Here is a 57,671-nt window from a genome sequence, read left to right on the forward strand (position 1 = left end):
GAAGCTATGAAATTAGCGAGGCTCTTGAGGGAATTATCTTAAGAAATGGTTTCAGAGTTAACTCTGATAAATTTAGAGTTCAAACAAAAAACACTAGGCAGAGTGTTACGGGCTTGGTTGTTAATGACAAAGTCAACGTTGACAGAAAATACATCAGAATTACGCGCTCAATGATTCACAGATGGAAATATGATAAGGTAAAGTATTCACTTCTCTTTACTACAGAAAAAGGATACAAAACCAAGGATAATAAACAAGCTATGGATATTTTTCGAAATCATATCTATGGGCGGCTTAGTTTCATAAAAATGGTACGAGGAAAAGATTATCCGGGATATTTAAAGCTTATGTCATATATGAGTCACAACGATCCATTGAAAACAAAAGAAGGTCTGAGAGCCATGAAAGAAACAGAAAACTTTGATGTATTTATCTGTCATGCAAGTGAAGACAAGGAAGACATAGCGACCCCCGTGTACGATGAATTAACTAAAATTAACATCTCAGCTTTTATCGATCATGTAGAGATTAAATGGGGAGACTCATTAATAGAAAAAATAAACTCGGCTCTAGTTAAATCTAAGTATGTTATTGCCATTTTATCAGCTAGTTCAGTTAATAAAGAATGGCCTCAAAAAGAATTAAGGGCAGTCTTGGCAAGTGAGATATCCGATGGGGACGTCAAGCTTTTAACATTAGTAAAAAAAGATGATGAAGAAATAGTAAAAACAGCATTACCTTTACTGCGGGATAAACTTTACATGGTATACGAAGAAAATCCAGAGGTGGTGGCTGATAGGGTTAGAACACTTTTACACCGATGAACATCCTAAAATGATGAATGTGTATATTAATGCGTATAAGGCATCACTATACACAAATTAAAATATATATTTATCAGTAAAATATGCATCAATACGCACTCATATACCAGTCGTTTATGGAGCCTAGGGGGCACCAGCACCCCATGAGCCTGACGGCGTTCGGGGAGGCCATCCCGCAGACGCTGAAGGAGTACGAAATAGAGCTGCTGAAGCGCAAGACGCGGAACGGCATCCAGACCAGCCTGGAGCCGAGTGAAGACTGTGAATCTGACTGGCTGCCGCGTTGCGATAACTAAGTCATCCGACAACACCAAACCGGCTCAGGCCGTTTTTTTTTCGCCTGAACGTAATGGTGTTCACCTAAGGGTGAACAGTAGTGAAGAGTTTCACTCCAAGTAATCACCCATTAACTTTATGATATTAATGATAAAAGATTCAAAGATGAACAGGGTGAACACTTTTTCATAAAATCATTTTTTTCTGGTGAAATGAAAATTTTCTGACGTACCGCGCCGGTAAGGATCTGAGTAACGGAACCGAACCGACAGAAAAACTTTTTGCAAACGACAGCTGTATTTTATTTAACCAATACTGTAATTGTCTGTTTTGTATAGAGAACTGGTAAAAATAATTGGGGGCATAAAAGGGGGCGTATTTACATTTATTTAAATAAAAAGACATATAAAACAGTTGGTTGAAGTGGTGTTTGAGTCCGGCCTTCGCACCATAAAGCGTATGAACATTGAAGCCACCGAAAGGTGGTTTTTTTGTGGGTGGAATTTGGCCTTCGCAATGCTCCCTCATTTTTTCCGTAACTTGATTCAATCTGCATTAACTTTCTGATGCGGGTAGAGTGGTTAGTTGTTGGTATATCGCGGTTCGATAATGTTTGTACCCACACAGAACCTTTGAAAGGATACTCAACACAGCCCTGAGTGATGTGAAGGTTCGTTCGGCTAAGCCTGAAGCATAAACCTATAAACTGATTGACGGTGAAGGCATGGTGTTGCTGGTTCACCCTAACGGCTCCAAATACTGGCGGCTCTGTTATCGCTTCGGTGGTAAAGAGAAGATGCTGGCGCTGGGGAAATCCCCTGAAGTGTCATTGGCGGATGCCCGGGCACGCCGAGACGAAGCACGTAAGCAGTTAGCTAATGGCGTCGATCCCAGTGAAAACAAGAAAGCCGTTAAGGTAGAGCAGGAGTAAGAGGCGATAACGTTTGAAGTGGTCGCCAGAGACTGGCATGCCAGTAATCATAAATGGTCGGTATCGCATAGCGCTCGTGTATTGAAAAGTCTTGAAGATAATCTCTTTGCTGCCATCGGTAAGCGGAACATTGCAGAGCTTAAGACTCGGGATCTTCTTGTACCCATTAAAGCGGTGGAGTCATCCGGACGTCTTGAAGTCGCCGCCCGTTTACAGCAGCGAACTACCGCGATTATGCGCTTTGCCGTTCAGAGCGGCTTAATCGACTACAACCCCGCGCAAGAGATTGCCGGTGCGGTTGCTACTGCTAAAAGACAGCATCGTGCGGCTCTGGAGCTTAACCGCATACCTGAATTACTTCACCGCATTGATCATTACTCCGGCAGGCCGTTAACTCGACTGGCTGTCGAACTCACTTTGTTAGTTTTCATCCGTTCAAGCGAACTGCGCTTTGCCCGTTGGTCAGAAGTGGATTTTGAAACGGCCATGTGGACGATCCCCGGTGAGCGTGAACCGTTGGACGGTGTTAAACATTCTCAGCGTGGTTCGAAGATGCGAACTCCCCATCTTGTACCCTTATCGCGGCAGGCCTTAGCTATTTTGGAAAAGATCAAAAGCATGAATGGAAATCGAGAGCTGATTTTTGTGGGCGATCACGATCCGCATAAGCCGATGAGTGAGAATACGGTGAACAAGGCTTTGCGAGTTATGGGCTATGACACCAAAACGGAAGTCTGTGGGCATGGTTTCAGGACGATGGCCTGTAGTTCACTTATTGAATCAGGATTGTGGTCGAGGGATGCAGTGGAGCGGCAGATGAGCCATCAGGAGCGTAGCTCTGTGCGGGCGGCATACATCCATAAGGCGGAACATCTTGGGGAGCGTAGGTTGATGCTGCAGTGGTGGGCAAATTATCTGGATGCGAATCGGGAGAAGGGGGTGAGTCCGTTTGATTTTGCCCTAATAATGTAAAAAGTCTAAGAAAGCGGGGCAGCTAATGCTGTCTCGATCATATTTTCATTATTTTATTTTGACGTTTATTCTGTCTGGGGCGAGGATAAGTTACGCCGTAAGCTATGCAATAATGTTATCGTGTTTTCCGCCACGTTCTACGCTTAGGTAAGATGGCTCACGGTAGTAAATATAAACACTATATTGAGAAATAAAAATGAGTTTTTTAACGGATGAAGAAATCAATGCATTATCAATAAAAAGGATGATTTTTCATGTGGTTGGCGGTGAGTTGGAAGTCCCTGTTTTACTCAGCGAAATTTCCCCTCCGGAGCATGTTGATTTCTTTCTGGAACGTATCAAATCTGCAGTTAGTGGCAATATGTTTCATTTTAAGGAGTTGTCAAATACAGAGCGAATCCTGAGGATCATCAGGGAACATGCAGACACCGATATCGGCTGCTTTACTGAGCAATCCTCCTTATTGGCAAGCGATTTTCAGTCTCACCACCATACCAAGAATGCCAGTATGGGCGTTTTTTTCCTTTTTGAACTTCATACACTCAACGATGAGAAACTGTATGCGTTGATTAAGTATGACAATGAAGATGTAGTCCGTTATGTGCTGGATGTTGAAGGAGATGAGTTTCAGGTACCTAAACTCGAACGCTTTCGCGAAAGTTTCGTTAAAAAAGCCGAAGCCATGCAGAAAATCGCACTGGTACGGCTGAATGAAGATTTGCCGGGCGGATTAGTTGTCGTACGGGATCGCAGCAAACGTACTAACATCTCTGTCTATTTTGAACGATTTCTACAGGTTAAGCGCGTCAATGACCCAACTCAGCTCAGCGATAAGCTAGTTACTGTATTAAAAGATGTATATAAAAAGCATCGAAACTTACTACCTGAAGAGATCAAGCGCAGCGGAGTAAACAAAATTTATGAAACTTTACGCCATGGCGAACAGGATTTTAATACTGATGAAGCACTGCCATTGTTGACCCAGATTTTTGGTCCCTTGGAGGAAGAACACCCTCTGGTTAAGTATTTTTTTCGTAAAATAAAGGATTTAGGAATTTCAGGTGAATCTTTCCGCATCATTCCCGATAACATTCAGAAGCCCCGGAAGAGAAAACTGGAAACATTGGAAGATGTAATCATTATCTACGATGAAGACAATGCACCAGCAGTAGAAAATATGGAAGACGGGCGAAAACGAATTGTAATTGTGACTGCAGGATTGGTAACAGATGATATCGATATTGGAAAAAATCGGTAAGGCTATATGCCACTCACGACATTTATCTGACCTTGTGATCACAGAGGACCAGCAGGTGTCTATCCATAAGCTTTTTATTTCCGCCACAATGGATAGTGAATCCCTTGATTTATGGGGAGAAATAGTGGATGTACATGCGGAAGATCTCAAGATCGTTTTTATCGATGAGAGCAGAGATGTTATTCATCCGAGAGAGGGGGTCCCAGGGCAGAAGCACTACATTACCATCACTTATAATGAAATTCCGGGGATACTGAGGCTTTTTACTTTAGAAGGATGGCGCACTTTTTTACTTCAAGATAGCAAACTCTGTCGGTACAAACATATTTATGGGCTGTTTATTACTGAAGGCTTTCAGACAATAAGTTGGTATGTGCATCCATGGAAGGAGATACAGCCGGTGAGTGCTGGTGATGCAACAGCTATCACTAAGCCTTCAGTAACAAAAAGTATCATCAAATGTTGTTCAACAACTTTTCTTCCTCCAGATGCCATTGCCCCTTGGATACTTGAAACTTGTAGTGAGAAGACTGATGAAGCAATCAAGATATGGAAATTGCTAGGATGCCGAGAGTTGCTGAAATGTTTTGCAAATGACCTTTTTTTTGCTGACGAAATGATGGTGGGGCTTGCGGGAAAGCCTCCCAGAAAAATAGCATTCGGCGATGAGACGGCAGCGTTACCTGCTTTTGATATTATCTAGGAAGCGGCAAAGTGGATTTTTCTAGAGGGGAATGAAACTGAGCTGAAACATACGTTTTTGTCCAGCGAGCTGGCTAGAGAGTGGCCTTCAGACCTGAACTTTTGTGAGGGAGTGATGCTTCGACTCTCATCAGCTTTGGAGTCTGCACGGTTAATGTATAAGGCCCATATCAGGACTGGTGGTAAAGATACTATGAAATCCTTGGGTGATTTGCGGAAAACGCTGGCTGAAGATACACAAAAGATCATTCAGCAATCCCGAGATTTGTCCTCTTCCTTATGGAAAGATATGGCTCTTGTAATTAGTGTCTTGGTTATTCGCTACAGTCTGGATGCAGTAAAATCAGTTGGTTTGCAAAATATTTACGCTTTGGTTTTTTGTGCTATCGCGGTTTATATAGTTATTTCCTATGGAATGTCTGTCTATATTAATAGGCAAACAATTTCATTGCTTGAAAGAGTTAGAACCACCTGGAGAACTAAATTATACGGATTTCTGGATGAGCAGGATTATCAGGAACTGGCTAGACAACCTGTAAAAGATGCGATGGGATCATACTGCCGTGTGGAAAGAATGACTTCTACTGTAGTGATCCTCTTAGTGGTCATTCTGTTAATTGCTGCATGCAGTGAGTTTTGGTCAATCAGCACATTTTACAGATCAGTTCACGCTTGGTTCTCTGAGCTAGCATCGCCCCTGTAGTCGATTCTGCACTCTGCAAGAGGCTGCCAAAAGCAGCCTCTCTAACTAGTTGAAAGTATGTTAAATAGGTTGGGCTAAAACAAGCTCAGCCTGCTGACCTAAATAATATCGTGTTGCACTAAAAAAAGAGGGCCAATCACCTGCTCCATTTTTTCTAAAGAGTGATATGGCAATAAATCTAACAGCTTGCTCTACCGTTTGTCCCTTCTTCAGCCTTTCTGTGATTAAAATGTTGAGATTATTTAGAATAGCCTTTCGAAATCTAATTAATCGAGGGGAATTTAAATTCAATTCTTTAATTGTTTGGTGTGCCATTTCAACACTTATACCAAATTCTAAACAGGAATCTTCATTTACGGAAATTTGCCCCGAAGAACGATGAAACTTCCAGATATTTAATTCAGGTAAATTAAGTGGATTTAATATAATGGTATCTAAAATTTTGTCACTCTTTGGTACATCGCAAGAGTAATTTTTGGGATCAGCATCAAATCTTTGCCCAGGATTAACAACTTTACTTTGATTTCCGCCACAGCAAACAACTAACAAATTGCTCCATTTCAAAGCCCAATTAGGTTCTCCCTGTTCACGTTTAGATTTCGGATGAAAATGCTCAATACGGCAGTCATCTAATGCCCCATTAGTTCCAGACATTAAATCCTGTTCACAATATGCACATAAATTACCTTGGTCCGTACGTAATTGTTGTAGAGTTTCTTGATATCTGGCAATGCAACAACGGAAAGCCTCTTCAATTGAGTTTTTATCCCTCTCCCACAAAGCATTAGGATGAGTAGCCTTGAACACACCAAGTCGATTTGGCTCATCTAGCTTATTAATCTTTTTCATTGCCACGCTCGAACTCGCGAATTCGAATATCAGTTTCTAATTTTTGAAGCTCGTCTTCTGTCTGACCACCCCATTTATATAACTCTTTTTTGAGTTCTAATGCCTCATCGGTATCCCATTTGTCGGCCTCTACTAACTCCGTATAACGGTTTAGTTTTTTAACAATATCAAGATGTTGGGCGCGATTGTTACCACCTAAAACATCTTCCAACATTCTTGAGCTTTCAGAACCGTAAGTAGTAGTTCCTGTCACTAATTTTGCTTCGTTAGCATTGACGGAAACAATACGGATACAATCGGCTTTGATTGTTGTTAAGACTTGAGGACTATGTGTCGTGACAATAAACTGAATATTCTTAAACAGCTTAGTAAGATCATTTAAAATCTTTTGCTGCCATCTAGGGTGCAAGTGAAGTTCAATTTCATCAATTAAAACGATCCCATTAACTGTTAGCGGTTTCGGTTTGGTAGGATTAAGTAAATAAGCACGCCTCACTAGGTCAATGGTCAGGGATACCATATTTCTATACCCTTCACTTAGTTGTTCCAATGTAAGCTTTACGCACTCTCCCTGCTCATTTTTCCAATGAACCATAACATCGTTACTATTTTTGTCGAACTCCAAGCATGTAGCTCGATCAACAATCTGGTAAACAGCCTCTGAAACAAGTTTCTTAGCCGGATGAATGAATTTATGGTCTTTTAGTTCATCACGTTTTCGAAGCTCATCAACCTCTATTTTTGAAAACCAGTTCTTTAAGATGCCGTAGTTAACTTTAGCATCTAAAGCAAAGTCATAACCTTCCCCACGATTTTCTTTCTCGAATGGATTTATTGCAACTTTAGAACTGGTAGAAGTAAGAGCACGGTTAGTCCCATAATAAGCAATGAGTGGATATTCAGACTGACTATCTACAAGATGAGTAGCGTAGCTAGTTAATGCTGATGTTCCTATCTTAGGGGGCTCGGAAACATCAACCCCCTTTGCCACAAGATCCCAACTTAAACTTGATGTTGTTTCAATCGATATTCGAGCATAATTCGCGATTCCTTTTGAACTTATATGGATATCTGATTTTTTTATCAGTTTTCCTTTAGCATCAGGCATAGCAGTAAGGAAAGGACCAAGGCCACATGCTAATGCTTCTAATATCGAAGTTTTCCCGACGCCGTTCTCACCAACCAATACATTTAAAGAAGGATGTATCGAAACTTTAAAGTCAGAGTATCCTCTAAAATTTTTTAAAGAAACCTCACTGATTTTGAGATCTTTACGTACATAAAGAGACGGATCTAAATTAAAGTCTCTGTTTGCTATTTTGGTATGAGATGAACTAATACTAAATCGGCCATCTTTATGACAAGCCTCTACGATCTCATTTATATTTTTTGTTGTGAGGGTGTTTCGACCACGGGCAGGCTCGTAAAACAGTGAAGCATCTACAAATTTAATACTTCTGTTATTTATGTTACTTGTTCCTGAGTTGAGGACAAGAAGTACAGTTGAGATAGCCGTAGAGTAATAAATATTTTTAGGTAAAAGAATTACTTGTTCGATAATTCCGCGAGAGACTAAATACTCACGAACCTTTGCCTCAGAGCCTGCTCTTGTCAAAGCCCCAAGTGACATACCTACTAGTATCTTACCCCCCTCAGAAAGGGCTGGAAGCATTGATAATGTTATAAACCAATCACTTCTACTTTCTGGCAAGATTTCAGTAATATCCAGCCACTTATTACTTGTTTTATAGTAAATATTATTTCGAGTGGCTTTAGGAATTTTCATGCCAAAAGGTGGGAAAGAAACTATCAGATCATATTTATTTTCTTGATATAATGGTTGTGATAGGGAATCGCCGAAATAGTCTCGACCTTCTATTTTCCTGATGACTCTACTTATTACTAGTTTAAAGTAAGCATCTCTATTAATTTCTTGAGTATCAATCCTAACTTTTTCAATACCAGTATTGGCAAAAGGAAATGCTGTGTTTCCAGCACCTGCAAATGGGTCACATATTGACTTTGGTTGATAACTCAATCCTAATATTTTAACCAATAAGTTGACGTCTCTAGGGGTATAAAACTCACCTCCTGACTTACCTTCATTCTCGGCAAAAAGTAAATCCAGTTCTGATAAAGAAAGCGACGCTATTGCAGGGGTTTTATTGAGTAGACCATCTCTAATTGCATAACGAACAAAAGACTCATCAATATTGACAAATGAACGGAGTGTGTTTTCTAAATAATCAATTAAGAATTTAGATACGTCGCTATGAATCAATCCAAGTTGAACGGCATAGTTTACAAGATCGTAGGAATACTGGGCGATGACATTAAAAGAGTCGAACCTTTCTGCCTCAAAATGCTGACCTGTATTGGATTGAAGATAGCGTACGAAGAAGATTGAATACGCTAATGAGCGATAATTAGATATAGGTGATGCTCCTCGAACATAATCAAGGATCTTCCATATTTCTTTTGCCTGAGCTTTAGCAAGTTCTAGTTCTTCATGGTCATTTATCATTATTTATCTCATTTTAAAACGTAATAGATAGCCCAAAATCCTTTAGATATTCATATTTTTATTCTGCTTCATCATGTCGAAAATCAGCTCAACATAACTTGCCATAACTTGTGGATCCTTGAGCAACGTTCGGGCGATATCACCTTCTTTCAGTAGAGCTTGCACAACGGCTTGCTTCACTGCATGTGGCAAGTGGCCTTTGAGGGCTACCGACTTTTCATGTTTATCCACTTGATCAACCACGATTGGATTTTGTGATACTCGGGTAGCTTTGAGTCTTCTGACCTTCAATCCACATATCTAAATCCTCTCGTTTGAAGCGTCATGAGCCTTCAACCTTAAATCCCGGCAATTTGCCTTCGCTAGTCAACCTATACGCTGTTTTTTCTGCCAACTTTAAGTAAGCCACCACATCTTTCAAGGTTAAAGCTTTGTCATTCATTTCAGCGAGTTAGCCCTATAAAATTCGGCAGAGAATATTTATGATGAGAGAATATGGGAAAATTGGTGAATGAACAATACTGAAGGTTCGTATTTAACATCATTAGACTACTCCCCTTGTACATTTTAAGTGGGGTATTACGATCCCAGCTCAACGTGCATAATTCTTATCAGCCTCTGCTTTTTTCCTAACTTTCATCTCCGGCTGCATATGCGTTTAGTTCAACGATTGCTTGCCGCTAACATAGAGCTGGTCGTGTTTGAACCAGGATTTCCTGGTGTTAACTTGCAGCTACGTGAGGGCAGTTTCGCACTTTGACGCTTGCTCTAATTGTTACATCGGTGGAGGCATACTAGCTCAGTGAGTTGTTGGCAAGAAAGCATTTCAGTTTTTTCATGATGCTATATCTACTGGGCGGCTGAAGTCTCAGGTACTACATGCCATACAATAGCGTTCACCGTGGTAATCGTCGCTACAATGCCAGTCTGCTTTGAGTATCTGCCACGTAAAAGCGTAACTTACGAATTCGTCTGGCTGCCTTTGCATCAAGATTTGCATAAAGCTGACCTGCTCCCCGTTGATTAATACACCACGATGTTAGTAATGTCTTCATAAGCCACATGAGGACATCCCCATGAAGAAGCGTTTTTCCGACGAACAGATCATCAGTATCCTCCGCGAGGCTGAAGCCGGGGTTTCTGCCCGTGAACTCTGCCGCAAGCACGCCATTTCCGACGCCACCTTTTACACCTGGCGTAAGAAGTATGGCGGTATGGAGGTGCCCGAGGTTAAGCGCCTGAAGTCGCTTGAGGAAGAGAACGCCAGGCTCAAGAAGCTGCTTGCCGAAGCCATGCTGGATAAGGAGGCGCTTCAGGTGGCTCTGGGGCGAAAGTACTGACGACAGACCAGAAGCGGGAAGCCGTGATGTTGATGTGTGATGTGACCGGTCTGTCGCAACGTCGTGCCTGCAGGCTTACAGGTTTGTCCCTGTCGACCTGCCGTTATGATGATCAGCGTCCGGCTGCTGATGCACATTTATCAGGGCGTATTACTGAGCTGGCGCTTGAACGCAGACGTTTTGGTTATCGGCACATCTGGCAGTTGCTGCGTAGGGAGGGCCTTCACGTCAATCACAAGCGGGTATACCGTATTTACCACCTTAATGGACTGAGCGTAAAACGCAGACGACGCCGTTAAGGGCTGGCGACCGAACGGTTTCCGCTTCTTCGCCCGGATGCGCCGAACCTTACATGGTCGATGGATTTTGTTATGGACGCACTGGCCAACGGTCGCAGGATCAAGTGCCTGACCTGTGTGAATGATTTCACGAAGGAGTGTCTGACGATCACCGCTGCTTTCGGTATTTCAGGCGTTCAGGTCACGCGTATTCTGGACAGCATCGCGTTGTTTCGGGGCTATCCGGCGACAATAAGAACAGATCAGGGCCCGGAATTTACCTGCCGCGCGCTCGATCAATGGGCCTTTGAGCATGATGTGGAACTACGGCTTATCCAGCCAGGTAAGCCAACGCAGAACGGATTTATTGAGAGTTTTAACGGACGCTTTCGCGATGAATGCCGGAATGAACACTGGTTTAACGATATCAGCCATGCCAGGAAAACCATCAGTGAATGGCGTCAGGATTATAACGAGTGTCGCCCGCACTCCACGCTGAATTATCGGACGCCGTCTGAATTTGCGGCGGCCTGGCGAAAGGGTAATTCTGAGAGTGAAGGATCCGACATTACTAACTGAGCGTTGTATCTAATCCCGGGGGCAGGTCAATAAATGTTGTGATGGCTTGCATAAGCGCTTTTTCTTCCGTTCTGGTGCATTGAGTACCATGCAACGATCTGCGTGAAGATTTCAGCCAGAAATTGAAAATACGATTACCAGGTTTATGTTGTTCTGCTTTATCCTGATATACGGTTTAATTTTGTGAGGGATAGGCTATGGATAAAATATTGGATATAGTGAACGGATGGCTCATTTCTGCTGTGTCTAGCGGTGCATTGCAGATAAAACAGATTCTTCTCTTTATTTTTATTGCAGGACCATTGGCTCTTGTTATATGGAGAATACGAGGGGTTCTCGGATTTTTTAATGAAGTCAGGAACTCTAAATTAAATGAGCTGCAGCGCCTTCTGGATAGCCACGAGTTATCGGATGAAGTAAGTGCCTGTATCAAAGAGGATATTAAGAGAATAACCAGCTATCGCATGACTGGAATTTCTGATGTAGCCAGTCAAAAAATTATTTTGCGACTATTCGTAGATCACAGTGATTTAATATCTGTCGGTTTCTTCAAGAAGTTCAGAGCATTTTTGCTAATTAAAGATAAAACTCTTGTTTTCAAGAAAGGGTTTTCTTTCTGGTTTGGGAACGGCATGTATGCTTTGTTTTCGCTTCAGTTTTTATTTCTCGCCATTTTTTCTTTAATATTACCTAGTTATAGGCATGAGTATATTCCATTTTGGGGGTGTTTGATATTATATACAGTCGCTGTAGTCATGTTCCTTTTCTTTATTGGTTTTGGAAAAATGATACCTCGGCCTGAGGAATGTAAATTACTAAGTAAGATACTACAGACTCAATATAATAATTCATCTGAATGATTTATTGATGATGGGCGAGCACTTATACTTTTCGAACGCCCACACGCCTAGATACAGTCAGCCTAACTCCCGTACTTCTCATCTAGTTGAGGAAGCTTCAGAGCTGATACTATCAGCCACTCACCGCCTGGCAATTCTTTAAATCATTTGGGTAATATCGTTTTTTTCAACGGTAAGCCAGCATTGGCTCTGCTTTAGTTGTATGTAATGGGAACTGCCCTGCCAAGAGAGACTATTCAGCCCGGCCAGATGCACCGGCGCTTCAAGCTGGCTTTGCAGATACCATAGCGCATCACTCCAGCCCGGTTCTCGTCCTGCGCGCGCATAAACGCCAGCCCGCAGTTTTTTCAGCCAGCCACTTTGCTCATATTTAAAGGCCAGAGAAGGCGATATGCTGTTCCGGGGTAGCCAGGATTGTAAAACCAGGCTTCCCGGAGAGGTGTTTTGCAACAGCCAGTTTATTTTTGATGGCATAGATTCACACAGGGTGTAACTATAATAAAAAAGTAAACTATTTGGCGAGTGAAAAGCCAATGTACGGTGTCTGTCACAGCATAAATATTGCCAACGATAGTGGGCTGGGAATGATTGCATCAGACGTGTTTTTTGAAAGATCCGCCCGTAATGGATACTGCCAGCCATTCCTTACCGCCGCTAGTATACACACATATTCAGGTACAAGAAAAATCGACACCGTCAGCCAAATCACTCCCACCGCTATCAAGCTGAATGAAATCATGCGCCTGGCATGGTGATAAACAAACCCGGACTCATGGCCTGCATCGAATCGCCGTAAGTCACTACGTACCAGCCCGTCAAGAAGCCCGACAACGATAATCAGCGCAAACAGTGGCATCGCCTGCAACAGAATCGTCAGGCGTAGTAGAAAGGGAAGGGTAACATTGCCTGCAGACAGTAACGTGTAACGGCTCCCCTTAGTGACCGTCTCCACGAGGCCGAAGCCGGGGTTTCATCCCGAGAGTTCTGCCGCAAACATGCTATTTCAGACGCCATCTTTTACACCTGGCGTAAGAAGTTTGGCTACATGGAAGTGCCGGAAGTTAAGCGGCTTAAGTTACTTGAAGAGGAGAATGCCCGACTCAAGAAGCTGCTCGCCAAAACCATACTCAATAAGGAGGCGCTTCAGCTGGCTCCTGGGCGAAAGTACTGACGACAGACCAGAAGCGGGAAGCCGTGGATTTGATGTGTGATGCGACCGGTCTGTCGCTACGTCGTGCCTTCAGGCTTACATGCTTGTCCCTATCGACCTGCCGCTATGAAGCTCAGCGTCCAACGGCTGATGCTCATTCCTCAGCGCGCATCACTGAGCTGGCACTGGAGCGCAGGCATTTAGGTTACCGCCGCATCTGGCAGTTACTGCGCCGTGAAAGCCTTCATGTTAATCACAAGCGTGTGTACCGCTTTTATCATCTGAACGTGCTAAGTGTAAAACGCAGACGACGTCATAAAGGGCTGGCAATGGAACGTCTGCCGCTGCTCCTCCCGGCGGCGCCCAACCTGACCTTGTCGATGGATTTCGTCATCTATGCACTGCCCTCCGCACCAAAATGATATAAGTATTGAAGCCACCAGAATGTGTTTTTTACCCATCAACATTCAGTAACGCGATGAGCAATCTCTCACATCACCCATTTATTACCCTCTGCCTGTTTCCAGGCAGAGCGCTATCGTCAGGGCGCAGAGCTAAACAACTCTCCGAATTTCACCGCCAGCCAGCCGACTGGGGTGGTCGCACCGCCGACAATATTGGTAATTTCGGACATACCCTCGGGAACCGGAATATGGGAGTTCACTGCCGCCTGAGTGTACTCTTTCGAAATGTCCGTCCCGACGTACAGCGTACAGGTGATGATCAGCGTGCCGGTAATAAACATGCGGAACATGTTGCGCCGGCAGAATGGCGTCACCATTGCCAGCAGGAACATCAGTGAAGCGAGATCGACAAACGGCAGCACGCGGTTACCCGGCAGAATGATGGACAGTACGACCGCCATCGGGATTAACAGCAGGCCGGTAGCCAGCACTGACGGTTCACCAATCAGCAGGGCGGTATCCATACCGATATAGAAGTCACGGCCGGGGAATTTTGCTTTCAGTTTGGCTTCTGCAGCATCGCGAACGATCAACAGCCCCTGCACCAGGATGTCGATCATCTTCGGCAGTAACAGCATGGCGGCCGATACCTTAATCGCCAGGGAAACGGCGGCGGAGATAGGATATCCGGCAAGAAACGCCAGCATCAGGCCCAGAACAAAACCCAGCGTCAGTGGTTCTCCAAATACACCAAACTTTTTATTGATGCTTTCCGGGTTGAAGTTGATTTTATTAATAAAGGGAATTTTATCGATAATATAATTACAGGCAATACCAAAAGGAACGTAAGCAATGCAGGTCAGGTGGGGAAATGAAATACCCTTGAGGTTATAGTTTTTTTGCAAGTAAGGGGCGGTCATGTCTGCCGCTACCAGCGTCAGAATAAATATCCCGAAGGTGATCCCCACTGAAAGCCAGTAGTTGCCGGTGCCTGCATAAACCACTGAACCCATAATCAAAAATATCCAGTAGTTAAAAATATCAATATTGACGGTTCGGGTTATTTTCAGCAGCAACATGACCAGATTGATTATGATAAAGCCGATGACCACGGGTAACATTAACGGGGATCCCCAGCCGATAGTCGATGCGGTCGGCCATCCGGTATCCACCACCGTCAGCGTCAGGCCAATACGCTCTACCATCGCCTGTGAAACCGGGCCAATACTGGTCAGTAGCAGGCCGATGACCAGCCCAACGCCTTCAAAACCGATCCCGACCAGCATGCCGGCTTTAAATGCGGTACCGGGCTTGACCCCAAAACACAGGGCAATAATAAAAAATATGATGGGCATCATGACTGATGCCCCCAGATTAATAATGCTGTTAATAATATCCATGATAATTCCTTAATCAGAGGCCCGGCCGGGCGCGCGTGTCTCCGTGCCTGACCGGGAAGATAAAGATCGACGAGTTATCGGCGTTAATTTATTTTTCTGAGTAACATCTCAGAAAATAACTTCGGTGAGTGGCTGAACGCATCAATGGTACTGCCTGCGATATGTGGCGTAATGGTGACATTTTTCAGGGAATAGAAATCGCTGTCATCAGGCAGCGGTTCATGATCAAAGGTATCCAGTGCGGCACCCATGATCTCGCCTGCCTTTAACGCCGCAATAAGATCCTGTTCATTAATTAAACCCGATCGCGCTGTATTGACTATAATTGCGCTCCGTTTCATTAATCTGAAGTGGTGAGCGTTGATAAGATGCGTGGTTTCCGGCGTCAGGCGCGCGTGTAGCGACACCACATCGGCGCGTTTTACCAGCTCATCCAGCGAGTCGACTTTTTCATAACATTCATCACCGGCTACGTATTTGTCATAGAAAATAATCTGCGTACCAAAGCCCCTGAGAAAGCCTGCAACCAGGCGGGCAATGTGGCCCAGCCCCACCAGGCCTATCACCTTGCCGCCCAGCTCGGGAATGGCCTGCTGATTAGGCATTTTTGCCCGCCAGCTTTTATCGCGCAGCGCGTCACAGGAGCGTGCTATGTTGCGCATTTCCGCCAGTATCATCCCGACGGTAAATTCAGCCACGCTGCGTGCATTACGCCCCGGTGTATTCATCACTTCAATGCCACGTGCACTGGCAGCCTCCTGATTGACGTTTTCCACGCCGCCACGCAGTACGCCGATGATTTTCAGCTTTGGGAGTTTATTCAGCACTGCCGTGTTGACCGGCGCAAACTGAACGATGAGGATGTCGACATCTTCTGCATCCTGCAGCAGTGAATCAGGTAACATCACGGCTTCTGAACCGTGCTGTTCAACCTGCAAATTATCCTGCTGCAACTTTTCTACCGACGGGTGCGACCATTCGCGCACGTCTACCTCAATGCCGCTATCGCGGAGCGCCTTCAGCCCGTTTTCCATCATCGTGGTATTAATAAAAAGATCGGCTATCGCCAGACATTTCATAGTCATTCTCCAAAATTTAACGCATCAACATACCGCCAGTGACATCCACAGTTGCTCCCGTCATGTAGCTGGTTTTAGGCGAAACCATAAAGACACCGATGTCGGCAATCTCATCGGGTCGTGCCACCCGGCCCACGGGAATACGGCTGAGGTAATAGTCAGGATTCTGTTCAATGTGGCTCTGGATCATTTCGGTATCCATAAGCCCGACGGCAATGTTGTTCACATTGATGTTTTGCCTGGCGACTTCGCGCGCCAGTGAGATTGAAAAGGCCACCAGGCCGGCTTTACTGGCCGCATAGTGTGCATGGCCCGTTGTGGAACCATGGAACGCGGCCTGAGAAGTAATGTTCAGAATGCTGCCCGCCTGATCCCGTTCACGGCAGTGGTTCACAAACAGCTGGCTGAGATGGAAGACGGCTTTCAGGTTGACGTTCATGACCCGGTCCCAGTCGTAATGGGTTAATTCGCTGACATAGCCGCTTAACCAGATCCCGGCGTTATTCACCAGAATGTCGGCCTTACCCAGTTTCTCAATGCAGGTGGTGAACAGCTGATGACGGCTCTGTTCGTCGGAGAGATCGGTTTTCACAGCCATGATCTCCACCGGGGTTGTTGCTTTCACCTGTTCAATCAGCTGCCGCGCACGGGATTCGTTACGCTGCCAGGTAAAACAGATGTTGACCCCTTCCTTCGCCAGTGACAAAACCAGCGCTTTGCCCAGCCCGGATGCGCCTCCGGTGACGATAGCCGTACGATTTTTTAAGTTCAGATCCATGCTTTCCTCGCTTAATGTGAAACGTAATTGCTGCAGCTTTTCCAGGGAGACTGCATCTCCGATAACAGGTTTTTATAAAGCTGGTATTTGTCGTGGTAGATCTGTTGTCTGGCAGGGTTGGGGATTACGGTTCGCGCGACATGGACCATCTCACTGGACGCCGCAAAAACGTCGTCGAACCAGCCGACCATGACGGCGGCCGTCATGGCGGTGCCTAATGTGCCGTGTTCTTTGACGTCGACAATCTCGAGCGTGGACTGGAAGATATCCGCGAACAGCTGGAGCCACACCGGGGAGTGGGTAACCCCACCGGCAATACGGATGGTTCGGCTTAACGCCGGGTTGAGGTGGCGGAGACGCTCAGTGTGATAAAGGTGACTAAACGCCACGCCCTCATAAATCGCCCGCAGGAAGTGCGCTTTTTTATGGAAGCTGTTCACACCGATAAATCCGGCTGAGGCATCGGCAATGGTGTTAGAACCAAATACGAACGGGAAGAACAGCAGGTGACTTTCTTCGGGGGTGGTTGAGGAGAAAAGTGTGTTGCACAGGTCGTATACGGAGATGCCCTCTGCGGCCGCTTTTTCGCGTTCGCTCTCCATAAAATTATTAATGAACCACTCCAGATTGCTGGCAGAGGTTGGGCTGGCTTCGGTGATCAGCCATTTTCCCTCAATCGGGTAAATTGACGTCATAAACAGCGCTTTATCGATAACCGGACGATCGGTGACGTACTCGTTGATACTCCACGTCCCGGTGATGATAGCCAGCTTATCGAGGCTGTTGATCCCGCAGGCAACAGAGGAGGCAGAAATATCGAATACGCCACCGGACACCGGCGTTCCCGCCTGCAGGCCAGTCAGACGGGCCACTTCCGCGGAGATGGTGCCGCAACAGTCTGTGGAGCGTTTAATCGGCGGCAATTTATTGCGCACATCGGCCAGGCCCCACCAGGTGAGCAACTCATCATCATAATCACGCTCACGTACATTGATCAGGCTGGTACCCGAAAGATCGGTGAGTTCGAGGAAGGCTTCTCCGGTCAGGTAAAAGCGGATCAGATCTTTCACCATAAAAATCGTGTGCGTTTTATGCAGTGATTCAGGTTCGTGCTGTTTCAGCCAGGCCAGCAGCGCAACGGGTTGTCCGGCCCAGATGGACTGCATGGTCTTAGGCAGAATATGAGACATAAACTCAGGCGAGTTCTGCCATTTCTCCACGAGCTGCTTTGCCCGGCTGTCGGTAGAGATAATGCCATGACGAACCGGGCGCCCCCTTTCATCAACCAGATAGAGCCCGTTGCCATGGCCGGTGATAGCAATACCTTTGATCTGTCTGGCATCGATACCTGACTGCTGAAGGGCCTGTTTGATCACCTCAAGGTTGGCTGCCCATAGTTCGTCGATATCACGTTCAGTATGGTGTGGTCTGGGGGTTAACATTTGCGTTGATTTTGCCGCACTGGCCACGGCCTTGCCTGTGCGATCGTAGATAGCGGCCTTGGTAAAGGTACCGCCATTATCAATGCCCATGACGTATTCATCATTCATTAGCGTGCACTCCGTATTGGTTACCATAAGCCAGGTTCGCTGGTGGTTATTCCTTTAAACCCGGCATGGAATATCTTATCGACAAGATATTGCCGCTTAACAAATCCCCCCGCGATGAATACCACGTCAAAGCCTTTTAAATTCCGGCTAATCAACGCCAGGCACTGGCAGGCATATTCAGCAGGTAAAATTTCTATTGCATCGGGAGGGTTATGTTTAACAATCTCGATTGACTGATCCAGCGATCGCGAATCGATGAGTAAAACCCGAAAAATAGTCAGTAATCCCTCTTTTTTGGCATGGCGCAATGCTGAAAGGTTAGAGGAAATAACACCATCGACCTTATAGTAGGTTTTTAGCAGGTTGATCCCCGCAGGGTCAGGTTTAAATCCACCGAGCAAATCCAGGTGAATTAATACTTTTTTACCCCCCTGATGACATTTGCCAATCAGGGATTGCAGGTTGCCGATATTGGCTTCTGACAGAAGCACATATTCCGATGCGCTGGACAGCGCTTTATCAAAGTTTTTATATTTCCTGATGGAGGGAATGATGGTGTTATTTAAGAACATAGTGATATCCGATGTTATCTGGCCATATAAAGGCTGTATGCGTCTTCCGCCGTCGCGTTTTCATGGATAATGGCATTGAGGCCGGCCACCACTTTTTCAGGCTGTGGATCCTGAGTGATATTGCGCCCCACGGCCACGCCTTTTGCCCCTGCCTGCATACAGTGTTGAACGAACGTAAAGTAACCGCTGATATCTGTTTTAGGGCCGCCGAGCGCCAGGACAGGGACGCCTGCTGCTTCGACAATCAGGTGGTCATCGGCAGTCCCTGTGAAGCGTGTTTTGATGACGTCAGCACCCAGTTCTACCGCCGCTCTGGCCGATGCGGCAATGACGGTCGGGTTGTTAGAATCATCATTGGTTACGGCATATCCGTAGGGAAGTGACTCCACAATCAGGGGCATATTCCAGCGATCTGCCGCCCGGGCGAGTTGCATTGCCATAACGTGGGTTTTCTCTTCGTTAAACGCGCCCGGGAAGGTCATGCAAACCACGCCTTCAGCCGCGACTTTCAGTGCGTCTTCAACGGAGAAGACGGGGGTGGTATCCGGTACGCTATTATCAAAAATACTTACCGTACTATCGACGCGTAATATCACCGGAACGTTATTCAGTGCAGCTGGAAAATTTTTCAGCATGCCATAAGACACCAGCGCGCAGTCCAGACCCTTTTCAACCAGAGCAGGAAGCTGGTTTATCGTATTATCTATTCCTTCTGTTTTAATTGAGAAATGGTGACCATCCAGTGCTAACGTGACGGATTTACCATCTTTTGCAAAAATTCTTGAGAGACGACGCTGTTTAGACATTTAATGACTCCTCGGTAATAAAAAATAAAAAAAGCCCTCAGAGACAAAAATGTCTCTGAGGGCTGTCAATTCACTTACCCTGATAATAATGATTCGGTGACCCAAAACATTACTGTATGGTTTTCCGGCTGATGAGAAGCGTTTATATTTATTTTAAATCTAAACTCATTCTCACGCGTCGTTAATAACTAGCATCTCCCTAAACACTCTGTCCAGTCGTAATACATAAAATGAGATGTTCATCACGGCCGTGTCTGGATGAATAACCTGCTTCCCTGGTAACAAAACGGCCCGGTTAAACGCCGCAAAAAAGGGGGAGCGGGGCGCTGATGGCTTGCAGACGCGCTGTGCATTCAGGGATTAATCAGCCCGAAACGAGCGTGAATAAGGCCGGAGAGAAATGATATATCGCGATCATCCCCACCACATTCAGCACCACACTGATGATGAAGTACGTTTTAAAGGGCTGCTTCTGCGTTTTATGGCGAAAGCGTTGCTGACCGGCAATCGCGCCGGGCCATCCTCCCAGCAAGCCAAAGACCAGCAAGGTGGACTCCGGTACCCGCCGCCAGCTTTTGCGGGCAGCCAGTTTATCTCCGCCGTAGATCAGAAATGTCAGTGTGCTGGCCAGCAGGAACCACATCACCACTGGGTGAGGCAGAAATGCGCTGCCGGTGGCCGCCAGGGCCAGCAGCAGGTAACAGAACAGATTCAGTGTCATTCAATAAGCCTGTAAGTAGAGCCGTTCAGCCCGGTGGACTCTTTTCGGAAGTGGATATCATAATGAATAACAGCATGTGGTGTAAGTCTCCCATCAAAACGGCCCATTCACGTTCAGAGATCTTCCTGCATACTGATTATGTCACCTGAGAAGATCGCTATGCGTAAGATACGATTCATCGGGCACCCGATCATCGCCGTCCCGAAATCCGTCGATATCAAAAAACTTCTCACAGATGAAGCAACACGAAAAAGCCGCTGCCATAATAAGTTTTAATAAGTGCGGTTAATATTATTTTAGCACAAATAGTTTCCTGAATTTTTTAAGGTCTTCTAAACGGCCTGATGATTTTTAATGGGTTTTAAGCCATCCTCACTTTAACTATTTATAGTTTCTTTACCTGATAATCAGTATATTTTCTGAAAATTTATATTTTTTTTCGCAAAAAATACTTGACCTTCCAGGCGTGGTAAGTCGGATAAATACGGCAGGAGCTGCCAAGGCTCAGCAAAACCCATTCGTCTCCAGTTGCGGAAGGTAACATGATGAACGTCAGAAAAATAACACTGCTCACAGCGGCAATAAGCCTTGCGCTAGCTATTGCTGGCTGCAAAGAAGTCGACTCCACACCGGCGGCCCCAACAGCACCGACTTCTGCTCCAGTGGCCGAAGTGATTGTCAGGCCAATAACCCCCTTTGCAGAACTCACGGGGTCTCTCACAGCGGTTAATCACGTTGAATTACGTCCAAGAGTTGCCGGCTATATACAGAAAGTAAATATGCCTGAAGGACATTTTGTCGAAAAGGGCAGCGAACTATTTCTTATTGATCCACGGGTGTTACAAGCGGCGTTTAATAATGCAAAAGCAGGTTTGCGAGAAACAGAAGCCGCATTGATGCTGGCTAAAGCTGAATATTCTCGTACTGAAAAATTGTTTGCTCAAAAAATTGTTTCGCGCGCTAATCTCGATACTGCCATTGCCACACTGAATGCCAGAAAAGCACAGGTGGATGCAGCCAAAGCAAAGCTTGAATCAGCACAGCTTGAGTTAAGTTTTACCCATGTCACCGCGCCAATTAGTGGGCGTGTAGGTCAAACTTTGGTGACTGAGGGGAATTATGTTGCCAGCGGCGTTACACCACTGACGACAATCGTTTCAATTGACCCTCTGTATGTCTATTTTGATATTGACGAACGTACTTATTTGCAGTTTTTCGCTGCAAATCGAGCCAATGCTAAACTCAACAGTTCTCCAGCCGCAAAAGTAGAAATCGCATTACTTACTGACAAAAGCTATTCGCGACAGGGTCGTGTTGATTTTCTTTCCAATGGTGCTGAACGTCAAACGGGAACCGTGCGTATCCGTGCTGTTATCGATAACCCTGATGGAAAATTAACGCCAGGCTTATTTGCCAAAATCAAATTAGAGACGGGGCCATCACAGCCTAAAGTTTTGATATCCGATCTATCGATTGGTGCCGATCAAGGTGGTCGCTATGTATTAGTGGTTGATAAAGAAAATAAGACAGAGTATCGACCGGTAGAATTAGGCACTACCGTGGACGGTTTACGTGTCATAGAGCAAGGCTTGCAGCCAGGTGAACGTATCGTCGTCAAAGGGTTTATTCGTCCAGGTATGCACGTTAAGCCACAGTCAGTCGGAATTGATGGCAAACCTGTCGAAGTTACAGAGAAGCAAACTGCAGGAGATAAGCCATGAAATTTCCTCGTTTCTTCATTGAACGGCCAATCTTCGCTATTGTTCTTTCTATTCTGATGGTTCTCGGGGGGATTGTCGCATTTTTCCAGTTACCCCTCAGTGAATATCCAGCGGTAACCCCCCCGACAGTTCAAGTGACAGCATCTTACCCTGGCGCTAATCCAAAGGTGATTGCTGAAACCGTTGCTGCACCACTTGAACAAGCCATTACAGGTGTTGAGGGCATGTTATATATGTCCTCACAGTCGGCAACCGATGGTCGTATGACGCTTACCGTCACATTTGCACAAGGAACGAATGCCGATATGGCACAAATTCAAGTGCAAAACAGAGTTTCGCGTGCACTGCCTCGTTTGCCTGAAGAAGTACAACGTCAAGGCGTTATCACTCAAAAAACCTCACCAGATATTCTGATGGTGGTTCACTTATTATCTGCGGATAAGCGTTACGATCCCCTTTATATTTCCAATTATGCTTATCTCCAGGTTCGGGATGAATTATCACGGATACCCGGTATCAGCGATGTCCTCGTTTGGGGCGCTGGCGAATACAGTATGCGGCTTTGGCTTGATCCTGATCTTATTGCTGCCAGAATGCTGACGGCGGGGGATGTCGTTGCCGCAATTCGTGAACAAAACGTGCAGGTTGCGGCAGGTTCTGTCGGTCAAATGCCCAATTCAAATGCGGCTTTCCAGGTAACAGTAAACACACTTGGACGATTAACTGACGAAGAGCAGTTCGGTAATATTATTATCCGTACTGGCGATAATGGACAGGTTACCCGTTTACGGGATGTGGCTCGCATCGAAATGGGTGCTGATGCGTATGCACTACGTAGTCTGCTTGATGGCGAACCGGCTGTTGCGCTTCAAATTATTCAGAGTCCTGGCGCTAATGCGCTTGATGTTGCACAAGCAGTGAGAACAACGATGCAACGGCTTGAAGGTGATTTTCCTGCTGGATTAAGCTCACGTATTGCTTATGATCCGACTGTATTTGTTCGCGCCTCTCTTCAATCAGTGGCAACAACTTTACTTGAGGCAATTGTTCTTGTTGTTATTGTCGTTGTACTTTTTTTACGGAGCTGGAGAGCATCACTTATTCCATTGCTGGCAGTGCCTGTCTCATTAATTGGTACCTTTGCCATCATGTACATAATGGGGTTTTCGCTTAATACCTTGTCATTATTTGGCCTTGTCCTTTCGATAGGGATCGTCGTCGATGATGCGATCGTGGTGGTTGAAAACGTTGAGCGCCATATCGAAAATGGAGAAACGCCTGTACAAGCCGCAAGGCTGGCAATGGATGAAGTTACGTCGCCGATTATTGCTATTACTTCAGTACTTTCGGCAATTTTCATCCCAACTGCATTCCTGAGTGGTCTGCAGGGTGAATTTTATCAGCAATTTGCGCTAACCATTGCCATATCGACTATCTTGTCAGCCATTAATTCACTCACACTCAGCCCTGCACTTGCAGGCATGTTATTACGTCCACGTAAAGCGCAGGTTGCGAGTGACCCACATACTTTGTCCGGACGCGTTAATCTATTTTTACAGATGATCGGCAAGCCGTTTAAGCGAGCACCCAGTGCTTATAGTAACACGGTACGAAAAGTGGTTAGCGTCAGCGGTCTGGCACTTTTCGTTTATGGTGGATTACTTGCGCTAACTTATTTTGGCTTCAAGGCTGTTCCACCAGGTTTTGTGCCAATGCAGGATAAATATTATCTTGTAGGAATTGCACAGCTGCCCAATGGATCATCGTTAGATCGTACCGATGATGTGGTTAAAAAAATGTCTGAAATAGCGCTCGAAGAACCGGGCGTTGAAAGTGTCGTTGCATTTCCTGGGCTTTCAATCAATGGATTTGTTAATGTTCCTAATGCTGCCGTTATGTTCATTATTCTTGATCCATTTGAAGCTCGTACGACTGATGAGCTTTCGGCCATGGCTATTACAGGGCGATTACAAGCTAAATTTTCAACCATTCCTGATGGTTTCCTGGGGGTATTTCCACCGCCACCGGTACCGGGTTTAGGTGCAACTGGCGGTTTTAAAATGCAAATTGAGGATCGCAGCGGTGCCGGGCTTGATGCATTAGTGAAAAATACCCAAATTTTGATGACTAAAGCCACTGAATCCGGGATGGTGACAGGGCTGATGACCAGCTTGGATATTAATGCTCCTCAATTTGATGTCACTATTGACCGAATTCAAGCTAAGAGCCAGGGCGTTAATTTAGCTGAGGTATTCGAAACACTGCAAGTTTATCTGGGCTCTATCTATGTTAATGATTTCAATCGCTTTGGCCGCACTTACAAAGTCATGGCGCAAGCCGATGCCGCTCATCGCATGCAGGTAGAAGCGATAGGACGTTTGCAAGTTCGTAATCTGGCAGGAGAAATGTTACCCCTGTCATCATTTGTAACCGTTACACCAGGCTCTGGCCCCGATCGTGTCATCCATTATAACGGCTATCCTTCTGCTGATATATCAGGCGGTGCCATGTTGGACGTTAGTTCAGGGCAGGCAGTTGAAACCATGGAGCGACTGGCAAAAGAAATATTACCAGAAGGGATGAGTTTTGAATGGACTGAATTGACTTACCAACAAAAAGGGGCGGGCAATTCTGCACTGTTTATTTTCCCGATGTGTCTATTGCTTGCGTATCTTATCCTTGCTGCACAATATAACAGCTGGCTGCTTCCTTTAGCCGTTCTCCTTATCGTACCAATGTGTTTATTAAGCGCCATTACGGGTGTTTGGTTGATGGGGGGTGACAATAATATCTTTGTCCAAATAGGCCTTATTGTACTGGTTGGCTTAGCCGCCAAGAATGCAATTTTGATTGTCGAATTCGCCCGAAGTCTGGAAAGCGAAGGCGTCAGTACTCTGGATGCGGTTATCAAAGCGTGTCGGTTACGTTTACGACCTATTCTGATGACATCACTTGCATTTATTGCCGGTGTTATTCCATTAGTTTTGGCCAGTGGCGCGGGGGCTGAAATGCGTCAATCCATGGGAATTGCAGTCTTTGCGGGGATGCTCGGTGTGACGCTATTCGGTTTATTCTTAACCCCTGTATTTTATGTTGTTATGCGCAGGTTGTCTGTGCACTACGAAAAGTACCGAGCCAAAGTTAAATGGCACAAAGAGGGGCGTATCTCATGAGTAAACTTTCTCAAAAAGTATTGTTCCCTTTGAGTGTTCTTATTTTACTGTCCGGATGTACAGCTGTAGGTCCTGATTACTCGCCACCTTTATCACCCTCACCTGCAAATTTTGGTGGATCGATTGCGGGTATGGGTTCCGGCGCTGTTGAAATTGAGTGGTGGAAAACATTTGATGATCCTGCACTCGTTATCTTGATCCAACGTTCACTTGCTGCCAACCATGATATCGGTATCGCCGTCGCCCGGCTTGAAGAAGCAAACGCGATTCTGCGTGAAAATAGACAAAATTTCTTACCACTGGGTGGTATAGAGAGTGGTTATGAGCATCGTCGGCAAAGCCGGACGGAAAGTTCATCCGGCCAGACATCGCAGTTTGATACTTATCGAATTGCGGTTGATTCATCCTGGGAAATAGATCTCTTTGGCCGTGTACGTCGTTCAGTGGAAATGGCCCAGGCACAAGCTGGCTCACGTGAAGCATTATTACGACATGTACAAGCAGGTGTCGCTGCTTCTGTCGCTGCTACATGGTTTGAACTTCGAGGTGTTGAAGCCGAACTTGCCGTTGTTACTGATATTAGCCAAAGTCAGCGCGAAAGTTTCAGGCAGACCGAACGCTCTGTAAAGGCAGGTTCTGCCAGTCAATTTGATCAATTACGAGCAGAAGCTTTGCTGCGCAATATCGAAGCGGCTGTGCCTGAACTGGAACGCCGCCGAACCGCTTCTGTTAATGCATTGGCGATCTTGCTTGGTGCAGTCCCTCAGGATTTTAAATTACCGGCGGCTGTACCTTCAATAACACAAACACACAAAACCCTGGTTCTGCGAACCCTGAACGTGGGTGATCCAGCCTCGCTTCTCTCGCGACGCGCGGATATTGCTGCTGCTGAGCGTTCTCTGGCGGCCGCAACGGCTCGGGTGGGGATTGACACAGCAAGTCTGTATCCTGACGTTCAGATACAAGGTTCTATTGGGCTTGTTGCTGGAAGCCTTAATGCAATGAATGATACCCGTATTTTATCGGGCTTTATTGGCCCGATTATACGCTGGTCTTTTCTCGATACAGCGCGAGTGCGCGCTCAAATTGCAGCCAGCGAAGCACGAACTAAAGCGGCATTAATCGTTTACGATCAGACTGTACTGCGTGCATTACAAGAAACGGATGATGCCTTCAAAGCTTATGATGCGGCAAATAAGACCTTTGAGTTACATCAACTTGAATCAGTCGCACATTCTGATGCCGCACGTCTTGCTCAATTACGGTTTTCCCTCGGTGAGGGGATTTACTCAGATGTACTTGAGGCACAAAAATCTGATTTTATTAGCCGCCGTGCCCTGGCGATAGCCTATACCAATCAGCAACTCGCCATTGTGAGTATTTACAAAGCATTGGGGGGTGGGTGGGAAATTTGTACGGCGAAAAATAGTGATTGTTCAGGGGCTGAGGGCAGGCAACATTCCTATGTTAAAAATTAAATTCAAAATGAATAAAAAAATCCTTGACCTTGCCCTTAGGGGCAACCTTATGTTGCTACCCAACAACCATATTTAAGGGGAATCTCAATGAATACTAACCCAACAATATCCTCAGCCACCCGGCTCAGTTTACCCGTTGAAGGTATGACTTGTGCATCTTGTGTCGGTCGTGTTGAGAAGGCATTAAAAGCCGTGCCTGGCATAAGCACAGCATCAGTCAACCTGGCGACAGAACGTGCTGATATCACATTGAATGATTCAGGCGATGCACTGTCTGCTGTTCGTGCCATTGAGAGCGCGGGTTATAGCGTCTGTCATGAAATAACAGAACTCGCCATTGAAGATATGACCTGTGCATCTTGTGTCGGACGTGTTGAAAAAGCACTGGCACAGACTCCCGGCGTTATCGAAGCTGGCGTGAATTTAGCGACAGAACGTGCCCGAATTATCCATTTTGCTGGCGTTGTTTCTGTAGCCGACCTTGAAGCGGCTGTCGTTAAGGCTGGTTATACATCTCGTCGATTATCTGCCGAATCGGCAAATACAGAAGATCAAGACAATGAACGTCGTGAAGGTGAAGCGCGTTCATTACGCCGGGCGCTGTACACTGCGGCTATCTTCACGTTACCCGTTTTCATACTCGAAATGGGATCGCACGTTATCCCCGGTATGCACGATCTGGTAATGAGAACATTGGGCCAACAGATGAACTGGTACATTCAATTTGTGCTTGCAACTATCGTTCTGTTTGGCCCGGGAATGCGCTTCTTCCGCAAGGGAATACCGGCACTGTTACGTGGTGCTCCTGATATGAACTCACTGGTTTCTGTTGGCACAATTGCAGCCTATGGATATTCAGTTGTCGCCACTTTTATCCCCGGGGTATTGCCGAAAGGAACAGCAAACGTCTATTTTGAAGCGGCGGTTGTGATAGTCACCCTGATCCTGCTTGGACGTACTTTAGAAGCGCGCGCAAAAGGCCGTACTTCACAGGCAATCAAACGGTTAGTCGGACTTCAGGCAAAAACAGCTCGCGTTGATCGCAATGGCAAAATAGTTGAGATTCCACTCGATCAAGTAGCAACAGATGATGTCATTCTCGTTCGTCCTGGTGAAAAAATTCCTGTTGATGGTGAAGTTGTTGACGGTTCATCTTATGTTGATGAAAGCATGATCACTGGTGAGCCTGTACCCGTATCGAAAGGTATTGGCGCTGAAGTTGTCGGAGGCACCATCAACAAAACAGGCGCTTTCAGCTTCCGTGTGACAAAGATTGGGGCAAACACTGTTCTTGCACAAATTATTCGTTTAGTTGAACAAGCACAAGGTTCCAAATTACCCATCCAGGCCTTAGTCGATAAAGTAACCATGTGGTTCGTGCCAGCAGTAATGGCAGGGGCAGGCGTAACGTTCATTATTTGGTTATTCCTGGGGCCAGATCCCGCGCTAACTTTTGCGTTAATTAATGCAGTTGCTGTTCTTATTATTGCCTGTCCATGTGCTATGGGTTTAGCTACACCAACATCTATCATGGTGGGTACTGGGCGTGCAGCAGAACTGGGTGTTCTCTTCCGTAAAGGTGAAGCGTTACAAGCATTGCGTGACGTTAGTGTTGTTGCACTCGACAAAACAGGGACACTGACCAAAGGACGTCCTGAGCTAACCGATTTGGTTCCGGCTGAAGGTTTTGAATACAAGGAAGTATTAGCTTTAGTTGCTGCAATTGAAACACGTTCTGAGCATCCAATTGCTGAGGCCATTGTGGCCGCCGCTAAGCAACAAGATATCACTCTGGCTTCTGTTGAAAGCTTCGAAGCCGTTCCTGGGTTTGGTGTATCTGCTCAGGTTGCAGGCCGGACTGTTGCTGTTGGTGCAGATCGCTACATGACTCAGCTTGGCCTTGATGTTAACAGCTTGCAACCGACGGCGCGGCGTCTGGGTGAACAAGGTAAGAGTCCACTCTATGCTGCCATTGATGGCCGTCTGGCAGCAATAATCGCGGTCGCGGATCCCATCAAAGAAACGACGCCTGAAGCGATTAGGGCGCTGCATGTTCTGGGCCTGAAAGTTGCAATGATTACGGGTGATAATAAAGCTACCGCTGCCGCAATTGCCAGACAACTCGGTATTGATGAAGTGGCAGCAGAAGTGTTACCCGATGGTAAAGTTGCAGCCCTGAAAAAATTCCGTGCTAATGGCGCTCGAGTTGCATTTGTTGGCGATGGTATTAACGATGCGCCAGCACTTGCTGAATCTGATGTGGGTTTGGCCATTGGTACAGGTACAGATGTGGCCATCGAGGCTGCTGATGTCGTGTTAATGTCGGGGGATTTACGTGGTGTTGCTGATGCTATTGCACTTAGCCAGGCGACAATTCGTAACATCAAACAGAATCTGTTCTGGGCCTTTGCTTATAATGCCTTACTGATCCCCGTGGCTGCCGGTTTGCTTTATCCTCTGAACGGTATGTTGCTTTCACCGATGTTTGCCGCTGCGGCAATGGCACTTTCCAGTGTCTTTGTTCTGGGCAATGCTCTGCGATTAAAACGTTTTCAGCCACCCATAAAGCAAACCGTTATGCAAGATGACGACCGTCATCAGATTCATGCAGCTGAATAAATCAAAAGGGCGGCCAGATGTGAATATAACCGATGCTGACATCATGGCAGAAGCCAAAGCGCGTACCGGCGTCCGGGTTGCACCGATCGGCGCGATCGGTGAGCAAATAGTTTACGGTACAGTTTCATCACAAAAGCCAAACCTGATTAAGGCTCTCGGCTTGTCGGGTTTATAGAGAGGAAAAAAAATGAATATCGGTCAGGCAGCTAAACTCTCAGGTATCTCGGCGAAGATGATCCGTTATTACGAACAAATTGGGTTGATACCAAAAGCAATTCGTTCTGATGCCGGTTACCGTCATTACAGTTCATCGGATATTGATAGTCTTCATTTTATTCGACGTTCACGTGACCTTGGTTTTTCTGTTGAACAAATTTCGGGATTAATGAACTTATGGCTCGATGGCGAACGAACCAGCTCTGACGTGAAAACAATGGCGCTTACCCATATTTCAGAGCTAAGAACCAGGATAGCTGAATTACAGGCAATGGCGGAAACGCTTGAGCAATTAGCCCGTGACTGCCAGGGTAATAATCAGCCTGGCTGCCCAATCATCGCGGGATTAATTGAACCCAAAACGCTAACGGAACAACAATCGCAAAAACGTCAAAGAGTTCAAAGAACACCTCGGTTTGGGAGCAGTTCGCTTGCTCCATTGCGCAATCGAAGATCATTGTAGCGATCCCAGCTTTGGTTCCAGGCACTTTTTCAGGGTGGAGATCAATGTGACTACCAATCATTGTGTAAGAAGGCCCGACGAGTGTAAAAAGTCATTCTTTTAAGCATCCCGCCCGTTCCCAGGCGGGACTTGCTCCTTAATCCCTTACCTTCTCACCCGTTTCGCCGTAATCACCCCGATAAACTCCTCCACCTGGCGCTGCTTGCGGGCGGACAGCGTGCAGACCTTTCTCAGTGAGGTCATCAACGCGGATTCCTGCGGTTCGGGATCGCGGGCGGTGATCACCAGGCAGCCCTTCATCACGCGAATATCGACTTTGGTGCCGGTGGCAAATCCCGCCGCTTCCAGCCACTTCCCTTTAATGTTCAGCGCCGGGATGCGCTGGTAATCTGGATAGGTGCTCGCATAAGCCACGGTTAAATGGCGCCGCGTGGGCGCGGTGACTTCTGATTTAACAACGTCTGTATTACAATCCTGCTCAGCCATAATAACTACTCCGTATAGTTGTTGCGGTTAGCGGTATGACGGTGTTCCTAGCACCTTCATGCCGCGATTAATAACCCTGTTATTATAACCAGCAGTAAAAAGTAATCACTTTGGAAAAATAACCAAAGTTAAAAAATGCAGCATGGCTCAGAAAATTATGAAAAGGATGTAATCTCCTGACAGGTTTTTTAAATAATTTTTCTGCTTGTTAGTTTTTTTTAATTCCCCTGAAACTAATGCTTAAGCTGTTTTTTACGTGTGGGACGGATTAAAATCAATGGTGTTTAAGTGTAAAATGTATTAATTGAACGCTTAATAATACATTCTTGATTTGACATCGTAATATGTTTAAATGTTATTTTTTCTGACGATAATGATTCCTTGATTGGCATGAAATGATATCATCTGCATGTGATTTATATTGGGGTTTCGTCTTTACTTTTTTAGTGTTAATTGTAATAACAAAAGGAGGTGTTATGACGTGGGAGTACAATCAGAGAACCGGTGAAATGACTCACAATGGAGCACATTACGCAAATGGGTATAGTGGTAGCCCTGAAGGAAAAAATAACCCTTCTAAAGAGAATGTCGGCTTTGTCGGGCCGATCCCGCGTGGCTACTGGCGGATTACTCGTCATACCAGAAGTAAAGGTAACTGGACGATAGAACTGGTACCTATTGCGGGAACAAATACATTTGGTCGTAATGCTTTCAGAATACATGGTGATAACCCTAAAACTCTCGGTAGTAGTTCTGAAGGGTGTATAATTATCAATGGCGCTAATGTTAGAGCAAATATTTTCAATTCCGGTGACGATATTCTGGTGGTCAGATGAAAAGGATATATTTATTCGCTATGATCATGCTGTCATACAGTTCTATAGCCGATATAAATGTGATGACGCCGAAAATTGTGCTTGAGAATATTCATGACAGTGGTGCGAAAAAATACATCCATGATTTAGCGAAAGAAAATGCAATGGCAACATCAACCAGTCAGTGGGAGGCAATCGTAAAAGGTCTTTCCACTGGGGAGGCTGAATGGCTACAGATTGTTCCGCTGATTGCCCGCTACACCGATGCAGGATTCGCTGAAGATCTCGCTACGGCGCTGGCACAGGCCCTTCCTAAAAATGTGGCGGGCGTGATGAATGTTCTTGATGAGCAACTACCCCCTGTCAGTATCGGTAATGTGTGTTCGATGCCGCTTTATAACGAAACGGTTCCAGAACAAAACGAATATGTCGTGAAAGCTATCCAGGCTCTTTACAAGAATGATACTCCGCAGGCTAAAGAATGCCTGCGGCAACTTATCAAAACGGTCGGTAAGGCTGGCCCATTTCGCAGGGTGGATTAGATGGCAATTCCCGTTTATATGTACATACACGACGATGCAGGCAACTTGATTAAAGGCAGTGTTGATATTCACGGCAGGGAAAACAGTGTTGAAGTTCTGGGGCTCCATCATGAAGTCTATCTTCCCACTGATGATCTTACGGGTGAAATAGTCAACACCAGAAAACATTTGGCCTATCTTGTCGAGAAGGAGATTGATTCATCTTCTTCCTATCTTTATAAAGCCGTCACTAGCGGGCGCAGGCTAAAGCAAGTGGAGCTTAAATTTTTTAAGATTAATGATGCCGGTTATGAGGTTGAGTACTTCAACACTCTGCTGGAAAATGTGCGTGTGAAGTGTATTTTACCACTCATGCATGATATTAAAGACACTGCTAAGGAGAATTTCAATCACATGGAAATTGTGGAGTTTATATATGAAAAAATCAGCTGGAAATATGTTGATGGTAATATCATCCATTCTGATAGCTGGAATCAAAGAAAGACAGCGTGACGGTACAGCTAATGATAACTTACCCGGGATACTCCCGTGAAAGCCTTGCTATATCTCCTCTTTCTCCCGGCCTTCACCTGGGCCGCAATCACCCCCGCAGAGATACAGCACGGTATTCAAAAAGATGGCAACCACGCGTTCGCCCGGAATACTCCCGACGGCGACTGGCGTGAAATACTCAACAATATCTCTGCGGGTAAAGGTGAATGGATCGCGCTGGCACCCGAACTCGCTCCGGTAATGGACAGGCAACACGCGATTCAACTGGCGAAAGCGCTTTACAACGCACTGTTACCGAATGCGAAAGAAACGCTGGCTGTACTGGCTATTCTGGATCAACACCAGCACGCCTATCCTTTTCAGCAGGGCACGGGGACTAGCTGCCTTCCACCGCTGAATAAGGCCGGTGATGCCGTCGAGAATCAATCTGTCTATGAGCAGACCCGGCTGGCGCTGCTGGATGCCGGGCCGCAGGGTGCGGACTGTTTGTGGACGATGGAGGCGCTGGCTGAGGAAGTGAAATCTGCCAGCAAAATACGTGATGCCGCACGGTAATGGGACGCGAGAAAAACGCAGGGAAGGGGTTAAGCATGGGATCGACTATGCAAGGCAGCACGGTTATTAAATGGATACACCGACTGCTAACGGCAGTTTTACTGCTACTGGTTGTCGGTAATGTGGCTTACCGTTATTACGTAGGGCCACCTTATGATGATGCGCTGTATCAATCCCGGCAGCTTAATGACGATACCTGGTTATACGTGACGAAATATCAGGGCGGCGGGGCGACGGTTTCGGATGTCTACCGTTATTATCTGGCAGGTGAAATACAAAAGGACGTATTAAAGGTATTGGGAAATACGGCACCTTTTCTCACGTCGGACAGTAATGGGGCCAGCGTCACAAAAGTGGGCAATCGGGTGACGGTCAGGATCACACGAAGAATTTATGATTTCACCAACGCCGTATTTTATACCTCTGATGGGGTGGATGTGATACCGACCATCGAGTTATATGCCATTAACTCAAGGTGATATCGGGTCCAGCCATGCCAGGCTTCACCCTGGTGATGGTTTGCACGATGGTCCAGATCCAGGTCAAGGCCAGGGTTAACGTCAAGGGCGTTTCGCTTTCCCGCTGCGCGGGCTGAGCGACCAAAGGGCGGCAGTCGCCCCGCCCTTTGGAATCCGGGCTTGCGGCAGGCGCATCGCCCGCTTTCAGCGGGTGCCTTCGCAAGCGTCGTTCACCGACGGAGCGGTCGTGACGGCACTTCCCTGTGCCGGCTCTCCCTCTCACCGCCGTCCTGGCGGTTCGTCCTGGTTCACTGTGCTTCCTCTGCGCTGCTGAATGCCGCCTCAACGTCAAAATCCAGGTCAAACCCAAATTCAAATCAATCCACATAAATCATCATGTCGTCGCTGATTTAAAACTCACAGCGAGCGCTATTTTGCGGGGAGGGGGCCAGTTTGAGGTAAGCCGGACGTCACGCGACAGGACGTCGCGTGCCGAGGCCCGCAGGGATGCGTCTTTTGCCGATCCGGCGTGCTCAAACTGGCCTCAGACCGGTCGCTGAACAGGCAGCCAGTAAAAGCATTTCCGGGGCCCTTACGCCCCGTACCCCATCACCTGCAACAGATGCTGTGCCTGCTGCACCGCTTCCTGACGGTGCGCCACACCCAGCTTCTGATACAGATTACGGATATGGGTTTTAATAGTGGTGGAGGCCACGTCCAGCTCCCCGGCGATCTGGTCGTTGCTGTAGCCGGAGTAAATCAGCCCCAGCACCTGCCATTCACGCTGGGTCAGCGGGCTGGTGCGGATCAGCTCCGGCACCTGCGGATGGGTCAGCAGCTTATTGACAAAACCTTCGTCGAAATGCGCAAACTTATGGCGGTGATGCTGGTTAATCTCGCGCAAAATCTGCTGCGCCCGGCGCTGCTCCAGGTCGGGCAGCAGGTTAAGCTGGATCAGCTGACGCAGCTGCTGCGCCATCATCTCCCCTTCTATCACAAAGTGACTGATAAACCCGGTGCGGTTCGCCAGCCCCAGCGCTTCAATCAGCGCCCGCTGCGCTTCCGCTTTGCGGCCGGTGTGCCAGTACAGCAGATTACTCAGCAGCAGGTTGCGGTTCAGGTCGCTGGTCAGGCGCAGCTGGCGCGCGTTCTGATTCAGCTCATCCAGCACCACTTCGGCTTCATCAAACTTCTCCAGCAGGATCTGCACGCGGGCAATATTGCGCCACTGGCCCTGCTGGAAGTGGTTGTCGGCCATATCCGGCTTACGCGCCTGCTGTAACCACTGGCGCGCCGCCGCTTTATCGCCGGTCATCTGCCAGTAGGTGACGCGCGGCTTATCGGTGTTGGTCAGCCAGTCGATATGATACTGCCCGGTTTTCAGCAGCGCCTCGCAGCGCTGTAAATGGTGGTGAGCATTGTCCAGCTGGCCGCGTGCCAGCGAACACTTGGCCAGCATTGCCAGGCACTGCAGTTGCTGCTGCGGCTGGAAGTTGGTGAGGATCTCCAGCCCCTGGCGTGCGGCGTCTTCGGCATCGTCCAGCCGTGACCATGACCACAGCAGCTGCGAGCGCAGGCGCAGCAAAAACTCGTGCATCGGCAGCTGTTCCAGATGCTGCTCACGCACCAGCTCAAACGCGCGCTCCTGCATCTCAAACGCGGCCTGCAAAAAGCCCTGGGCAATCAGGATCTCGCTCTGCTGCAGCAGCGCCCACAGCGCGTAGTGATAGGCTTCGTGGCGGCGGGCAATCTGCTCCGTCTGCTGCATCAGCGGCAGGGCGCGGGCCAGGTCACCCTTGCAGTGCTGGATCTCTCCGGTAACGGAGGTGGCCACAATGCGGCTGTAAAAACTCTCGTAGGGCAGAAAACGCAGCGCCTCGGCGGCCAGCTGTTCGGCCTCGTCCTGGCGACCGTCGTTAATGGCGACCTGCGCGCGCAGCGCGTTAAACTCGGCGTTCAGATCCTGATCCATCACGATATCCCGCTTCTGCATCTCGCTTTCTGCCTGCGCCAGCAGCGTATCCACCTCGGCGTAGCGGTGCTGGCTCTGGGCCAGCCACGCCTGCAGCAGCACCAGCCTGGGGCTCTGGATCAGGCGGTCGTAGGGCAGGGCGGCCAGGCACTCTTCCAGCAGGGCCAGCTCGCTCTGGTTGAACAGCGACCAGGCGTGCTGCAGCATAATATCGCGCAGCATATCAATATCATCCGCCCCCAGGGCGTGGTGGATCGCCTCCGCCGGGAACCCCTGCGCCAGCCAGCCTTCGGCGGCGGCGCGGTGGATGGCGGGCAGCTCCGCCGCCAGCTCCCACTGACAGCGCTGGCGCAGGAAGCTGGCAAACAGCGGATGGAAGTTAAACCACTCTCCGGTGTCATCCATGCGGTGGATAAACAGGCCCTGGCGCTCCAGCTCCTCCAGCCGCTGCTGGCCGTTGCCGTCGCCGGTCAGGCGCACAATCAGCGCATCATTCATCGAGCGCAGCAGCGAGCAGCGCAGCAGAAAATCCCGCGTCGGGGCATCCACGCGATCCAGAACCTCATCCACCAGATAGTCGGACAGATGGCTGGCGTTCAGACCCGCCAGCTTACGTGCAGACTGCTGGGTGGACTGGCGCGACGGCGTGCTGGACTGGCGGGCGGACAGGGCGATCAGCTGCAGGGCGGTGGCCCAGCCGGCCACGTCGTCGCACAGGCGGCTGCTGTCGGCCTGGTCAATCGGATCCTTCAGGCGGTTGTCGAAAAACTGCTGTGTCTCCGGGTGGGTAAACGCCAGATGCGCGGCGTTCAGCTCCAGCAGCTGCTCGCGCACGCGCAGGTTGGCGATGCCGAGCGGCGGCAGGGTGCGGGACAGCACCACCAGCGAGAGGTTCTCCGGCTGATGCCGCAGGAAGAAGCGCATTCCTTCGTGGATCGCTTCGTTAGAAATCAGATGATAATCATCAATCACCAGCAGCAGCGGACGGTGCCAGTCGGACAGCTCGACAAACAGCTGTGCAAACAGCGCGGGCAGGCTGGCGTACTGATGCTTCTGGCTGAGGGCCTCGCTTTTGCCGCAGTGGCCGCCGCAGGCCTGCTGGATAGCAGCGATCAGATAGCTGGCAAAACGCTCCGGCAGGTTGTCGCTTTCATCAAGAGAATACCAGCCCAGATCGCTCTTACCCGCCGCCCAGTGGGCCACCAGCGTCGTCTTACCGTAGCCCGCCGGGCTGGCAACCAGCGTCAGACGATAGTGGGGGGCCGCCGAAAGCTTTGTCAGCAGTCGGTCGCGAACCACGGTATTTTGCTGCCGCACCGGGCGGCTCAGTTTTGATGGGATCAGCATTTTTATCGATTCTTTTGACGGTAGTCAGGGGGACGTAATCTTTATTTCGCAGCGCGTAATTAATCACTTTTTCTAAAGTCCTCCTTTGAAACATCGAATGCAACAATGTTACGTATTTACATGCCGTTAACTTGCTCTGCATCACATTTCTAAAGACAAATTTTTGACCCCCTCCCCCTGACCGCCCGTCTCCTCCGGCTACGCCCCGTTTCTCCTCCCTGCCTAATCGCTGGCGGGAGGATGCCGCCCCGCGCTGAAGGTTGCAGCATAGCGCTTAATAACACTCCACTTTTCCTACAGACTCCCGAATAAAGAGGCATGTGATGCAGGTGACTTTAGATAAAACGCAGTTTATCGCCGCGCTAAAACGCCAGTGGCAGGGGTTCGGCTTACAGCAGGCACAGGACATGACGCCGCACCAGTGGTGGCAGGCAACCAGCGCGGCGCTGTCAGAGCAGCTGAACGCGCAGCCCGCACCCGCAGCGACGCCGCACCCGCAGCGTCATGTGAACTATATTTCAATGGAGTTTCTGATTGGCCGCCTGACCGCCAATAATCTGATCAACCTCGGCTGGTATGACACGGTCAGCCAGGCGCTGCAGGAGCAGGGCGTTGAGCTGGCCGACGTGCTGGAGCAGGAGACCGACCCGGCGCTGGGCAACGGCGGCCTGGGCCGTCTGGCGGCCTGTTTCCTCGATTCGATGGCCACCGTCGGGCAGCCCGCCACCGGTTACGGTTTAAACTACCAGTACGGCCTGTTCCGCCAGTCCTTTGAGGCCGGGCAGCAGCAGGAGGCCCCGGACAACTGGCAGCGCGAAAGCTATCCGTGGTTCAGTCACAACAGTGCGCTGTCGGTGGACGTCGCCTTTGGCGGTAAGCTGGTGAAGGATGCGCAGGGCGCAGAGCAGTGGCAGCCGGCGTTCACGCTGCGCGGCGAAGCCTGGGACCTGCCGGTCGTCGGCTACCAGAATGGCGTCACCCAGCCGCTGCGCCTGTGGCAGGCCACCGACGTGCATCCGTTCGACCTGGCGCTGTTTAACGACGGCGCGTTCCTCAGGGCAGAGCAGAAGGGCATCGACGCCGCGAAGCTGACCAAAGTGCTCTACCCGAACGACAACCACGATGCCGGCAAGCGCCTGCGCCTGATGCAGCAGTATTTCCAGTGCGCGTGCTCGGTGGCGGACATTCTGCGCCGCCATCACTTCCTCGGCCGCAAAATTCAGGATCTGCCCGACTATGAGGTGATCCAGCTGAACGACACCCATCCGACCATCGCCATCCCGGAGCTGCTGCGCATCCTGCTTGACGAGCATCAGCTGGAATGGGACGCGGCCTGGGGTATCGTGCAGAGAACCTTTGCCTACACCAACCACACGCTGATGCCGGAAGCGCTGGAGTGCTGGGATGAGAAGCTGGTACGCAGCCTGCTGCCGCGCCACTTCTCGCTGATCAAAGCCATTAACGCCCGTTTCCGTAAGGTCGTCGAAAAACAGTGGCCGGGCGACAAAGCGGTGTGGGAAAAGCTCTCGGTGCATCAGAACCGCCAGGTGCGCATGGCCAACCTGTGCGTGGTCAGCGGCTTTGCGGTGAACGGCGTCGCGGCGCTGCACTCCGGGCTGGTGGTGAAGGATCTGTTCCCGGAATATCACCAGCTGTGGCCGACGAAATTCCACAACGTCACCAACGGTATCACCCCGCGCCGCTGGTTAAAGCAGTGCAACCCGGCGCTCTCAGCGCTGATCGATGACACGCTGAAAACCGAATGGGTGACGGATCTCGATGCGCTGCAGGGGCTGGAAGCATCGCTGGATGATATGGCGTTCTGCCAGCGCTATCAGCAGATTAAGCGTGACAATAAAATCCGGCTGGCGGCGTACGTGAAGCAGGTCACCGGGCTGACGCTGAACCCGGAGGCGATCTTCGACGTGCAGATCAAACGCCTGCACGAATACAAACGTCAGCATCTCAACCTGCTGCATATTCTGTCGCTCTACCGCCAGCTGCGTGATAACCCGGAAATGGACATCGTGCCGCGCGTGTTCCTGTTCGGTGCCAAAGCGGCACCGGGCTATTACCTGGCGAAAAACATCATTTATGCCATCAACCAGGTAGCGGAAAAGGTCAATAACGACCCGCTGGTGCGTGACCGCCTGAAAGTGGTGTTTATCCCGGATTACCGCGTGTCGGTGGCCGAGCTAATGATCCCGGCGGCGGACGTCTCCGAGCAGATCTCCACGGCCGGTAAAGAAGCCTCCGGCACCGGCAACATGAAGCTGGCGCTCAACGGCGCGATGACCGTCGGCACGCTCGACGGGGCCAACGTCGAAATAGCCGAGCAGGTAGGCGAAGACAATATCTTTATCTTCGGCAACACCGTCGATCAGGTCAAAGCGCTGCAGGCGAAAGGCTACGATCCGCGGGCCCTGCGCAAAAAAGATAAGCATCTGGACAGCATTCTGACAGAGCTGGAAAACGGCTTCTTCAGCAACGGGGATAAAACGGCCTTCAGCCTGATGCTCGACAGCCTGCTCGGCGGCGGCGATCCGTATCTGGTGCTGGCAGACTTTGCGGATTACTGCGCCGCACAGCGCAAGGTCGATCTGCTGTTCCGCGATCGCGAGGCGTGGACGCGTAAAACCATCCTCAACACCGCCCGCGTCGGCATGTTCAGCTCTGATCGCGCCATTCGCGACTATCAGCAGCGTATCTGGCAGGCGAAACGCTAAGGAGTCCGCATGGAGAACAACACACTGGAGCAGGCGGCCAGGGAGGCGGGGATCGCCGCCGGTTTTATCAATGCGCACGGCCAGCAGCAGGCAATTGCGGCGGAAACCAGGCGGGAGCTGTTAATGGCGATGGGCTGGACGGTGGCAGGACACAGGCCCGCCACCCCGGTGCCGGGGGTGAAAGTGTTTGTTGCCGGGCAGCGCCTGGCGCTGCCGGTGGAGGGGGACGGGGAATACCTGTGGACACTGCAGCTGGAGGGCGGTGCCACGCAGCGCGGGCGCATCAGCGGTAAAATGACGCTGGCGCTGGCGGGGAAGATCCCGCCCGGCTACCACCAGCTGACGCTGACGCAGGAGAGTGAAGAGTGGCAGTGCCGGGTGATTGTCGCCCCGAAACGCTGCTATGAACCGGATGCCCTGCTGGCCGGGAAAAAGCTGTGGGGAGCCTGCGTGCAGCTGTATACGCTGCGGTCGGACAGTAACTGGGGCATCGGGGATTTTGGCGATCTGAATCTGCTGCTGAAGAACATTGCCGAACGCGGCGGGGCCTTCGTCGGGCTGAACCCGATCCATGCGCTCTATCCGGCCAACCCGGCGGCGGCCAGTCCTTACAGCCCGTCATCGCGCCGCTGGCTGAACGTCGTGTATATCGACGTTGGCGCGGTGGACGATTTCCGGCAGAGCGACGCGGCGCAGCGCTGGTGGCAGCAGCCTGATACCCAGCAGCGATTAAAAGCCGCCCGTGCCAGCGACGAGGTGGATTATGCCAGCGTGGTGCCGCTCAAGCTGGAAGGGCTGCGGCTGGCCTATGCGCATTTTCTCGGGCGTAAGCCGCAGGATGCGCAGGTCAGAGCGCTGGCCAGCTTTACCCGCGAAGGCGGGGAGAGCCTCTGGCTGCAGGCCGCGTTTGACGCGCTGTACGCCCACCTGGCGCAGGAGAGCGGTAAAGGGGTGGGCTGGAACCAGTGGCCCGAACAGTATCACGACGCCCGCGGCCCGGCGGTACGGGCGTTCTGCGAGCAGCACGCGCAGGAGGTGGCGTTTTATCTCTGGCTGCAGTGGCTGGCGGAAACCCAGTTCGCCAGGTGCTATCACACCAGCCAGCAGCAGGCGATGCCGATGGGGCTGTATCGCGATCTGGCGGTCGGTGTGGTCGGCGGCGGCGCGGAAACCTGGAGCGATGGCGACCTGTACTGCCTGAAAGCCTCGGTGGGCGCGCCGCCGGATATTCTCGGCCCGCAGGGCCAGAACTGGGATCTGCGGCCGATGGATCCGCATGTGATGGTGAAGCGCGGCTATCAGCCGTTTATCGATCTGCTGCGGGCCAATATGACCAGCTGCGGGGCGCTGCGTATCGATCATGTGATGGCGCTGCTGCGCCTGTGGTGGATCCCGGCGGGAGAGACGGCGGATAAAGGGGCCTACGTGCACTATCCGGTGGACGATCTGCTGGCGATCCTCGCGCTGGAGAGCCAGCGCCATCGCTGTATGGTGATCGGTGAAGATCTGGGGACGGTGCCGGTGGAGATTGTCAGCAAGCTGCGCGAAGGCGGGGTTTACTCTTACAAGGTGCTCTATTTTGAGCGCGATGAGGAGAATAACTTCCGTGCGCCGCAGTCCTATCCGGTGCAGGCGATGGCGACCATCACCACGCACGATCTGCCCACGCTGCGCGGCTACTGGCAGGCGGACGATCTGGCGCTGGGGAAAACGCTTGGCCTGTATCGTGATGACAGCGTGCTGCAGGAGCTGTATCTCGACCGCGCTCGCGCGCGTCAGGGGCTGCTGGACGGGCTGCATCACTACGGCTGTATTCCACAGAAAACCGGCCGCCATGCTGAACTGATGGCGATGACACCGGTGATTAACCGCGGCCTGCAACGCTATGTGGCCGACAGCGCCTGCGCGCTGCTGGGCCTTCAGCCGGAGGACTGGCTGGATATGGCCACGCCGGTGAATGTGCCGGGCACCAGCGATGAGTATCCCAACTGGCGGCGTAAGCTCTCGCACACGCTGGAGGAGATGTTCGCTGACGATCGGGTCAATAAGCTGATCAAGGATCTGGATAAACGGCGGCGCAGGGTGTCGGTGAGCTGAGGTCAAAGCAGTGAAAAAAGGGTTTCTGCCGGTGGGGGAAACCCTTTTTTGTTGGGTAAAATCATCAGAATCAGGGGGCGGCCACTGAGGTATCCCTGTAAAACTACACCGGCATTATCCGTGTCCGGTCTTCTGTTCCGATCGACCAGTGACGCAGGTCTGCACGATGGTCCAGGTCAACGTCAAGGACGTTTCGCTTTCCCGCTGCGCGGGCTGAGCGACCCAGGGCGGCCAGTCGCCGCCGCCCTGGGGACCCGGGCTTGCGGCAGGCGCATCGCCCGCTTTCAGCGGGTGCCTTCGCAAGCGTCGTTCACCGACGCACCGGTCGTGACGGCACATCCCTGTGCCGGCTCTCCCTCTCACCGCCGTCCTGGCGGTTCGTCCTGGTTCACTGTGCTTCCTCAGCGCTGCTGAATGCCGCCTGAACGTCAAAACCCAGGTCAACATCCAAACCAATTCGCAGAGAGCATCATGTTATTGCTGTTTTAAAACTTACAGCGAACAATCGTTCTGCGGGGATGGAGCCAGTCTGAGGTAAGCCGGACGTCACGCACCAGGGAGGGGGCGTGTCGAGGCCCGCAGGGATGCGTCTTTTGCCGTTCCGGCGTGCTCAGACTGGCCTCAGACCTGTCACAGACATGTCAGCCAGTGGAAAAGCGCTGACAGGTTTTTCATGGTTGCTCAGGTAGCTATCCCTTACTGGCTTCAGTAGATAAAAAAGGGCGGCTTATTCAGCCGCCCAGGACACAGGGAAAAGTACTACACCCGTTACCGGGATAAAGCGCAAAAATATCGCAATAAACTAACCCTTTACCCCGCCGGCCGTCAGGCCACCGACCAGCCAGCGCTGGGCGATGAGGAACACCGCCGTAATCGGAATGGCAGAGAGGATCGCGGCGGCGGCGAAGTCACCCCACAGGTAGTTCTGCGGGTTCAGATACTGCTGCATTCCCACCGCCAGCGTATAGCTGTTCACATCGCGCAACAGCAGAGAGGCCACCGGCACCTCGGTGATCGCAGCGATAAAGGAGAGGATAAACACCACCGCCAGAATCGGCACTGACAGCGGCAGCAGCACCAGACGGAACGCCTGCCACGGCGACGCACCGTCCAGCGCGGCGGCTTCTTCCAGCGAGCTGTCGATGGTTTCGAAATAGCCCTTTATCGTCCATACGTGCAGGGCGATACCGCCCATATAGGCGAAGATCACCCCGCCGTGGGTGTTCAGCCCGAGGAACGGGATGTAAATACCCAGGCGGTCAAACAGGGCGTAGAGCGCCACCAGCGACAGCACCGCCGGGAACATCTGGAAGATCAGCATCCCTTTCAGCAGCGAACTTTTGCCACGAAACTTCATGCGGGCAAAAGCATAGGCGCAGGTGGTGGACAGCGCCACGATGCCCACGGCAGTGATCCCGGCGATCTTGATCGAGTTCCACAGCCACAGCAGCACCGGGAACGGTGGTGGCGTCAGGCTGCCGTCGCTGTTGGTTACGCTGATCCCCAGCGCCAGCTTCCAGTGATCCCACGACACCTGATCCGGGATCAGGCTCCCCGTGGCAAAGTTACCCGGCCGCAGCGAGATGGTGAACACCATCAGCAGCGGGAACAGGATCAGCGCCAGAAAACTCAGCAGTAACAGGTGCGTCACCAGCAGTCTGACTTTTTGCGACCTCGGTTTTACCATCGGCATTGTTGTTACTCCCTAGTCGAATTTCATACGTGAGGCTTTCAGGTTGACGACAGCCAGCGCGCCGACCAGCAGGAAGATCAGCGTGGCAATCGCCGCCGCCAGTCCGAAGTCCTGCCCGCCACCGCCCTCAAAGGCGATGCGATAGGTGTAGCTCACCAGCAGGTCGGTATGCCCGGCAGGCGTGGTGGTGCCCAGCATGTCCGGCCCGCCGTTGGTCAGCAGCTGGATCAGCACGAAGTTGTTAAAGTTAAAGGCAAAGCTGGCGATCATCAGTGGCGTCAGCGGTTTGATCAGCAGCGGCAGCGTGATGCGGAAGAAGTTCTGCATCGGGGTTGCACCGTCCATTGCCGACGCCTCGTAGAGATCGTCCGGGATCGCCTTCAGCAGGCCCATGCACAGGATCATCATGTAGGGATACCCCAGCCAGGTATTGACGATGATGATCATGCTCTTCGCCGTCCAGGGATCGCTGAACCACGCCGGTTTAATCCCAAACAGCGCGTTGAGCATCAGGTTGATCTCCCCGAAGCTCTGGTTAAACAGCCCTTTGAAGATCAGGATGGAAATAAACGCCGGGACGGCGTAGGGCAGGATCAGCAGGATACGGTACGCCGCTTTGCCTTTCAGTTCTTCCCACTGCACCACGCAGGCCAGCACCATGCCGACGGCAACGGTCAGCACCACGGTGAGCAGCGCAAAAATCACCGTCCAGACAAAGATAGACAGGAAGGGTTTCTGAATGCCGTCATCGTGCAGCACGCGCAGGAAGTTGTCCCAGCCGATGCCGACGGTAAAGCCGGGGCTGAGTTTTTCTGCCTGCCATTCTCCCCCGGCGTTCACCGCCTGGTAAAAACCGCTCGCCATATTCGGCCGGTAGACCACGCCGGATTGGGCATCGGTCAGCTGCTGGTTCTCTTTATTCAACTGGTAGAGCGGCTGCGTGCCGGAAAACTGGCGCAGGGAACTCATGCGCAGGATGCTGCCGTCCGGCAGGGCGGCCTGCAGTTTGCCCAGCGCCTGGCGGTTCTGCGTCACCACGCGCAGCCCGGCTTTTTCCCCGGTGGGAGCCGCCTGCGGCGTCAGGGTCAGCGTTTTCGCGTCAGAGGCATCAAAGGCGAAAGGTGGGGAAACCAGCACCTCGCTGCTGTCCGGAGAGGTCAGCGCCAGCTGCCAGCGGTCGCCGGACGGGTAGAGGGCAAAATTCAGCGCCTTGCCGCCCTGGAATTCACGGCCCATCAGCACCGACTGCGCACGTTCAAACGTCAGCTGGTTGGTGCTGCTGTAGTTGGTAAAGGCAATGGCAATGGTGCAGACCAGCGGGAACAGGACGAATAACGCCATGCCGGCCAGGCCGGGGTAAACATAGCGCCATGAGTAGGCACGGCGGTTTCCGTAGATATACAGGCCGGTACTGGCGAGGATCAGGGCCAGAACGGCAAACAGATATTCACCCTGCGCATACATCAGCACGATCAGATAACCGGTTAAGCAGGCGAGCAGGCCGATGGCCAGCCATTTCAGCGCATGACTCAACGGCCGTTTTTTTTCAGCGGTCAGACCGGTTTGGGCTACTGGCATAGGGGCTATCCTTGTAGGAACGATGGGGAGCCCGCAGGCTCCGCACCGTTTATTTCATTACCTCAACGGCATCAGTCAGTTAACGTATTTATTTGGTAATGCGCGACTCAACGTCTTTCAGCGCCTGCGGCACGGTCTGACGGCCATTCACCGCGTTGATAATCGCACTGCGCTCGGCATACCAGAACGCGCTCATCTGCGGGATGTTCGGCATGATTTCACCGTTTTTCGAGTTCGCCATGGTGGCGGCGATGCGCGGATCTTTCTCCAGTTTTTCCTGGTACGATTTCAGCGCAACCGCGCCCAGCGGTTTGTCTTTGTTGACGTCGCTCAGGCCCGCGTCGGTGATCAGGTAGTTTTCCAGGAACTCTTTTGCCAGCTCTTTGTTCGGGCTGGCGGCGTTAATCCCGGCAGTCAGCACGCCGACGAACGGCTTAGACGGTTTGCCGTGGAAGGTGGGCAGCAGCGCCACGCCGTAGTTGATTTTGCTCTTGTCGAGGTTTGACCACGCCCACGGCCCGTCGATGGTCATCGCGGTCTGGCCCTTGTTAAAGGCGGCTTCAGCGATGGAGTAGTCGGTGTCGGCGTTAATGTGTTTGTTTTTCACCAGGTCGATAATGAACTGTAAGCCGGCGCGGGAGCCGTCGTTATTCACCCCGGTGTCTTTGATGTTGTATTTGCCGTTTTCATACTTGTACGCATAACCACCGTCAGCGGCGATGATCGGCCAGGTAAAGTAGGGTTCCTGTAGGTTCCACATGATGGCGCTTTTGCCTTTGGCACGCAGCGCGGTGTCCAGCGCCGGGATCTCTTCCCAGGTTTTCGGCGCGTCTTTAATCAGGTCTTTGTTGTAAATCAGCGACAGCGCTTCCACCGCGACCGGATAGCCGATCAGCTTGCCGTTGAAGGTGACCGCGTCCCAGGTGAACGGGAACAGTTTGTCTTTAAACGCCTGGTCCGGGCTGACTTCCGCCAGCAGGCCGGACTGGGCATAACCGCCAAAGCGGTCGTGCGCCCAGAAAATAATGTCAGGGCCGCCGCCGGTGGCCGCCACCTGCGGGTATTTTTCTTCCAGCTTGTCCGGGTGTTCTACCGTGACTTTAATGCCGGTGTCTTTTTCGAATTTCTTACCGACTTCCGCCAGGCCGTTATAGCCTTTATCCCCGTTGATCCAGATGACCAGCTTCCCTTCTTCTATTTTGGCAAAGGCAGAAGAGGACAGCACCATGGACGCAAGCGCGGAGAGGGCCAGGGCATGTTGAACGACTTTTTTAATGGAAGGAGCCTTAATGCTGAGAGTCATAATCCAATCCTTTTATTCTCTGTTAGGAGCCGGTAAGGCTGATGTCACAGACGGGATGACAGGGTACCGCGTCAGTGTGGATTCAACCCGGCCTGGCTTCATCATCCCCCCCTCTACGCCCCCGGCTCTCAGAGTGTGATCCCACCGACACTCTCAGGCGTTATGTGCTTTACCGCTCAACAATCCCCTTCATTTTTTGCAACCCCGATCACGAATTTGCAGGTTGTTGTGAACTTTCAGCCGCAGGCAGGGCGCTCGCGTCCTCCCTGCGTCTCCCCCGTGAAAAATTTTGTTACGGATGATTACGCTTAACCGCTATTCCTTCACTCTTCGTTGCATCGAGTTTTCTCGCAGGATTCAGGTACAGGAGTTCAGGATGGCGAGCGTTTCCCTTAACAGCGTGTACAAGGCCTTTGGTAAGACGGTGATTTCCAGCGACATCAATCTGGACATCCAGGAAGGCGAATTCGTGGTATTTGTCGGCCCTTCCGGCTGCGGTAAGTCAACGCTGCTGCGGATGATTGCCGGTCTGGAAGACATCACCTCCGGTGAGTTGAAAATTGGCGATAAACGCATGAACGAGGTGCCGCCCGCAGAGCGTGGGATCGGCATGGTGTTCCAGTCCTATGCGCTGTATCCCCACCTGTCGGTGGCTGAGAACATGTCGTTCGGGCTGAAGCTGGCCGGGACGAAGAAGGCTGAAATCAGTCAGCGGGTGAACCAGGTCTCGGAGGTGCTGCAGCTGGCGCACCTGCTGGAACGCCGTCCGAAAGCCCTGTCGGGCGGGCAGCGTCAGCGCGTGGCGATTGGCCGTACGCTGGTGGCGGAACCGACGGTCTTCCTGCTGGATGAACCGCTGTCTAACCTTGATGCCGCGCTGCGCGTACAGATGCGCATTGAGATATCCCGTCTGCATAAGCGCCTGAAGCGCACCATGATTTACGTCACCCACGACCAGGTTGAAGCAATGACGCTGGCCGACAAAATCGTGGTGCTCGACGCCGGGCACATCGCCCAGGTCGGCAAACCGCTTGAACTGTATCACTACCCCGCCAACCGCTTTGTCGCCGGGTTTATCGGCTCGCCAAAAATGAATTTCCTGCCGGTCAAAGTCACCGGTGTGGAACCACAGCGCGTGCAGGTTGAGCTGCCCAACCGTCAGCAGGTCTGGCTGCCGGTGGAAGGCACCGACGTGATCGTCGGCAGCAATCTGTCGCTGGGGGTGCGCCCCGAACATCTGCTGCCGGGCGATATCGCCGAAGTGACGCTGTCCGGTGAGGTTCAGGTGGTAGAGCAGCTGGGTAACGAAACCCAGATTCATATCCAAATTCCGGCTATCCGTCAGAACCTGGTGTACCGCCAGAATGACGTGGTGCTGGTAGAAGAAGGTGCAACATTCGCCATCGGTTTGCCGCCACACCGCTGCCATCTGTTCCGCGAAGATGGAACAGCATGTCGCCGGTTACACCCCGAACCCGGCGTTTGAAAGCACGCGATCCCCTACAGGAGAAAATGATGATAACAATGCGTAGTGCTTCCCTGTCGCTGGCAGTGGCTGCCGGTATCCTTTCTGCACAAGCGATGGCGGTTGATTTTACCGGTTATGCCCGTTCCGGGATTGGCTGGTCAGGCAGCGGCGGCGAGCAGCAGTGCTTCAAAGCCACCGGTGCCGACAGCAAATACCGTCTGGGTAACGAGTGTGAAACCTATGCCGAGTTAAAGCTGGGTCAGGAAGTGTGGAAGGAAGGCGATAAGAGTTTCTACTTTGATACTAACGTCGCCTATTCCGTGTCGCAGCAGAACGACTGGGAGTCAACCGATCCGGCTTTCCGTGAGGCCAACGTGAAGGGGAAAAACCTGATCGAATGGCTGCCGGGGGCGACAATGTGGGCCGGTAAGCGCTTCTATCAGCGTCATGACGTGCACATGATTGACTTCTACTACTGGGATATCTCGGGCCCGGGTGCCGGTCTGGAGGATATCGACCTGGGCTTCGGTAAGCTGTCACTGGCTGCCACACGTAATACCGAAAGCGGCGGATCGTTCGGCTATATCGCCGACCAGCGTAATGAAGTCGCCACCTCCAACGATGTGTTCGACGTGCGTCTGGCCGGGCTGAACACCAACCCGGGCGGCGTGCTGGAGCTGGGTGTGGACTACGGCCGTGCCAATGCGCGTGATGGCTACTCGCTGGCTGACGATGCCACCAAAGACGGCTGGCTGCTGACGGCGGAGCACACGCAGAGCATTTATAACGGCTTCAACAAGTTTGTGGTGCAGTATGCCGCTGACGCCATGACCGATCCGGGGCAGGGCGCGGCCAACGGCCATTCCAACGGTTCGGCGATCAACAACAACGGCAGCATGGTGCGCGTGCTCGACCACGGTGCCATTGATTTCAACGACACCTGGAGCCTGATGTATGTCGGCATGTACCAGGACGTTGACCGTGACAACAACAACGGCACCACCTGGTACACCGTGGGTATGCGCCCGATGTACAAGTGGACGCCGATCATGAGCACCCTGCTGGAAGTGGGCTATGACAACGTCAAGTCCCAGCGTACCGGCGACCGCAACGGTCAGTACAAAGTGACCCTGGCCCAGCAGTGGCAGGCAGGCAGCAGTATCTGGTCGCGTCCGGCCATCCGCGTGTTCGCCACCTATGCGAACTGGGATGAGAAGTGGGGCTATGACACGGATACCGGCACCAGCAACGGCTTAGCCATGAATGACACCAGCGCCCGTACGTTCAGCCGTGGCAATGACGATGAAGTGACGTTTGGCGCGCAGATGGAAGTCTGGTGGTAACTTTTTCCTTCCTGTTTCGCGCTGCTGATGCGTTGGCTGCGCGGCCTCGCCCCGGTCACGTAGTGGTCTACGTTCCCGGGGACTTGGCCACTTGCCGCCTTCCAGCAACACGAAACAGTTTGGAAAAAGCTGTGTTTAACATGAGCTAAGAAGTGCTGGCTGGCGGTATATCAGTGGATAGCCGCCAGCCTTTAGCGTGATCAAAAGGAAACAACGATGAGAAAAAATCTGCTGTCACTGTGTCTGTCGCTGAGCCTGCTGGCGGCGTCGCCTGCCGGGGTGTTTGCCGCGCAGCATGATGCCAATACCGCCCCGGCGATCGCGAGTGAGACCCTGCGCCACCTTTCATGGACGCCGCTGGTACCGCCGGTGACGCAGGATGTGACGCTGGGAACCGCCAGCGCAAAGATTAATCAGGGTGATATTCAGGGGGCCGTGGCGGCTTTTGCCCTGCCTGCCGACCGGGGATCGCTTGAGATCACGCTGACCAGTATTGCCACCGGTAAAACGGTGTATGCCCCGAACGTGTTAGTGCTGGATGAGCAGATGCGTCCGGCAGCCTTTTACCCTTCCAGCTATTTCCCGTATCAGCCGCCGGGCATCGTTTCCAGCGACCGTCTGGAGGGCACCCTGAAACTGACGCCTGCACTGGGCCAGAAACAGATCTTCCTGCTGGTGTATACCACGCGCCAGGATCTGGCGGGCAGTACGCAGATGGTGAACCCGGCGAAAGCCTATGCGGCGGGCGTGGGTAACGCCGTGCCGGATATCCCGGATCCGGTGGCGCGCCATACGCCGGCCGGCACGTTAAGCCTGAAAGTCACCGCCGAGCAGAAAACCGGCAACGTGATGATTGGCCAGATCTTCCCGGCAGCGGCACCGGCAGCTGCACCGGTGGTGGTGGGCAATAACGCGCCGGCAACTCCGCCAGCGCCGGCGAAAGCGGCGGAGCCGATGCTCGACGATTCTGAAAGCTATTTTAACGACGCAATTAAGAAAGCGGTGAAAGCGGGCAACGTGGATAAGGCGCTGAAGCTGCTGGACGAAGCGGAACGCCTCGGGTCGAAAACGGCACGGCAAACCTTTATTGACAGCGTGAAACGCTGATAGCGGTTTAACCGCCGCCCCTCGCGGTGAGGGAGGGGCGCGGGCCTGGGCGGATTTACCGGCTTAAACACATCTCATACTGCGTCAGCGCCATCGGTTCAAAGCCAGCCTTGTGGAACAGGGGAGCCAGCCTTTGCGGTACCGCCACGGGCGTGCGGATCCCCGGATAGTGCGCACCGATGCTGGCCAGCAAATCGCTGCCCAGCCCCTGACGGCGGCAGGCCGGATCAACAAAAAGATAACGCAGCTGTGGCGTCCCTGTCAGCCGGTCGATCACCCCCCATGCAGGCTCACCGTTGCCCACGACCTCACAGGGCAGCGCCGGGAACGCGAGCGGATCAAGCAGCCACGGCGTCTCCTCCTGCGGGGCGCGCCAGATGGCGTGCAACAGCACGTCGGTGGGCGTGTGCTCAAGAGGGGGCGCAGATCCCGGTGAGGGGCCCGGCCCGCTAAACCCCAGCAGCGTCTGTGTAATGCGAAAGCCCAGCGTCTCATAAAGCGCGATCGCCGCCGTATTATCCCCGATGACCTCCAGCCAGATCGGCCCGATATGCTCCGCCGCCAGGCGGGACAGCACTGCCGTCATCATCGGCTTCGCCCGCCCCTGACCGCGAAAGTCCGGGTTCAGCGCAAAGGCCGCGATCCTCGCCTCACGACCGCGCGTGGCAATCAGGACGATGGCCACGGGCGTCTCCCCCTGCATCCACACGCCGGAGTGCTGAAAATTCAGCCCTTCAGCGCCAAAGCGCGTAGCAAAATAGTCCGGCGTGACCGACAGTGGCACCACATACTGCTGAAAGCAGGTATTCATGATGTCACTGAGCTGCACGATGCTGAAGTGAAGCGCAGGAACAAAGACAGATGACATAGTCAGACTCCGTTGTCGTGATGGCTGCTGGCAGAAGCCCTCTCCGTGCTCAGTATTCAGCGCGGGCGGCGGCTGAAGCCCGGTAAGCTTACCGCTGAATGAAATAGTATGTCACGACGGTGGCTTTTTCCCCGTCAGACTACCAGAATAGCCTCATAAACCGGTAAACGCCGGGTGAAAACGGATATAAGCAGCGAGGTAACACCATGCAACAAGGCCCTCTGACCGAAGCAGAACTGGAATGGCTGGACGATATTTTAATGAAGTACGGCAGTGAGGCGTCGGTGGTGGATGCTTCTGAGCTGGATGGCCTGTTCACGGCTATCCTCTCCGGCCCGGTGCTGGTGGAGCCTCAGCAGTGGCTGCCGGTGATCTGGGGTGGGGAAGAGAACGATCCTGAGTGGGAATCGGACGAAGAGTTTGAGCAGTTTATGGATCTGCTCGCCCAGCATATGAATGATATTGCCGATCGCCTCAGTGATTACCCGGATCAGTTCGAACCGCTGTTCGGCCTCAATACCGTGGAGGATCAGGAGTTCATCGTGGTAGAAGACTGGTGCTTTGGCTATATGAAAGGCGTGGCGCTGGGAGACTGGTCATCCCTGCCGGTGGCCCTGCAACCTGAGCTGGCGACGATCGCGCTGCATGGCAACGAGGAAAACCTCGCCCGTCTGGAGAAGCTGACGCCGGAAGAGTACGGACAGAGCGTTGAGGCGATCCGTTCAGCGGCCATCAGCCTGCATGCTAAGTGGCTGCTGCACTAAGCCCCGGCCAGCCGCGCGCTGATGCGCGGGGCTGACCCTTTACCGGTTACCAGCCCGGTACAGCCCCACCGTTAAAGATAGTCTCTGCTGCGGTTGCCACTTCAGGCGACTGGTAGGATTTAATAAAGTCGCGCACGTTGGCGGCGTCTTTATTCTCCTCCCGGGTGACGATGATATTGACGTACGGCGACTGTTTATCTTCAATAAACACGCTGTCGCGTACCGGATTCAGCCCCGTCTGTTGCAGATAGGTGGTGCTGATAATCGCCACCGTCACCTGCGCATCATCCAGCACGCGCGGCAGCTGCGCCCCTTCCATTTCCATGATCTTCAGCCGCTTCGGGTTGGCGATAATATCGACCGCCGTCGGCAGCAGGCCGGTATTGGCCCTGAGCGTAATCAGCTTCTCTTTCTGCAGCAGCAGCAGGGCGCGGCCCAGGTTGGTCGGGTCGTTAGGGATGGCAATGGTATCCCCGTCTTTTAATTCGCTGACCTGTTTAATCTTTCTGGAATAGCCCGCCATCGGGAACACAAAGGTATTGGCGACGGCCACCAGCGTGGTGCCTTTGGCTTTGTTGTCTTGCTCGAGGAAAGGACGATGCTGGAAGACGTTGGCATCCAGGTCGCCGTGCGCTGTCGGATCGTTCGGCAGCAGCGAGCCGCTGAACCCGACCAGTTCCACCTCCAGGCCGTACTTCTCCTTCGCCACCTTTTTGGCCACTTCCGCCACATCCTGCTCGGCACCGTTGATTACCCCGACCTTAATATGGTGGGCATCGTCATGTTTCTGGTCGCAGCCGCCAAGCAGGATCGCCATCATCAGCGCGGCGGATTTTACGGTATGGCCCAGGGGATATTTCACATTATTTTCCTTAATTTCAATAAGCTGGAGGCATATCAAACAACCGCAAATCGCGCACGGAGTCAACATGACGGCTTATGATAAAAAGGGTGGCGTTATAATCAGAGGTTGTAAGGCAGGGCGGGGGCGGGAATTACGCTTTTTTACTCTCATCATGCCACAGGCAGATCTGAACGGCCAGCTCATCTTCCAGGGTATAGAAAAAGCAGGCAGGAACGTCCAGTACTTCAGCAATGCGGCACACCAGTTCAAAGTCCGGGACATGGATACCGCGCTCGTATTGATTCATCCGTGCGCTGGCAGTCGCTTCGTCAATCCCCGCCAAGACCCCCAGTTTTTGTTGTGATATTCCTTTCTTTACCCGGGCTTCTTTCAAACGATGTGGCAGCATGTCGATCCTGATTTGTGAGCAATTAACAGGATTCTCTAAGCTGCCCGTGTAAAATGTACTAAGTATTACTTAGTATTGGCTTTGGACGATATCAGACCTGGAAAACAAGCAGAGGAAGGCATGAAGAAAAAAACTGATATGCACCCCGCCGACATTGTCGCGGCGATGAAAAAGCGACAAACCTCTCTGGCGGAGCTGTCACGCAAAGTGGGGTTAAGTTCCGGCACGCTGGCAAACGCCCTGAAAAGGCCCTGGCCTAAAGGGGAGTTTATTATTGCCGCTGCGCTGGGGATGCACCCTTCGGAGATCTGGCCCAGCCGCTATTTCGATAAACGTGGCAGGCTGCTGGCCCGCGAGCAACTGCTGCGGCGCTCGCGGCAGCGCGACACGGCTGAACCGCCGACATCAGAAGGCGGGAGCGCACGGCCTGAGTGATATTCGCCTGTCAGGGGCAGATCGTATGGGACGGTTTATCAGCCGGCGAACGGCAGGCGTCCCGCCACCTGACGGCGTCGCCAGGGGCAGAAAGTGCGCTCTGCTCCTGGCCCGCTGACGCAAGCCAGGGAGATCAGTTGGCCATAATGCTGGCGGCCAGCTGAGCACTACCGGAGGTATTGCCGATCAGTTCGGTCAGCAGATTGTTGACGCCATCGCTCATCGGAGTAAAGCGCGTCTCCGGCGAACGGGCGACCACGATAAACACCCCGACGCTGTACTGCGGTACCATCGCCATGTAGGTGATAAAGCCGCCGCCACCGCCGGTTTTTTCAATAATCCCCGGGCGACCGTCGCGCGGGGCCATATAGACCCAGCCCATGCCCAGGGCATCAGCACGCCCCGGTACGTCCATCCCGTCCACTTTCGTGAGCTGACTGCGCTGATAAATCATCGTCTGCAGACGGTCGGCCTGTGCGCTGCGGCTGTTGACGTCCGAAGCAAGGAACTGCTGCATCCAGCGGCCCATATCATCCGGGGTGGAGTAGACGCCGCCGCTGCCGATGGCGGCCAGTGAGTTATTGCACGGACTCGGGCTTTTGGCCGGGATCATCAGGCGACGACACTGGTCCGGGGAGGGCGTAAAGGTGGTGTCCTTCATGCCCAGCGGCCTGGTGACCAGCTCCTGTAACAGCGCAGGATAGGGTTTGCCTCCGGCGCGGGCCAGCGCATCACCCAGCAGGTCAAACGCCAGATTGGAGTAGCCTGCGCGCTGTCCCGGTGCCCATTTCAGCTGGGCGCTGCGCAGCCAGTTCCAGCGCTGGCTGTTGGTCGGCCAGGTAAACACCGCCCGATTGGCTTTGCCTCCCGGCTGCTCGCGCGGCAGGGCGCTGGTATGGGTCGCCAGGTTGATCAGGCGGATCGGCTGGCCGTTATACTCGGGCACGCGGCTGCCCGGCGGGGCATATTTGCTCAGGGGGTCGTTCAGCTTCAGACGGCCCTGTTCAGACAGTTTCACCATCACTTCGCTGGTCATCAGCTTGCTGAGGGAGGCGATGCGCACCAGGGAGTCTTTCTGCGGACGCTGCTGGCTGCCGGGGCGTACGGTGCCCCGGCTGACGAAAATGCGCTGATTGGCATCAATCGCAACCATCGCCATGCCGCTGGCCTTGGTGTTATAGAAGATATTGTCGGCGTACCGTTCAACGGTCTGTGACGCCATCAGCGGGTCAGGCTTTGGCTGTGCCTGGCTTTGCAGTGGCAGCGCCAGTGCAGGGAGCAGCAGTAAAGCATAGAGCGGAGATTTCAACGGGCAGGCATCCCTGTAAAGTAAATAGATAACCACTTTATACTCGTCATATTTCGGGTGGCATGGGCGTTAACTGCGCTTGCTGACCCTCCGTCACCGGGGGGCCACACTGCCGGGAGCGCCGGACGTTAGCGCCTCACTGCAACCCGAATTATTCAGAGTACATAGTAGATTTTCTGATTTTAACTGCAAGTCTTTCCGGTGGAGAAAATGTGCCCCGTCAGGGCTGCGGGGCGACCCGCAGGCTGACAAGGCCAATGCCCAGTTTGCGGGCGGCAAAACCGTCCGTCAGTCCCAGGCTGGATTCCTCAGGCTCCGGCGGCACGATGATAATCGAACGCGCATGGCCGGGATTGCTTACCTGTAACGTCAGCGTGCTGTCCTGCTCGCCAAACGTCACCTGCTGCTGCCAGCCGCCGACCTTGATGGTCACCGGGCGCAGCGCATTAGGGCCATAGGCCCGGCCGGTCAGCGTCAGCGTAAAGTCGGCAGGCAGCGGTTCCAGGTACTGAACGGTCACCTGCGGCAGCAGATTGGCATCTGACCAGCGTCCCCACTGTTCAACATAGGAGAGGCCGGACACCTTTTGTACCTGCTGCGGCAGGCCTGGCAGATTAAACAGCACCGTGTCAGAGCGGTATTTCAGGTCAGTATCAGCTATCTTCAGGCGCGTGATGCTACGCTGATACTGCTCATTGCTCTGCGCGGTGCCAGCCTTCGCCGGGAAGACGATCTTACCCGGCGTATTCCCGGGCTGTACCCGGGAGATGACCGGAGCCGCGTTCAGCGTGCCGTTGGCCACGCACAGCCCGTTATCCATCGCCAGTTTGTCATCCCACACGCTGCCTATTTTGTAGCAGCGGTCAATCCAGACAAACTTCTCGTCGGGCGCAAACTTCGCCAGCTGCTGCTTCAGCGGCGTGGCGAGCCAGGCGTCCAGCTTCGGTTCAATCTTACCCGGCATCACGGACAGCAGCAGCGGCAGCTTAAAGTGGGAGCCGGAGAAGCTGAACAGGTTTTTCTCCGTATCAATTTTATAGTCAGAGATGCTCTTCGGAAACTTCCACAGCTGGATGACGTCGGGCTTCCACTCGGTGATCTTCTCTTTAATGTTGAGATAGGTCGCAGAGAGCGAGGTGGAAGAGAGGCTGCTGCGGCCCAGGCCAATAAAGTTATCGCCGCCCATTGCATCCAGTACGGTGGCACCGTTATCCAGCGTGCTGCGCTTGACGTTGACCACCCGGCTGCTGACATCATCGCCACGCAGCATAAAGAACAGGTCGCGTCGGTCGTGCTGATTGAGGTATTTAAACGCGGTATTGTTCATCGCCAGATGATCGGAGCTGACGACAATAATGGTGTTCTTAAAATACGGCGTGGCGCGAATTTTTTCGATAAGTGCCGCAATATGCTCCTGACCGCAGGCCACGGCGGCAAAAGATTTATTCTCTTTTCCTTCAAAGGGATACGATTTTCGCTGGCAGCTGCGTGAGATAAACCCGTCCGGATGATGCGTGTCGACCGTCAGCGCGAACAGTGAAAAGGGCTGGTTCTTCTTTGCCAGCTCCAGATATTTTTCGAAGACCAGATCCAGCACCGTATCGTCGTACCAGCCCCAGTCGTTACGATACTTCGGATCTTTCACCAGGCTTTTCAGCTCGTTAAAGCCGTAGGCATGGTCAAAGCCGTGGGAAGAGAGGAACAGATCCTTGCCGGCAAAGCTCAGGCTGGCCCCCTGATAGAAGTAGTTCTGGTAACCGGAAGACTTCAGAATATCCCCCAGGCAGATATTCTGTGGGTAGAAGGAGGAGAGCGAGCTGGAAGCGTTGCCGTCAAACGGCGCAAACAGCGGAATGCCGCACTGCGACGCCACCATCCCGGCAATGGTGTATTCGGTGCCGGGAAGCTGCTCGGTGTTACTGAAGTCCACCGCATTATTTTTGATCGCACTCAGTTCCGGGGCCAGCTTCGGGAAGGCCTTATCGTCAAAATAGGTACGTTCCAGGCTTTCCGCATAGATATAGACCAGGTTTGGCCTATCGCCCCGCAGGGTTTTCCCTGGCACCTTGTAGTGGGCGTCAAAGTCCGAATCCCCTTTAGCGATCTGCGATTTAATCAGCGCCGCCACCTGCTGATAGGCAGGTGTGGTTTTGATCGAAGCCAGCGCCAGTATCAGTGCCAGGGCGCTGTATAACTGACTGTAGTCGTGGCTTTTCCGCAGGCGTAATACCCAGGATAATAAAAGAAACAGCAGGAATAAACCGGTTATCAGCGCAGCAGCTGGCAGAATATACTTCTGCATTCCGGCGCCGCTCAGACTGCTGGTAATGGTATAAATCACCGCATCATTAATTCCTTCGCCGGTAAAATAGTTACTGGCCAGCAGCGAAGCATTGAGAATGATATAGATGCCAAGCAGCACCAGCACGGCAATAAACCACAGCTTATGACGTCCTGCCTTCCATGTGTACAGTGACGCTGAAGCGATAAAAAACAATAACGATACCCATTCTGAAACCATTAGATCGATCTTACCCTGTCTGTGACGCAATCCCTGTCAGGTGTCTGCGAGGTGAAAAATGAGGAGTGTAACGAAGTAACTTAACGCAGCAAATTATCCCTGGCAACATTCAGAGGGGACAGGGAAAACGCGTGACACAGCGATTTGGTTCTCAGCCGTTTAACATTTGTTTAGGTTGGGCGGCAGAAACCTGCCTTACGGCGCGTCCGGGGGCGCGGGCCGATCGCCGTGAACCCGCAGAGCAGAGGGCATCAGCCCTTGGCTGTTAAGCCTCAGCCGGCAATACTGACCGGAAGGGAATGAAAATCGGCCG

General features: G+C 51.5%; 43 protein-coding genes and 6 pseudogenes (1 of these 49 only partly in view). 26 read left to right on the forward strand and 23 right to left on the reverse strand.

The features are described 5' to 3' along the window. The 6 genes and pseudogenes from K6L24_RS02665 to K6L24_RS02690 form a co-directional block, all read left to right on the forward strand. A protein-coding gene (locus tag K6L24_RS02665; RefSeq protein WP_245006708.1) for a TIR domain-containing anti-phage reverse transcriptase crosses the window boundary here: on the forward strand, positions 1–824 show its 3' portion. Its footprint begins 808 nt before the window's first position; 824 of the gene's 1,632 nt are visible here — the last part of the coding sequence; the start codon falls outside the window, past its left edge; it ends in the stop codon at positions 822–824. Between the two features lie 104 nt (positions 825–928). Then, a pseudogene (locus K6L24_RS02670) lies at positions 929–1,120 on the forward strand (primase-like DNA-binding domain-containing protein); the annotation flags it as partial. Between the two features lie 686 nt (positions 1,121–1,806). After that, positions 1,807–3,003: pseudogene (locus K6L24_RS02675) on the forward strand (tyrosine-type recombinase/integrase). Positions 3,004–3,199: 196 nt separating this feature from the next. Further along, a complete protein-coding gene (locus K6L24_RS02680; RefSeq protein WP_164476791.1) occupies positions 3,200–4,261 on the forward strand; it encodes a nucleoid-associated protein in 1,062 nt (353 codons plus the stop codon). A gap of 55 nt (positions 4,262–4,316) precedes the next feature. Continuing rightward, complete coding sequence (locus tag K6L24_RS02685; protein WP_222681917.1) at positions 4,317–4,964, forward strand: hypothetical protein; 648 nt, start codon at positions 4,317–4,319, stop codon at positions 4,962–4,964. 192 nt (positions 4,965–5,156) lie between these two features. Then, positions 5,157–5,666, forward strand: coding sequence for a hypothetical protein (locus tag K6L24_RS02690; RefSeq protein ID WP_222681918.1), 510 nt, complete (start codon positions 5,157–5,159; stop codon positions 5,664–5,666). Between the two features lie 60 nt (positions 5,667–5,726). On the opposite strand, the gene K6L24_RS02695 is transcribed toward K6L24_RS02690, so the two are convergent. The 4 genes from K6L24_RS02695 to K6L24_RS02710 form a co-directional block, all read right to left on the reverse strand. Then, positions 5,727–6,515: a retron system putative HNH endonuclease gene (locus tag K6L24_RS02695; protein ID WP_222681919.1), complete on the reverse strand. Its 789-nt coding sequence runs from the start codon at positions 6,513–6,515 to the stop codon at positions 5,727–5,729. Further along, positions 6,502–9,039 (reverse strand): N-6 DNA methylase, encoded by a 2,538-nt coding sequence (locus tag K6L24_RS02700; RefSeq protein ID WP_222681920.1) that lies wholly within the window; start codon positions 9,037–9,039, stop codon positions 6,502–6,504. Before K6L24_RS02700 ends, K6L24_RS02695 begins: the two co-directional genes overlap by 14 nt. A 42-nt stretch (positions 9,040–9,081) precedes the next feature. Then, positions 9,082–9,270, reverse strand: coding sequence for a hypothetical protein (locus tag K6L24_RS02705; protein ID WP_244578218.1), 189 nt, complete (start codon positions 9,268–9,270; stop codon positions 9,082–9,084). Positions 9,271–9,361: 91 nt separating this feature from the next. Continuing rightward, complete coding sequence (locus tag K6L24_RS02710) at positions 9,362–9,481, reverse strand: helix-turn-helix transcriptional regulator (RefSeq protein ID WP_097336610.1); 120 nt, start codon at positions 9,479–9,481, stop codon at positions 9,362–9,364. 634 nt (positions 9,482–10,115) lie between these two features. Between K6L24_RS02710 and K6L24_RS02715 the strand changes: the two are divergent. Further along, positions 10,116–11,236, forward strand: a pseudogene (locus K6L24_RS02715) (IS3 family transposase). A gap of 197 nt (positions 11,237–11,433) precedes the next feature. Beyond that, positions 11,434–12,096 carry a hypothetical protein gene (locus K6L24_RS02720; protein ID WP_222681921.1) on the forward strand — a complete coding sequence of 221 codons (663 nt, stop codon included), beginning with the start codon at positions 11,434–11,436 and terminating at the stop codon, positions 12,094–12,096. A gap of 71 nt (positions 12,097–12,167) precedes the next feature. Here the strand turns inward: K6L24_RS02720 and K6L24_RS02725 are convergent. Together K6L24_RS02725 and K6L24_RS02730 are read right to left on the reverse strand one after the other, a co-directional pair. Next, positions 12,168–12,570, reverse strand: a pseudogene (locus K6L24_RS02725) (AbiEi antitoxin N-terminal domain-containing protein); the annotation flags it as partial. Positions 12,571–12,689: 119 nt separating this feature from the next. Further along, positions 12,690–13,060: pseudogene (locus K6L24_RS02730) on the reverse strand (IncC plasmid conjugative DNA transfer DtrJ family protein); the annotation flags it as partial. On the opposite strand from K6L24_RS02730, the pseudogene K6L24_RS02735 reads away from it, so the two are divergent. Then, a pseudogene (locus tag K6L24_RS02735) lies at positions 13,043–13,650 on the forward strand (transposase); the annotation flags it as partial. The pseudogenes K6L24_RS02730 and K6L24_RS02735 overlap by 18 nt on opposite strands. 137 nt (positions 13,651–13,787) lie before the next feature. On the opposite strand, the gene K6L24_RS02740 reads toward K6L24_RS02735, so the two are convergent. From K6L24_RS02740 to K6L24_RS02770, 7 genes are all read right to left on the reverse strand, one after another. After that, entirely contained in the window at positions 13,788–15,050 is a 1,263-nt protein-coding gene (locus tag K6L24_RS02740; protein WP_222681922.1) for a PTS galactitol transporter subunit IIC, read from the reverse strand. Positions 15,051–15,133: 83 nt separating this feature from the next. Next, the gene (locus tag K6L24_RS02745; RefSeq protein WP_222682287.1) at positions 15,134–16,129 is read right to left on the reverse strand and encodes a 2-hydroxyacid dehydrogenase; all 996 of its coding nucleotides are present in this window, start codon (positions 16,127–16,129) and stop codon (positions 15,134–15,136) included. Between the two features lie 16 nt (positions 16,130–16,145). After that, positions 16,146–16,907 (reverse strand): SDR family NAD(P)-dependent oxidoreductase, encoded by a 762-nt coding sequence (locus K6L24_RS02750; RefSeq protein WP_062744399.1) that lies wholly within the window; start codon positions 16,905–16,907, stop codon positions 16,146–16,148. 11 nt (positions 16,908–16,918) lie between these two features. After that, on the reverse strand, positions 16,919–18,457 hold the full coding sequence (locus K6L24_RS02755) for an FGGY-family carbohydrate kinase (RefSeq protein WP_222681923.1): 1,539 nt from the start codon (positions 18,455–18,457) through the stop codon (positions 16,919–16,921). Positions 18,458–18,477: 20 nt separating this feature from the next. Further along, a complete protein-coding gene (locus tag K6L24_RS02760; RefSeq protein ID WP_222681924.1) occupies positions 18,478–19,029 on the reverse strand; it encodes a glycerol-3-phosphate responsive antiterminator in 552 nt (183 codons plus the stop codon). Positions 19,030–19,043: 14 nt separating this feature from the next. After that, the gene (locus K6L24_RS02765; protein WP_222681925.1) at positions 19,044–19,835 is read right to left on the reverse strand and encodes a class I fructose-bisphosphate aldolase; all 792 of its coding nucleotides are present in this window, start codon (positions 19,833–19,835) and stop codon (positions 19,044–19,046) included. A gap of 364 nt (positions 19,836–20,199) precedes the next feature. Then, positions 20,200–20,556 carry a DUF1294 domain-containing protein gene (locus tag K6L24_RS02770; RefSeq protein WP_222681926.1) on the reverse strand — a complete coding sequence of 119 codons (357 nt, stop codon included), beginning with the start codon at positions 20,554–20,556 and terminating at the stop codon, positions 20,200–20,202. Between the two features lie 542 nt (positions 20,557–21,098). On the opposite strand from K6L24_RS02770, the gene K6L24_RS02775 reads away from it, so the two are divergent. From K6L24_RS02775 to cueR, 5 genes are all read left to right on the forward strand, one after another. After that, entirely contained in the window at positions 21,099–22,277 is a 1,179-nt protein-coding gene (locus K6L24_RS02775) for an efflux RND transporter periplasmic adaptor subunit (protein ID WP_280638615.1), read from the forward strand. Then, on the forward strand, positions 22,274–25,450 hold the full coding sequence (locus K6L24_RS02780) for an efflux RND transporter permease subunit (protein WP_222681927.1): 3,177 nt from the start codon (positions 22,274–22,276) through the stop codon (positions 25,448–25,450). The genes K6L24_RS02775 and K6L24_RS02780 overlap by 4 nt, the downstream gene beginning before the upstream one ends. Beyond that, positions 25,447–26,928 carry an efflux transporter outer membrane subunit gene (locus tag K6L24_RS02785; RefSeq protein ID WP_222681928.1) on the forward strand — a complete coding sequence of 494 codons (1,482 nt, stop codon included), beginning with the start codon at positions 25,447–25,449 and terminating at the stop codon, positions 26,926–26,928. The genes K6L24_RS02780 and K6L24_RS02785 overlap by 4 nt, the downstream gene beginning before the upstream one ends. Before the next feature lie 87 nt (positions 26,929–27,015). After that, a complete protein-coding gene (locus K6L24_RS02790) occupies positions 27,016–29,547 on the forward strand; it encodes a heavy metal translocating P-type ATPase (RefSeq protein WP_222681929.1) in 2,532 nt (843 codons plus the stop codon). A gap of 187 nt (positions 29,548–29,734) precedes the next feature. Continuing rightward, the gene (cueR, locus tag K6L24_RS02795) at positions 29,735–30,226 is read left to right on the forward strand and encodes a Cu(I)-responsive transcriptional regulator (protein WP_072277437.1); all 492 of its coding nucleotides are present in this window, start codon (positions 29,735–29,737) and stop codon (positions 30,224–30,226) included. Positions 30,227–30,370: 144 nt separating this feature from the next. Here the strand turns inward: cueR and symE are convergent, their stop codons facing one another. Beyond that, on the reverse strand, positions 30,371–30,712 hold the full coding sequence (gene symE, locus K6L24_RS02800; protein ID WP_222681930.1) for an endoribonuclease SymE: 342 nt from the start codon (positions 30,710–30,712) through the stop codon (positions 30,371–30,373). 476 nt (positions 30,713–31,188) lie between these two features. Between symE and K6L24_RS02805 the strand changes: the two genes are divergently transcribed. From K6L24_RS02805 to K6L24_RS02825, 5 genes are read left to right on the forward strand one after another with little or no spacing between them, the layout of a single operon-like run. Beyond that, entirely contained in the window at positions 31,189–31,548 is a 360-nt protein-coding gene (locus K6L24_RS02805) for a tlde1 domain-containing protein (protein ID WP_072277435.1), read from the forward strand. After that, complete coding sequence (locus K6L24_RS02810; protein WP_118665472.1) at positions 31,545–32,069, forward strand: hypothetical protein; 525 nt, start codon at positions 31,545–31,547, stop codon at positions 32,067–32,069. Before K6L24_RS02805 ends, K6L24_RS02810 begins: the two co-directional genes overlap by 4 nt. Next, entirely contained in the window at positions 32,070–32,561 is a 492-nt protein-coding gene (gene tssD / locus K6L24_RS02815) for a type VI secretion system tube protein TssD (RefSeq protein ID WP_118665474.1), read from the forward strand. It abuts the gene before it with no gap. Between the two features lie 36 nt (positions 32,562–32,597). Then, positions 32,598–33,116, forward strand: a complete 519-nt coding sequence (locus K6L24_RS02820; RefSeq protein ID WP_222681931.1) for a hypothetical protein — start codon at positions 32,598–32,600, stop codon at positions 33,114–33,116. A 35-nt stretch (positions 33,117–33,151) separates the two neighbouring features. Continuing rightward, positions 33,152–33,595, forward strand: coding sequence for a hypothetical protein (locus tag K6L24_RS02825; RefSeq protein ID WP_245006710.1), 444 nt, complete (start codon positions 33,152–33,154; stop codon positions 33,593–33,595). A gap of 571 nt (positions 33,596–34,166) precedes the next feature. On the opposite strand, the gene malT is transcribed toward K6L24_RS02825, so the two are convergent. After that, complete coding sequence (gene malT / locus K6L24_RS02830) at positions 34,167–36,893, reverse strand: HTH-type transcriptional regulator MalT (protein ID WP_118665478.1); 2,727 nt, start codon at positions 36,891–36,893, stop codon at positions 34,167–34,169. 323 nt (positions 36,894–37,216) lie between these two features. On the opposite strand from malT, the gene malP reads away from it, so the two are divergent. Together malP and malQ are read left to right on the forward strand one after the other, a co-directional pair. Beyond that, the gene (gene malP, locus K6L24_RS02835; RefSeq protein WP_187509453.1) at positions 37,217–39,619 is read left to right on the forward strand and encodes a maltodextrin phosphorylase; all 2,403 of its coding nucleotides are present in this window, start codon (positions 37,217–37,219) and stop codon (positions 39,617–39,619) included. Positions 39,620–39,628: 9 nt separating this feature from the next. Continuing rightward, positions 39,629–41,716, forward strand: a complete 2,088-nt coding sequence (malQ, locus tag K6L24_RS02840; RefSeq protein ID WP_187509454.1) for a 4-alpha-glucanotransferase — start codon at positions 39,629–39,631, stop codon at positions 41,714–41,716. Between the two features lie 802 nt (positions 41,717–42,518). On the opposite strand, the gene malG is transcribed toward malQ, so the two are convergent. The 3 genes from malG to malE all read right to left on the reverse strand — a co-directional run bounded on the left by malG (position 42,519) and on the right by malE (position 46,290). Then, positions 42,519–43,409 carry a maltose ABC transporter permease MalG gene (gene malG, locus K6L24_RS02845; RefSeq protein ID WP_062744382.1) on the reverse strand — a complete coding sequence of 297 codons (891 nt, stop codon included), beginning with the start codon at positions 43,407–43,409 and terminating at the stop codon, positions 42,519–42,521. 12 nt (positions 43,410–43,421) lie between these two features. Further along, entirely contained in the window at positions 43,422–44,987 is a 1,566-nt protein-coding gene (gene malF / locus K6L24_RS02850) for a maltose ABC transporter permease MalF (protein WP_062744381.1), read from the reverse strand. Between the two features lie 88 nt (positions 44,988–45,075). Next, on the reverse strand, positions 45,076–46,290 hold the full coding sequence (gene malE, locus K6L24_RS02855; protein WP_062744380.1) for a maltose/maltodextrin ABC transporter substrate-binding protein MalE: 1,215 nt from the start codon (positions 46,288–46,290) through the stop codon (positions 45,076–45,078). 376 nt (positions 46,291–46,666) lie between these two features. Here malE and malK point away from each other — a divergent pair, with 376 nt between their 5' ends. The 3 genes from malK to malM all read left to right on the forward strand — a co-directional run bounded on the left by malK (position 46,667) and on the right by malM (position 50,208). After that, positions 46,667–47,776 carry a maltose/maltodextrin ABC transporter ATP-binding protein MalK gene (malK, locus tag K6L24_RS02860; protein ID WP_062744379.1) on the forward strand — a complete coding sequence of 370 codons (1,110 nt, stop codon included), beginning with the start codon at positions 46,667–46,669 and terminating at the stop codon, positions 47,774–47,776. Between the two features lie 26 nt (positions 47,777–47,802). Continuing rightward, complete coding sequence (locus tag K6L24_RS02865) at positions 47,803–49,101, forward strand: maltoporin (RefSeq protein ID WP_162901007.1); 1,299 nt, start codon at positions 47,803–47,805, stop codon at positions 49,099–49,101. Between the two features lie 216 nt (positions 49,102–49,317). Then, positions 49,318–50,208, forward strand: coding sequence for a maltose operon protein MalM (gene malM / locus K6L24_RS02870; protein WP_062744377.1), 891 nt, complete (start codon positions 49,318–49,320; stop codon positions 50,206–50,208). A gap of 55 nt (positions 50,209–50,263) precedes the next feature. Here the strand turns inward: malM and K6L24_RS02875 are convergent, their stop codons facing one another. Then, positions 50,264–51,076, reverse strand: coding sequence for a GNAT family N-acetyltransferase (locus K6L24_RS02875; protein ID WP_222681932.1), 813 nt, complete (start codon positions 51,074–51,076; stop codon positions 50,264–50,266). 206 nt (positions 51,077–51,282) lie between these two features. Between K6L24_RS02875 and K6L24_RS02880 the strand changes: the two genes are divergently transcribed. Then, positions 51,283–51,840 (forward strand): YecA/YgfB family protein, encoded by a 558-nt coding sequence (locus K6L24_RS02880; RefSeq protein WP_062744375.1) that lies wholly within the window; start codon positions 51,283–51,285, stop codon positions 51,838–51,840. A gap of 46 nt (positions 51,841–51,886) precedes the next feature. On the opposite strand, the gene nlpA is transcribed toward K6L24_RS02880, so the two are convergent. Both nlpA and K6L24_RS02890 read right to left on the reverse strand, forming a co-directional pair. Further along, positions 51,887–52,690, reverse strand: a complete 804-nt coding sequence (nlpA, locus tag K6L24_RS02885; RefSeq protein ID WP_255210141.1) for a lipoprotein NlpA — start codon at positions 52,688–52,690, stop codon at positions 51,887–51,889. 145 nt (positions 52,691–52,835) lie between these two features. After that, complete coding sequence (locus tag K6L24_RS02890; RefSeq protein ID WP_222681933.1) at positions 52,836–53,093, reverse strand: helix-turn-helix transcriptional regulator; 258 nt, start codon at positions 53,091–53,093, stop codon at positions 52,836–52,838. Between the two features lie 120 nt (positions 53,094–53,213). On the opposite strand from K6L24_RS02890, the gene K6L24_RS02895 reads away from it, so the two are divergent. Next, positions 53,214–53,528 carry a helix-turn-helix domain-containing protein gene (locus K6L24_RS02895; protein WP_062744373.1) on the forward strand — a complete coding sequence of 105 codons (315 nt, stop codon included), beginning with the start codon at positions 53,214–53,216 and terminating at the stop codon, positions 53,526–53,528. A gap of 133 nt (positions 53,529–53,661) precedes the next feature. Here K6L24_RS02895 and ampH read toward each other — a convergent pair whose 3' ends face one another. Together ampH and opgB are read right to left on the reverse strand one after the other, a co-directional pair. After that, positions 53,662–54,837, reverse strand: a complete 1,176-nt coding sequence (gene ampH / locus K6L24_RS02900; RefSeq protein ID WP_062744372.1) for a D-alanyl-D-alanine-carboxypeptidase/endopeptidase AmpH — start codon at positions 54,835–54,837, stop codon at positions 53,662–53,664. Between the two features lie 220 nt (positions 54,838–55,057). Beyond that, positions 55,058–57,358 (reverse strand): phosphatidylglycerol--membrane-oligosaccharide glycerophosphotransferase, encoded by a 2,301-nt coding sequence (gene opgB, locus K6L24_RS02905; protein WP_222681934.1) that lies wholly within the window; start codon positions 57,356–57,358, stop codon positions 55,058–55,060. Positions 57,359–57,671 lie beyond the last annotated feature (313 nt).

The organism is Erwinia persicina (assembly GCF_019844095.1).
Taxonomy (GTDB): Bacteria; Pseudomonadota; Gammaproteobacteria; order Enterobacterales; family Enterobacteriaceae; genus Erwinia; species Erwinia persicina.

Bases quoted from the DNA above. Each gene is read 5' to 3' on its own strand.
- K6L24_RS02680 (WP_164476791.1), top strand. From the start codon at position 3,200: ATGAGTTTTTTAACGGATGAAGAAATCAATGCATTATCAATAAAAAGG.
- K6L24_RS02690 (WP_222681918.1), top strand. From the start codon at position 5,157: ATGAAATCCTTGGGTGATTTGCGGAAAACGCTGGCTGAAGATACACAA.
- K6L24_RS02695 (WP_222681919.1), bottom strand. From the start codon at position 6,515: ATGAAAAAGATTAATAAGCTAGATGAGCCAAATCGACTTGGTGTGTTC.
- K6L24_RS02700 (WP_222681920.1), bottom strand. From the start codon at position 9,039: ATGATAAATGACCATGAAGAACTAGAACTTGCTAAAGCTCAGGCAAAA.
- K6L24_RS02710 (WP_097336610.1), bottom strand. From the start codon at position 9,481: ATGAATGACAAAGCTTTAACCTTGAAAGATGTGGTGGCTTACTTAAAG.
- K6L24_RS02720 (WP_222681921.1), top strand. From the start codon at position 11,434: ATGGATAAAATATTGGATATAGTGAACGGATGGCTCATTTCTGCTGTG.
- K6L24_RS02740 (WP_222681922.1), bottom strand. From the start codon at position 15,050: ATGGATATTATTAACAGCATTATTAATCTGGGGGCATCAGTCATGATG.
- K6L24_RS02745 (WP_222682287.1), bottom strand. From the start codon at position 16,129: ATGAAATGTCTGGCGATAGCCGATCTTTTTATTAATACCACGATGATG.
- K6L24_RS02750 (WP_062744399.1), bottom strand. From the start codon at position 16,907: ATGGATCTGAACTTAAAAAATCGTACGGCTATCGTCACCGGAGGCGCA.
- K6L24_RS02755 (WP_222681923.1), bottom strand. From the start codon at position 18,457: ATGAATGATGAATACGTCATGGGCATTGATAATGGCGGTACCTTTACC.
- K6L24_RS02760 (WP_222681924.1), bottom strand. From the start codon at position 19,029: ATGTTCTTAAATAACACCATCATTCCCTCCATCAGGAAATATAAAAAC.
- K6L24_RS02765 (WP_222681925.1), bottom strand. From the start codon at position 19,835: ATGTCTAAACAGCGTCGTCTCTCAAGAATTTTTGCAAAAGATGGTAAA.
- K6L24_RS02770 (WP_222681926.1), bottom strand. From the start codon at position 20,556: ATGACACTGAATCTGTTCTGTTACCTGCTGCTGGCCCTGGCGGCCACC.
- K6L24_RS02775 (WP_280638615.1), top strand. From the start codon at position 21,099: ATGATGAACGTCAGAAAAATAACACTGCTCACAGCGGCAATAAGCCTT.
- K6L24_RS02780 (WP_222681927.1), top strand. From the start codon at position 22,274: ATGAAATTTCCTCGTTTCTTCATTGAACGGCCAATCTTCGCTATTGTT.
- K6L24_RS02785 (WP_222681928.1), top strand. From the start codon at position 25,447: ATGAGTAAACTTTCTCAAAAAGTATTGTTCCCTTTGAGTGTTCTTATT.
- K6L24_RS02790 (WP_222681929.1), top strand. From the start codon at position 27,016: ATGAATACTAACCCAACAATATCCTCAGCCACCCGGCTCAGTTTACCC.
- cueR (WP_072277437.1), top strand. From the start codon at position 29,735: ATGAATATCGGTCAGGCAGCTAAACTCTCAGGTATCTCGGCGAAGATG.
- symE (WP_222681930.1), bottom strand. From the start codon at position 30,712: ATGGCTGAGCAGGATTGTAATACAGACGTTGTTAAATCAGAAGTCACC.
- K6L24_RS02805 (WP_072277435.1), top strand. From the start codon at position 31,189: ATGACGTGGGAGTACAATCAGAGAACCGGTGAAATGACTCACAATGGA.
- K6L24_RS02810 (WP_118665472.1), top strand. From the start codon at position 31,545: ATGAAAAGGATATATTTATTCGCTATGATCATGCTGTCATACAGTTCT.
- tssD (WP_118665474.1), top strand. From the start codon at position 32,070: ATGGCAATTCCCGTTTATATGTACATACACGACGATGCAGGCAACTTG.
- K6L24_RS02825 (WP_245006710.1), top strand. From the start codon at position 33,152: ATGGGATCGACTATGCAAGGCAGCACGGTTATTAAATGGATACACCGA.
- malT (WP_118665478.1), bottom strand. From the start codon at position 36,893: ATGCTGATCCCATCAAAACTGAGCCGCCCGGTGCGGCAGCAAAATACC.
- malP (WP_187509453.1), top strand. From the start codon at position 37,217: ATGCAGGTGACTTTAGATAAAACGCAGTTTATCGCCGCGCTAAAACGC.
- malQ (WP_187509454.1), top strand. From the start codon at position 39,629: ATGGAGAACAACACACTGGAGCAGGCGGCCAGGGAGGCGGGGATCGCC.
- malG (WP_062744382.1), bottom strand. From the start codon at position 43,409: ATGCCGATGGTAAAACCGAGGTCGCAAAAAGTCAGACTGCTGGTGACG.
- malF (WP_062744381.1), bottom strand. From the start codon at position 44,987: ATGCCAGTAGCCCAAACCGGTCTGACCGCTGAAAAAAAACGGCCGTTG.
- malE (WP_062744380.1), bottom strand. From the start codon at position 46,290: ATGACTCTCAGCATTAAGGCTCCTTCCATTAAAAAAGTCGTTCAACAT.
- malK (WP_062744379.1), top strand. From the start codon at position 46,667: ATGGCGAGCGTTTCCCTTAACAGCGTGTACAAGGCCTTTGGTAAGACG.
- K6L24_RS02865 (WP_162901007.1), top strand. From the start codon at position 47,803: ATGATGATAACAATGCGTAGTGCTTCCCTGTCGCTGGCAGTGGCTGCC.
- malM (WP_062744377.1), top strand. From the start codon at position 49,318: ATGAGAAAAAATCTGCTGTCACTGTGTCTGTCGCTGAGCCTGCTGGCG.
- K6L24_RS02875 (WP_222681932.1), bottom strand. From the start codon at position 51,076: ATGTCATCTGTCTTTGTTCCTGCGCTTCACTTCAGCATCGTGCAGCTC.
- K6L24_RS02880 (WP_062744375.1), top strand. From the start codon at position 51,283: ATGCAACAAGGCCCTCTGACCGAAGCAGAACTGGAATGGCTGGACGAT.
- K6L24_RS02890 (WP_222681933.1), bottom strand. From the start codon at position 53,093: ATGCTGCCACATCGTTTGAAAGAAGCCCGGGTAAAGAAAGGAATATCA.
- K6L24_RS02895 (WP_062744373.1), top strand. From the start codon at position 53,214: ATGAAGAAAAAAACTGATATGCACCCCGCCGACATTGTCGCGGCGATG.
- opgB (WP_222681934.1), bottom strand. From the start codon at position 57,358: ATGGTTTCAGAATGGGTATCGTTATTGTTTTTTATCGCTTCAGCGTCA.